This is a genomic window from Methylobacterium sp. E-025, assembly GCF_022829705.1.
Classification (GTDB): Bacteria; Pseudomonadota; Alphaproteobacteria; order Rhizobiales; family Beijerinckiaceae; genus Methylobacterium.
Window position 1 is genome coordinate 1 of sequence record NZ_JAKSYR010000139.1, and the last position, 43,511, is coordinate 43,511.

General features: G+C 69.2%; 36 protein-coding genes and 1 pseudogene. 22 read left to right on the forward strand and 15 right to left on the reverse strand.

Annotated features, from left to right (window positions below):
- The 3 genes from MKK64_RS20170 to MKK64_RS20180 all read right to left on the reverse strand — a co-directional run.
- Positions 1 to 1,251, reverse strand: a 1,251-nt coding sequence (locus MKK64_RS20170) for a M20/M25/M40 family metallo-hydrolase (RefSeq protein WP_243936712.1), incomplete at its 3' end; no start/stop codon positions are given.
- 132 nt (positions 1,252 to 1,383) lie between these two features.
- On the reverse strand, positions 1,384 to 1,686 hold the full coding sequence (locus tag MKK64_RS20175) for a class II aldolase/adducin family protein (protein WP_279593284.1): 303 nt from the start codon (positions 1,684 to 1,686) through the stop codon (positions 1,384 to 1,386).
- A 105-nt stretch (positions 1,687 to 1,791) separates the two neighbouring features.
- Positions 1,792 to 2,772: a LysR family transcriptional regulator gene (locus tag MKK64_RS20180; RefSeq protein WP_243936753.1), complete on the reverse strand. Its 981-nt coding sequence runs from the start codon at positions 2,770 to 2,772 to the stop codon at positions 1,792 to 1,794.
- A 100-nt stretch (positions 2,773 to 2,872) separates the two neighbouring features.
- Here MKK64_RS20180 and MKK64_RS20185 point away from each other — a divergent pair, with 100 nt between their 5' ends.
- Positions 2,873 to 3,061: an SDR family NAD(P)-dependent oxidoreductase gene (locus MKK64_RS20185; RefSeq protein ID WP_243936713.1), complete on the forward strand. Its 189-nt coding sequence runs from the start codon at positions 2,873 to 2,875 to the stop codon at positions 3,059 to 3,061.
- 12 nt (positions 3,062 to 3,073) lie between these two features.
- A complete protein-coding gene (locus MKK64_RS20190; RefSeq protein WP_243936714.1) occupies positions 3,074 to 3,616 on the forward strand; it encodes an SDR family oxidoreductase in 543 nt (180 codons plus the stop codon).
- A gap of 453 nt (positions 3,617 to 4,069) precedes the next feature.
- Here MKK64_RS20190 and MKK64_RS20195 read toward each other — a convergent pair whose 3' ends face one another.
- The gene (locus MKK64_RS20195) at positions 4,070 to 5,623 is read right to left on the reverse strand and encodes an FAD-dependent oxidoreductase (protein ID WP_279593285.1); all 1,554 of its coding nucleotides are present in this window, start codon (positions 5,621 to 5,623) and stop codon (positions 4,070 to 4,072) included.
- A 733-nt stretch (positions 5,624 to 6,356) separates the two neighbouring features.
- Here MKK64_RS20195 and MKK64_RS20200 point away from each other — a divergent pair.
- Genes MKK64_RS20200 through MKK64_RS20210 form a run of 3 tightly spaced genes read left to right on the forward strand, consistent with a single transcriptional unit; the run spans position 6,357 to position 9,442 of the window.
- Positions 6,357 to 7,481 carry an alkene reductase gene (locus tag MKK64_RS20200; protein WP_313898925.1) on the forward strand — a complete coding sequence of 375 codons (1,125 nt, stop codon included), beginning with the start codon at positions 6,357 to 6,359 and terminating at the stop codon, positions 7,479 to 7,481.
- 45 nt (positions 7,482 to 7,526) lie between these two features.
- Positions 7,527 to 8,450: a hypothetical protein gene (locus MKK64_RS20205; RefSeq protein ID WP_243936717.1), complete on the forward strand. Its 924-nt coding sequence runs from the start codon at positions 7,527 to 7,529 to the stop codon at positions 8,448 to 8,450.
- Entirely contained in the window at positions 8,450 to 9,442 is a 993-nt protein-coding gene (locus MKK64_RS20210; RefSeq protein WP_243936718.1) for a LysR family transcriptional regulator, read from the forward strand. The genes MKK64_RS20205 and MKK64_RS20210 overlap by 1 nt, the downstream gene beginning before the upstream one ends.
- A 331-nt stretch (positions 9,443 to 9,773) precedes the next feature.
- On the opposite strand, the gene MKK64_RS20215 is transcribed toward MKK64_RS20210, so the two are convergent.
- The 5 genes and pseudogenes from MKK64_RS20215 to MKK64_RS20235 form a co-directional block, all read right to left on the reverse strand.
- On the reverse strand, positions 9,774 to 10,541 hold the full coding sequence (locus tag MKK64_RS20215) for an amino acid ABC transporter ATP-binding protein (RefSeq protein WP_279593282.1): 768 nt from the start codon (positions 10,539 to 10,541) through the stop codon (positions 9,774 to 9,776).
- A gap of 131 nt (positions 10,542 to 10,672) precedes the next feature.
- Positions 10,673 to 11,188: pseudogene (locus tag MKK64_RS20220) on the reverse strand (amino acid ABC transporter permease); the annotation flags it as partial.
- Positions 11,188 to 11,838 (reverse strand): amino acid ABC transporter permease, encoded by a 651-nt coding sequence (locus MKK64_RS20225; RefSeq protein ID WP_243936719.1) that lies wholly within the window; start codon positions 11,836 to 11,838, stop codon positions 11,188 to 11,190. The pseudogene MKK64_RS20220 and the gene MKK64_RS20225, both read right to left, overlap by 1 nt.
- A gap of 45 nt (positions 11,839 to 11,883) precedes the next feature.
- Complete coding sequence (locus MKK64_RS20230) at positions 11,884 to 12,750, reverse strand: transporter substrate-binding domain-containing protein (RefSeq protein WP_243936720.1); 867 nt, start codon at positions 12,748 to 12,750, stop codon at positions 11,884 to 11,886.
- 38 nt (positions 12,751 to 12,788) lie between these two features.
- Positions 12,789 to 13,181 (reverse strand): RidA family protein, encoded by a 393-nt coding sequence (locus MKK64_RS20235; protein WP_243932971.1) that lies wholly within the window; start codon positions 13,179 to 13,181, stop codon positions 12,789 to 12,791.
- Between the two features lie 224 nt (positions 13,182 to 13,405).
- On the opposite strand from MKK64_RS20235, the gene MKK64_RS20240 reads away from it, so the two are divergent.
- The 4 genes from MKK64_RS20240 to MKK64_RS20255 all read left to right on the forward strand — a co-directional run bounded on the left by MKK64_RS20240 (position 13,406) and on the right by MKK64_RS20255 (position 21,473).
- A complete protein-coding gene (locus tag MKK64_RS20240; RefSeq protein ID WP_243936722.1) occupies positions 13,406 to 14,812 on the forward strand; it encodes a PLP-dependent aminotransferase family protein in 1,407 nt (468 codons plus the stop codon).
- Positions 14,813 to 15,367: 555 nt separating this feature from the next.
- The gene (locus MKK64_RS28460; protein WP_409567986.1) at positions 15,368 to 15,724 is read left to right on the forward strand and encodes a DUF6538 domain-containing protein; all 357 of its coding nucleotides are present in this window, start codon (positions 15,368 to 15,370) and stop codon (positions 15,722 to 15,724) included.
- A gap of 1,266 nt (positions 15,725 to 16,990) precedes the next feature.
- Positions 16,991 to 20,188, forward strand: a complete 3,198-nt coding sequence (locus tag MKK64_RS20250) for an efflux RND transporter permease subunit (RefSeq protein WP_243936724.1) — start codon at positions 16,991 to 16,993, stop codon at positions 20,186 to 20,188.
- A gap of 13 nt (positions 20,189 to 20,201) precedes the next feature.
- Positions 20,202 to 21,473, forward strand: a complete 1,272-nt coding sequence (locus MKK64_RS20255) for an efflux RND transporter periplasmic adaptor subunit (protein WP_243936725.1) — start codon at positions 20,202 to 20,204, stop codon at positions 21,471 to 21,473.
- Positions 21,474 to 21,667: 194 nt separating this feature from the next.
- On the opposite strand, the gene MKK64_RS20260 is transcribed toward MKK64_RS20255, so the two are convergent.
- Positions 21,668 to 22,237: a thermonuclease family protein gene (locus tag MKK64_RS20260; RefSeq protein WP_243936727.1), complete on the reverse strand. Its 570-nt coding sequence runs from the start codon at positions 22,235 to 22,237 to the stop codon at positions 21,668 to 21,670.
- 118 nt (positions 22,238 to 22,355) lie between these two features.
- Here MKK64_RS20260 and MKK64_RS20265 point away from each other — a divergent pair, with 118 nt between their 5' ends.
- From MKK64_RS20265 to MKK64_RS20285, 5 genes are all read left to right on the forward strand, one after another.
- The gene (locus MKK64_RS20265; RefSeq protein ID WP_243936729.1) at positions 22,356 to 22,664 is read left to right on the forward strand and encodes a PepSY domain-containing protein; all 309 of its coding nucleotides are present in this window, start codon (positions 22,356 to 22,358) and stop codon (positions 22,662 to 22,664) included.
- A 21-nt stretch (positions 22,665 to 22,685) separates the two neighbouring features.
- Entirely contained in the window at positions 22,686 to 23,366 is a 681-nt protein-coding gene (locus MKK64_RS20270; RefSeq protein WP_147843851.1) for a response regulator transcription factor, read from the forward strand.
- On the forward strand, positions 23,363 to 24,712 hold the full coding sequence (locus MKK64_RS20275) for a sensor histidine kinase (RefSeq protein WP_243936731.1): 1,350 nt from the start codon (positions 23,363 to 23,365) through the stop codon (positions 24,710 to 24,712). The genes MKK64_RS20270 and MKK64_RS20275 overlap by 4 nt, the downstream gene beginning before the upstream one ends.
- A 655-nt stretch (positions 24,713 to 25,367) precedes the next feature.
- On the forward strand, positions 25,368 to 27,092 hold the full coding sequence (locus MKK64_RS20280; RefSeq protein WP_243936732.1) for a putative bifunctional diguanylate cyclase/phosphodiesterase: 1,725 nt from the start codon (positions 25,368 to 25,370) through the stop codon (positions 27,090 to 27,092).
- A 26-nt stretch (positions 27,093 to 27,118) separates the two neighbouring features.
- Complete coding sequence (locus tag MKK64_RS20285) at positions 27,119 to 28,054, forward strand: BLUF domain-containing protein (RefSeq protein ID WP_243936734.1); 936 nt, start codon at positions 27,119 to 27,121, stop codon at positions 28,052 to 28,054.
- Positions 28,055 to 28,143: 89 nt separating this feature from the next.
- Here the strand turns inward: MKK64_RS20285 and MKK64_RS20290 are convergent, their stop codons facing one another.
- Entirely contained in the window at positions 28,144 to 29,370 is a 1,227-nt protein-coding gene (locus MKK64_RS20290; RefSeq protein ID WP_243936736.1) for a lytic murein transglycosylase, read from the reverse strand.
- Between the two features lie 152 nt (positions 29,371 to 29,522).
- Between MKK64_RS20290 and MKK64_RS20295 the strand changes: the two genes are divergently transcribed.
- From MKK64_RS20295 to MKK64_RS20325, 7 genes are all read left to right on the forward strand, one after another.
- On the forward strand, positions 29,523 to 30,959 hold the full coding sequence (locus MKK64_RS20295; RefSeq protein WP_243936738.1) for a carotenoid oxygenase family protein: 1,437 nt from the start codon (positions 29,523 to 29,525) through the stop codon (positions 30,957 to 30,959).
- Positions 30,960 to 31,323: 364 nt separating this feature from the next.
- Entirely contained in the window at positions 31,324 to 32,667 is a 1,344-nt protein-coding gene (gene ugpB, locus MKK64_RS20300; protein ID WP_243936739.1) for a sn-glycerol-3-phosphate ABC transporter substrate-binding protein UgpB, read from the forward strand.
- A gap of 30 nt (positions 32,668 to 32,697) precedes the next feature.
- Positions 32,698 to 33,579 carry an ABC transporter permease subunit gene (locus MKK64_RS20305; RefSeq protein WP_243936740.1) on the forward strand — a complete coding sequence of 294 codons (882 nt, stop codon included), beginning with the start codon at positions 32,698 to 32,700 and terminating at the stop codon, positions 33,577 to 33,579.
- Positions 33,580 to 33,590: 11 nt separating this feature from the next.
- Positions 33,591 to 34,412, forward strand: a complete 822-nt coding sequence (gene ugpE, locus MKK64_RS20310; RefSeq protein ID WP_243932763.1) for a sn-glycerol-3-phosphate ABC transporter permease UgpE — start codon at positions 33,591 to 33,593, stop codon at positions 34,410 to 34,412.
- A complete protein-coding gene (locus tag MKK64_RS20315; RefSeq protein ID WP_243936741.1) occupies positions 34,412 to 35,527 on the forward strand; it encodes an ABC transporter ATP-binding protein in 1,116 nt (371 codons plus the stop codon). The genes ugpE and MKK64_RS20315 overlap by 1 nt, the downstream gene beginning before the upstream one ends.
- Before the next feature lie 26 nt (positions 35,528 to 35,553).
- Entirely contained in the window at positions 35,554 to 36,600 is a 1,047-nt protein-coding gene (locus MKK64_RS20320; RefSeq protein WP_243936742.1) for an alpha/beta hydrolase, read from the forward strand.
- A 198-nt stretch (positions 36,601 to 36,798) separates the two neighbouring features.
- On the forward strand, positions 36,799 to 38,301 hold the full coding sequence (locus MKK64_RS20325; protein WP_243936744.1) for a short-chain fatty acid transporter: 1,503 nt from the start codon (positions 36,799 to 36,801) through the stop codon (positions 38,299 to 38,301).
- A 19-nt stretch (positions 38,302 to 38,320) separates the two neighbouring features.
- Here the strand turns inward: MKK64_RS20325 and MKK64_RS20330 are convergent, their stop codons facing one another.
- The 4 genes from MKK64_RS20330 to MKK64_RS20345 all read right to left on the reverse strand — a co-directional run bounded on the left by MKK64_RS20330 (position 38,321) and on the right by MKK64_RS20345 (position 42,588).
- Entirely contained in the window at positions 38,321 to 39,100 is a 780-nt protein-coding gene (locus MKK64_RS20330) for a DeoR/GlpR family DNA-binding transcription regulator (protein WP_243936746.1), read from the reverse strand.
- A 155-nt stretch (positions 39,101 to 39,255) separates the two neighbouring features.
- On the reverse strand, positions 39,256 to 40,263 hold the full coding sequence (gene pdxA / locus MKK64_RS20335) for a 4-hydroxythreonine-4-phosphate dehydrogenase PdxA (protein WP_147726469.1): 1,008 nt from the start codon (positions 40,261 to 40,263) through the stop codon (positions 39,256 to 39,258).
- Complete coding sequence (locus tag MKK64_RS20340; RefSeq protein ID WP_243936748.1) at positions 40,260 to 41,546, reverse strand: four-carbon acid sugar kinase family protein; 1,287 nt, start codon at positions 41,544 to 41,546, stop codon at positions 40,260 to 40,262. Before MKK64_RS20340 ends, pdxA begins: the two co-directional genes overlap by 4 nt.
- Before the next feature lies 1 nt (position 41,547).
- Entirely contained in the window at positions 41,548 to 42,588 is a 1,041-nt protein-coding gene (locus tag MKK64_RS20345) for a 2-keto-3-deoxygluconate permease (protein WP_279593283.1), read from the reverse strand.
- A 406-nt stretch (positions 42,589 to 42,994) separates the two neighbouring features.
- On the opposite strand from MKK64_RS20345, the gene MKK64_RS20350 reads away from it, so the two are divergent.
- The gene (locus tag MKK64_RS20350) at positions 42,995 to 43,375 is read left to right on the forward strand and encodes a ComEA family DNA-binding protein (RefSeq protein ID WP_243936751.1); all 381 of its coding nucleotides are present in this window, start codon (positions 42,995 to 42,997) and stop codon (positions 43,373 to 43,375) included.
- Positions 43,376 to 43,511: the final 136 nt, after the last annotated feature.

Genomic DNA, 43,511 nt, shown 5'->3' on the forward strand with positions numbered 1-43,511 from the left:
CCCGGCATTGCAGATCGCGCGGATCACCGAGAACATCCGCTCGACGATGTTGGGGGCAAGCCCAAGGGACGGCTCGTCGAACAGGACGAGCTTGGGCCGCGCCATCAGCGCCCGGCCGATCGCCAGCATCTGCTGCTCGCCCCCCGAAAGGGTTCCGGCCGCCTGCGCCCGGCGCGCGGCGAGACGCGGGAACTCGCCGTAGATCCGGGCGAGGTCGGCCTTAGCGCGCCGGAGAATGGGCCCGGCCGCCGACGGGGCCGACCGCACAGAGAGTCGGGCAGCCGACGCTGGCGGTGAATCCGGAATCGGCGCAGCCGCCCGTGAACGCGCCCGAGACCGTCGCACCGTAGCGCGCTCGCTCCGGCATAAGCCTCGAACAGGGCGCGCGAGGCCGCATCCTGCAGGAGCGGCAGGCCCCCCCCGGATCGTCAAAGCGGCCGAAATGCCGGGAAGCGTGGCCTCGGTTACGATCGCCGCGATGCGTGCCATGGCTGCTTCGCGATCCTCCGGGCGGACGTAGCGCAGGTCGATCTCGCAGGTGGCGAGCGGCGCGACCGTGTTGACCGACTGGCCGCCCGAGACGAGTCCGACGTTCACGGTGGTGCCGCGTTCGAGGTCGGTGATCGCATGCAGCGCGATCGTCTTGTGGGCGAGTTCGCCGATGGCGCTGGTCCCGTCCGCGGGGTTGGCGCCGGAATGGGCAGCCTTGCCATGCACCGTCGACGCCATGAACACGCCGCCCTTGCGGCCCGTCACCACATCGCCCGACGGGCGCCCCGGCTCCGAATTCAGCACGGCGCGCGCGCCGCGCGTCGTCTCCTCGATGATCGGGCGGCAGGCCGGCGACGCGGTCTCCTCGTCGCTGGTGAACAGGCCGACGAGCGGGGACGGTGCCCCGCCCACCCGTTGGAAGGCGGCGAGGCGGAAGGCGTTCATCGCGAGGCCGGCCTTCATGTCGGCGACGCCCGGGCCGTAGGCGCGACCATCCGAGACCCGGAACGGCCGCCGCGCGGCCTCGCCGGTCGGGAACACCGTGTCGCGGTGCCCCATCAGCACCGCCGGCCGATTGGCGCCGCCGCTCCCGGTCACGTGGGCCTTCAGCGCATCGCCGTATCCTGCGATCGGGATCGTGGCGACGGACACACCATGCTCGGCGAGAAACCCACCGATCCGGGCACCGACGTCATCGACGCCGGCCTTCTCGTGGGAATTGGGATCGATGTTCACGAGAACCGCGAGCAGGGCCAGCATCGCGGCCTCCCGTGCTTCGAGCCAGCGGACCGCGTCGGCGCCTCTGTCGGACATCGCAACTCCCATCGGGCTGCCCCGGCGCTTGGGACGGATGGATCCGCCGCCGGCCGTGCCTTCGTTCCTTCCGCCGCGTCAGTCCCGGTACGCCGGCTCCTCGCGATCCAGGATTCTCCGGATCGCGGACAGGGGCAGGCGGGCGGATTCGGGATCGCCGGCGCGCATCTGGCGGGCCGTGGCTTCGGCGATCGCGGGATCCACGGGGATGACCTGGCGCCCGGTCGAGAGCGCCAGGGTCTGCACCTCGGCAGCCCGCTCGAGATCGTAGAGGTCGTCCCAGGCTTCCGCGATGATCGGTCCCAGGACCATCACCCCGTGATGCTTCATGAAGAGGCAACCGAACCTTGATCTTGCTTCCGGAAGAAGACGTTCCGTCAGCGACTCGAGCCGGTCGCTTCGTGTCCGGCGAAGGCTCCCCGCAAGTGGATCACTATCGAGCGCGATGGCCTTGCCGTCAGCCTTCGAGCTCGGTCGCCATCGAGCTTAGACGGGCTTACCAACACGATCCTGGGACATGCGGCCCACATGAGCCGCCACTGTCACGTCCCAGGGCGCCGGGGTTCGAAAGATTTCGCCGAGGAAGGTCAGGAACGCCTTCACGTTTGGATTGCCCCGGCGGCTCTCCGGCCACAGGGCGATCATTGCGTGGCGGTCCACGGAATACTCATGCAGGATCGGGATGAGTTCGCCGCGTTCGACGAAGGGAGCCGCCAGATAGGTCGGCGAGATGCCGATGCCGCCACCCGCGACGAGAGCGGATGCAACGGCGTCGCTGTTGTCGGTGACGATGCCGGCGTTGGGTACGATCTCCAGGATGCGATCCCCGGCTCGAAAAGGCCAGCGTAGCGCTTGGCCAGTGCTCTGGAAGCGAAAGTTCACGCAGTCGTGGTTTACGAGTTCGTCCGGATGCCGTGGGGTTCCGCGCCGGACCAGATAGGCCGGGGATGCGAATGCGCAGACACGGTGTGGCGCCAGCGTTCGAGCGATCAGTCGGCTGTCTCCGAGATCCCCGACGCGGATGGCGACGTCGATGCCGTCCGCGATCAGGTCGGCAAAGCCATCGCCGAGGCGCAGGTCCACCATCAGCTTCGGGTAGCGCTCACGGAAACGGGGTAGTGCCGGAGCAATCAGGTGCAGGCCTACCGGCAAAGGCGCCGTGACTTTCAGGGTCCCGGCTGGTTCCGAGCGGGCCGCCACCGCCATCTGCTCGATCTCCGCGGCATCGCGTAGCAGGCGAAGCGCTCGCTCGTGCAGGTCGCGTCCTTCCGAAGTGAGCGTGAGCGACCGGGTGGTTCGGTGGAAGAGGCGCAGACCAAGATGCTGCTCTAGGCGCTGGACGCTTTTGCTCACCGCGGAGGGCGAGATCGAGAGCGCGCGCGCTGCCGCGGTATAGCTCCCCAGCGAGCCGGCACGAGCGAATGCGATGAGGCCGGTGAGCCGGTCGAGCCCAATTTGTGCCGTCATGGCGTAACTGAACCGCCATGCGGCAGAATTATCAAGCCCAAAGCGAAGATCTAGGTTTTGGTCCCCGGCGACCGACGCCCCGAGCACGAGGATCAGGACCATGAACGACATCAGCTCGCTTGCGGCTTCCACCCTTCAAGATCGCACTGTCGTCATCTTCGGTGGCACCTCCGGCATCGGTTTGGCCTCCGCGATCCAGGCCAAGGCCGCGGGCGCCAAGGTCATCGTCGTCGGGTTCAACCCTGAGGGCGCGGAGCGGGTCGCGACGGAGAACGGCTTCAATGGCTAGCGTGCGGCCGACGTGACCAAGCCCGAGACCATCGCACAGGCCCTCGCGGACATCCCGCACGTGGACCACCTCGTCCTCCTCGCCGGCACCTTCGTCGCCGGCAAGGTCCTGGATGCCGAGGTCGAGTACCTGAAGCGCGCCTTCGACGAGCGGATCTGGGCGGCCGTCCATACCCTACGGACGCTCGGTGAACGCCTCGCTTCCGATGGCTCGGTGACCTTCATCTCGGGAGCGCTGGCGGATCGCCCGAGCGCCCAGGGAACGGCAGTGCTCGCCGCCGCCTCGGCCGCGATGGAGGCTTTTGCCCGGGGTCTGGCGCTGGAACTCGCGCCGATACGCGTGAATACGCTCTCACCCGGCACCACGGACACGCCGCTTCTCTCCCGTACGCTGGGCACGCATCGCGACGCCTACGTCGCCGCCCTCACCGAGAAGCTCCCCCAGCGTCGTCTCGGCACGGCGGAGGAGGCTGGTGCAGCGGTCGTCTTCCTCATGAGCAACGGCTTCATGAACGGCGAGACCCTCCACATCGACGGCGGCGCACGGCTGGTCTGACCGCCCGGCCAAACCTCGCCGAAGTCTACCTGCCGAAAGTCGTTGCCCGAACGAAGGTCCGCTTCATGGCTTGGGTTCCCCGAAGCGGATCAACCCCCAATCCTTTCGACCTGGACGTAGGTCATCCTCCACCAAGCTACCGAGAAGCGGACCTCCCCAGGGTCCGGAAGGGTCGAGAGCGGAACGTCCGAGGCGGCTAGGTTTCCGCAAGTCCACTCCTGGAACGCAGACCCGAGAAACCGGACGTGAGCGCGGAATGCGACGCATGTCGGCTATTCGCCCATTCCGATCGGTCGTGAACGCCGGAGGGCATCCGACCGCCGATGCCCTGGGGGCGCGGCGGTCCGCGCGGCACGAAAGAACGGAGGGCCGGCGCCACGCCGACCCGGCGGCTTGATCCCTGAACCTAGCGCCTGACCTTGCCGCGGTTCTCGATCGGTTGCCGGACAGCCGCTAGGCAGCCTCGCGCGCAAGGGTGGGCAGGTCCGCCCCGGCCTCGATCTCGGCCGCCGAGGGAAGACTTCCGAGGCCGAGCAAGTGCAGGAAGGCGGTGAAGGCACTGTTGCGGCCGATGCTGCAGGCGGCGGTCACTCTGTCGCCGGTGACGTAATAGGCGATGATGTCGAGGGCGGAGGGGTCGCCCTGAACGATGATCCGGTCGAAACCTTTGGCGTATCCACCGTAATCGAGCCGCTTGTCGCCCTGGTTGCTCCAGAAGAATGGAGCACCTGCGAACACGCCGCTTCGGCCGAGGATGGCATGGGCCACATGGGTGCCGTGCTGCTGCGCGAGACGCCAATGCTCGATCCGTGCGGTCTCGCTGCTCGCCCTCTCAGGGAAAGCGGCGATATCGCCTGCGATCCAGACGCCGTCCGCGAGCTTGAGGTCCCCGCCGACCTCGAGACCGCCGCCTTCGCCGGGCTCGACGCCCGCGATCAGGCTGCTTTCCGGATCTGCACCTGCGCCGACGAGAACGATGTCGGCCGGGAGGCGCCGTCCGTCCTTCGTCTCGACAGCTTCGACACGACTGATGCCAGTGATCCTGACGACGGAGCCGGTCTCGAACGTGACGCCGTTGTCGGCATGGTGCTGCTTCAGCGCTGCGCCCACCGCCTCGCCGAAGCGCTTGGCGAAGGGCACCTCCTCGCGCGCCAGCACCGTTACGGACAGCCCGCGCTTGTTAAGGAACGCAGCGGCCTCCATGCCGATGAAGCCGGCGCCCACCACGACGACCGACCCACCCGCGCGCGCCGCCTCGCTGATGCGGATCGCGTCGTCGAGACTGCGCAAAATGAAGACCCCGCCGAGGTCCTTGCCGGGGAAGTCGGGCAGCACCGCCCGACTTCCGGTGGCAACGAGGATCGCGTCGGCCTCGAAGGTCCGGCCGTCTCCCAAGGTGATGTCGCGTCGGGAGGGATCGACCTTGACGACCTCCCCGGTGATACGCTCGACCTTGTTGATCTGGTCGAAATCGGGCTCGATCAGCACCTTTTCCGGCGGGGTCGGCTTGGCGAGGAACTGCTTGGAGAGCTTCGTCCGGTCGTAGGGCGGGTGCGCCTCGCGGCCGACCATGGTGATCGGCCCGTCATAGCCTTCGCGGCGCAGGGTCTTCACGCACGCGACGGCCGCCGCGCCCGAGCCGACGATGAGCACGCTCTCCACGGCCGCGCTCGCCGTCTTTGCCGGCGCCGGCGCCGGCGTGAGGGTCGCGACGACTTCTGACCCCTCGATGCGGACAAGGTAGCGCGTCAGGGAATCGAGGGCCGGCGGCTCCTCGAGGCTTCCGTCGGCCAGCGCGAAAGCGGCCTTGTGCCAGGGGCAGTAGAGGCGTCCGCCGCAGATCTCGCCCTTGGCGAGCGGCGCCCCGAGATGCGGGCACTTGGCCTGAAACGCCCGCACACCGGAGGCGTCGCGCACGAACAGCACCTTCTCATCCCCGGCCGATCCCTCCTTCATGCCCCCCATCGGGATCGCTCCGAGGGCAAGGCGGATTTCGGTTCCGGGCATGGCTGGCGTCGCTCCTAGTGAGCGCCATCGCGCCCGGCCTATCAAGTCGCCTAACCTGCTCCAGTTGCCTCTTGCCCGGCCGGGAACGCGGTGGAACGCGGACCCGTGAGATCGCTTCAAGCATCCGTCGTCGTCCGGTTGCACCGCAACCTCACCGGCGTCGGGGCGCCTCTTAGGAGCACACAGATACTGCGCCATTCCTCACAGGATGATGCTCGAACCGCTGGATCGAACACATGAACCGATCGGACGTCCGCCTGTGGGTCTTATGGACCCCCCCTGCGACGGCGCAATCGGGTCGAGACCTGTCCGTCCGCTCTAGGGTTGGGGTCTGGCAAAGGATGCCGCCGTCGAGCTCGCCGTCCAGGTGGTGTCGTCGGCCGCGCGCCATTCCCGAATGGCTGGCGCAGTCTCCCGAGCCGGTAGCTAGGGACCGTATGCCTTCCGCCTGGATGCCCTTCGAGGGGGGCGCGCTCGATTCGGTTGAGGATGAGATCACGACCCGTCCTGCGACCACCGGGATGCATGGCGGAGGTAGGGGGCGGCATCACAAGACCTTGCTGGGCCTGTACGGCCTACCGACCCCTCTCCCCCGCGGACGCAGCGATTGGGGACGTGGTGTCCCCTTAGATCCGATCCGATCCGGCTTCCTCGGACGCCGGCTGCCCTTATCCTTCAGAAGTAACGTGCCGCCGGAAGGCAGGAACCGGCAGCCCAGTCCGAAAGGAACCTCGTGTCCCCATTGTTCACTTCGTTTTCCCTAGCAGGGCTCGAGCTGGCGAATCGGATCGTGATGGCGCCGCTGACCCGGTCCAGGGCAGCGAACGACGCCGCCGACACGATGACCGCGCTCTACTACACGCAGCGGGCGACCGCAGGGCTGATCGTGTCCGAGGGCACGACCATCAGCGAGGAGGGACGGGGCTACCTGTTTAACCCCGGCATCTTCTCAGCCCCGCAGGTCGCCGGGTGGAAGACTGTTACCGACTCGGTCCGCGGCGCCGGCGGCCACATGTTCGCTCAGCTCTGGCACGTGGGACGCGTATCGCACACGTCACTTCAGAAGGACCAGGGTCTGCCGGTCAGCGCCTCGGCCAGGACGGCGGCGGGCGCCAAGGCCTACGCCTACGACGATGCCGGCAAGCCGGCCTTCGTAAAGACGTCCACGCCGCGCGCCCTGTCGACGGACGAGGTCCGCCGGGTGGTAGAAAACTTCGCGACGGCCGCCTCGAACGCCGTCGCGGCCGGGTTCGACGGCGTCGAGATCCACGGCGCCAACGGCTACCTGCACGAGCAATTTCTCAACCCGTACGTGAACGACCGCACCGACCGCTACACTGGGGCAACGGTCGCGGGCCGCATCGCCTTCACGCTCGACGTGGTCGACGCCATTGCCGCACGCATCGGAGCCTCCAAGGTCGGCATCCGGATCTCGCCCTATGGCCGGCTGTTCGACATGCCCGCCTACGACGGGACCGAGGTGACCTACCTCACGCTGGCGGCGGAGCTCGACCGGCGCGGCATCGCCTACATCCACGTCATGGACCAATCGGGCTTCGACACCGGCGAGATGACGGTGGATGCGATCCCGGCTCAGCCCCCCTTCTGGGACAAGCTCCGCAAGGCCTTCCCGACCGGCGCGATCATCCTCGCCGGGGGCATGACCCTCGACCGGGCGAACGCGCTCATCAGCGAGGGGACCATCGACCTCGCCGCCTTTGGGCAGGCGTTCATCGCCAATCCGGACCTGGTCGCACGTCTGCGGGAAGGCTTCCCGCTCGCGGTCCCGGACAAGGCGACATTCTACGGCGGGGGGGCTGCTGGGTACGTCGACTACCCGTCCTACCAAGCCGCTTGAGCCGCTCCCGCGATCCCGCGCTCCGCCTCATCCAAGGATACGATCTTGCCCAAACTCACGACGACCGTCGATTACGCCCACCGCGATAAGCCTATCGCAATCAACTCCTACACCACGGTGCTCCGCCATCCGAAGGTGCCGCACGAGCTGTTCGCCACCTACTGGCGGGACGTGCACGGTCCGCTGTGCTCGCGCATCCCCGGGCTCGGCTGGTACGTACAGAACCACCTCTCCCGCGAGCAGGACGCACGCCTCTGGCCGCAGATGGAGAGCATCGAGCCGTTCCCGGCTTACGAGTTGGATGGCGGCGTCGAGATCGGCTTCCACTCCGCGGAGGACCAGGCGGCATTCAACGAGGCTTGCCCGATCCTGTTTGCGGACGAGCAGAACATGTTCGCGGCGACGGTCGCCTACGCGCTGCCGAAGGGGTCAACGACGCTGGTCGACCGGGTCGCGGAACCCTCCCCGAACGCTGACGATGGTCTCGACCGCATTCACCTGCATCTCGGTGCCGCCCATGACGATGCGGCAGTGTTCGGCGACCGCATCGGTCGTCTCGCCCGCGCGCTCGCCGCCGAGGAGGCGGTGCTGCGGGTTCGCCTCCATCTGCCGGAGCCTTACGACAACGCCCACCCGGCTCCCCCGGCGCCCAATGTCGGGCACGAGGTCCCGGCCGAACGTCGCCTGATCGCGATCCTCGACCTCGCCTTCGCCTCACCCCTGGACCGGAGTCTGTTCTACGCGTCCGACGCCTTCCTGCAAGCCAGCGAGGGCCTGGCGGCCGCTGTCGCGTATGCGTCTCCGTTTGCGGTGAGCGGCGTCTACACGTATGTCCGCGACAAGGAACTGACGTTCGCCGGCCTGCGGGGCAGCCGTCCGGCGCAGCTCATCGAGAGGCTCGGCGCCCGCAACCAGGTCGCCGCCAATGTCCGCCACCTGCTGCACACCGGTACGCTTCTCGACCGCTGATGACCGAAACCGGGGCACCGGTGCGGTATCGTACCGGCGAGCCCCACGCCGAAACCGGGACCGCGTCGCACGGCAGTCCCGCCATGTCGCCTGAGCGCATCGAGGACATCGTCGCATTCGTGCACGCGGCGGACGCGCGGAGCTTCACGGTGGCGGCCGAGCGGCTCGGCCTTTCGCGGTCCACGGTTGGCAAGCGGATCACGCGCCTGGAGGCACGCCTCGGCGCTCGCCTGCTGCACCGCACGACCCGCAGCGTGACGCTCACCGACGAGGGCGCAAACTTCCACGGGCAATGCGCGGAGATCCTGGAAGCGTTGGAAGCCGCCGAGGCGGAGGTGACGGCACGGGGCGTCGCGCCGAGTGGACGCCTGAGGATCGACCTGCCGGTCTCGCTTGGGCGCCTGCAGGTGCTGCCCGTCCTCCAGCGGTACATGCGCCTTTGGCCGGCGGTGAGCGTGAACATCAGCTTCAGCGACCGTTACGTCGACCTCGTCGATGAGGGCATCGACGTCGCGGTCCGCGTCGGCGGCATGGTCGACAGCAACCTCGTGAGCAGGAAGGTGGCGGCCCACACGCTCGTGACCTGTGCCGCGCCGGACTACCTCGCTCGCCGGGGCACGCCGGTGACCATCGAGGACCTGCCGGATCACGATTGCCTGACGTTCTCTCATGGCGGGCGCCCGGTCGAATGGCGGTTCCGCGACCACGGCGCCCGGCGGACGGTCGCGGTTGGGGGCCCGCTGACTTCCAACAACGCGGAGGGGCTGCGCGACCTGGTCGTCGCCGGCCTCGGGATCGGGCAGTTGGCCACGTTCCTCATCTCCGACGAACTGAGGGATGGCAGGCTCGTCCCGATCCTCGCGGGCCACGCGTCTGAAGGCGAGCCGCTGTCGGTTGTGTACCCGGTCCGTCGGCTCCTGCCGCCCAAGGTCACGGCGTTCGTGGACCTGCTTGTCGCGACATGGCAGCCGCGGCCGCCCTGGGACCTCTGATCGGGTCTGACGCAGCAGGCTGACGGCTGCGGGAGAAAGGGCGGGGATAGTCATGGGATGGCTCCACTCGCTGGAGGGGAGCCAGGATGGTCCATCCCAGTCGGGCGGTCCTCAATCAGCAGCTGAGGCAGGCATCAATTCGCACCGGAGAGGCGCATGGACCGTTGCAGCCACGGTTCTGTTTGGAGCACGCTACGGAACCAAGGCGCACCGTGATGATCTGCGACCACCTGCGACCCCAGAGGGTCGTCCCGCCTGTTCCGTCGAGTATTCGAAAGCGGACGTCAGCCTCAATTTGCGGGAACGGCAGGACGAGTTGCAGGATCGCCGGTTAGGGTCGGGTCAGGAAGCGTTTTGCACGATCCGTCCGAGGTTCGGTGAAGAATATGCTCGGTGGCGCGATTTCCCGGATGCAGCCGCTTTCCATGAAGACGATCGTGTCCGCCACATCGCGCGCGAAGCGCATCTCGTGGGTCACGATCACCATGGTCAGCCCCTCCTTCGCGAGTTCGTGGATGACGCTGAGCACCTCCCCGACCATCTCGGGATCGAGGGCACTGGTCGGCTCGTCGAACAGGATGACCTTCGGCCTCATGGCAAGGGCTCGGCTGATCGCGACGCGCTGCTTCTGACCGCCGGACAGCGTATGCGGGTAAGCGTCGGCCTTCTCCGCAAGGCCGACGCGCGCCAAGATCGCGCGGCCCTCCGCCTCGGCCTCCCGCCTCGGGCGGCGCAGAACATGGACCGGGGCCTCGACGACGTTGCCCAGCACCGTCAGATGGGGCCAGAGCGCGAAGTGCTGGAAGACCATGGCGATGCTGGTTCGCGCGGTAGCGAGTTCGCGCCGGGCCATGGGGCGCGCGGTAGCCGCCGTTCCGGTCCGGCCGATCGGCTTGCCGTGGATGAGCACCGAGCCTTTGCTCGGCTCCTCCAGCCAGTTGAGGCAGCGCAGGAGGGTCGATTTGCCCGAGCCGCTCGGCCCGAGGATGCAGGTCGTCGTGCCGGGAGCGATCTTGAGGTCGATATCGCGAAGAACCTCGAACCCGTCGAAATCCTTGCACACGCCCTGCACGGAAATGGCAGCGTCGATCTCAGCCAAAGCGCACCTTCCTCACTCTTTCCATCCGTCGTACGCCGTCCTCGACCACGAAGGACATAAGGGTAGAGGCCGACCGCCGCGGCGAACGGCGCAAACGGGGTGAAGGTGTTCGCGCTGACGAAATTCGCTGCGAAGGTCAGTTCCTGCACCGTGATGATCATGAGAAGGGCGCTGTCCCGGATGGTCGTGATGACCTGGTTTCCGATCAACGGTGCGGCTGTGATGGCGACCTGGGGCAGGATGATGCGCCGGTAGAGCAGGCTGCGGGACAGACCGAAAGCGTGGGCGGCCTCGATGGAATCCCTGGCGACGGCGAGGAACGCGGCCCGGAAGATCTCGGCGAGATAGGCCGTGGTGTAGAGCGTCAGCGAGGCCAGTCCTGCCCACCACGGATCGAGCCTGAGGCCGAGCTCGGGCAGGCCGTAATAGACCAGATAGGCCAGCAGCAGGAACGGCACGCAGCGCAGGAGATCGACGAGTTCCGCGAGCGACCGGCGCAGCGGTCCGGGGGCCTCGGTGAGGAAGATGGCGACGAGGATGCCGAGGGGGATGCTGAGCAACAGGCACCCCAGCACCAGCGACAGGGTGTTGGCGGCCCCCCACAGGAAGACGTCCCGGCTCTGCCAGACGGCCAGCAGCCCGCTCATCAGCGCGCGCCCCCGTAACGCCGGGCGATCCTGCGCTCCACGACGCGCTGGCCCCGTACGAGCGTCGCGATCAGCGCCGTGTAGATCAGGGTCGCCACCAGGAACGGCGGCAGCGGTTCGTAGGTCTCGGCACCGACCCGGCCGGCGGCGCGGGTGATCTCCACGACGCCGATGACCGCCACCGCCGGGGTGCACTTGAGCAGGATGGTGACCTCGCTGACGAGAGGCCCGAGATTGGTCCGCCAGATCTGCGGGAAGATGATTCGCGTGAAGATCTGCCGTTCCGACAGTCCGAACACTGTGGCGGCCTCGCGCTGGTCACGCGGAAAGGTCTGGAGGGCGGCGCGCCAGATCTCGCTACTGAAGGCGGCCGTGTTCATCGTCAGGGCCAGGATGGCGGCCGGCACCGGGCCCAACTGGATGCCGGCCGACGGCAGGATGAAGAAGACGAAAAGGACGAGCGTTACGAAGGGCGTCGCCCGGACGAGGCTGACGAAGGCCGCGAGCGCTCTTGCGAGCACCGGCACTCGGCGCCAGCGCAGGAGAGCGAGGAGCAGGCCCAGGGGCAGGCTGAGCAGGATGCTGACGGCCGCCAGCGCGGCGGTGACCACCGCGCCGTCGAGGATCGTCCGGATCGCTGGCCATGTCATGGCCGCCCCTCCCCGCGCTTGAGGTGTTCGCCGCCCGGGAGCCCGCTACTTGGTCGCCGTCGCCGGCATGTCCTTGAAGGCGCGGCCCAGCCACTTCTCTTGAAGGGCGTAGAGTTCGCCGCTCGCCCGCACTTTCGCCATGAACGTATCGAGATAGGCGAGAAGGCCGTCGTTGCCCTTGGCCACGGCCCAGGCCGCATAGGTCGGCGCACCGACCGCCTCGCCCATCCTGAAGCGCTTGGGCTGATCCTTCGTCAGGCTGACGAGGTTCACGACGCCGTTGATCACGTAGTCGAGCCGGCCGTTGGCGAGATCTTGGTAGGCTTCCGGCAGGGAGGTGTACTGCACCACCTTGCCGAGCTTGCCCCCGGTCTTGGCGAGGGTGGGTTCGAGATCGGCCAGGGCGGCATAAGAGGCGCCGCCGGATTGAACGCCCACCGACTTGCCGGCCAGATCAGCGACGCCCTTGATCCGGGACTCGTCAGCACGGACGACGTAGTACTGCGTGGCGTCCGCGATCGGCATGGTGAAGGCGAGGCTTTGCACGCGCTCGGGCGTGATCACGGCGGCGGTCAGGGCCACGTCGTACTTGCCCGTGGCGACGCCGGCCAGCAGCCCCGTCCAGGGGATGATCTGTTGGTCGATCTTGAACGGCGCTTCCTTGCGTAGCAGCGCCAGGAGTTCGTGGTCGAGGCCCATCGGCTTGCCGTTCTCGACGTATTCGAACGGCTTGTAGCTGTCCTCGGTCGCGACGGTCATCGTCCCCCTGGCCTTGATCTCTTCGAGGCTGGCCGCGAAGGCCTGCGAAGCGCCGACGGTCAGCATCACGGCGGCGATGATGCCAAAGGTCTTGGTCCGGACGAACAGCATGACTCGATCCTTCTGCTCTCGATGATGATCGTGCCGCCGCATCCTGCGCCGGGCCGGTTCCTCGTCTCGGCGGGGACGGTTCAGGCCATCCGGGATGGTGCCGCTCCGCGATGGGCCACCAGGTCGATCTCGACCAGCGCGTCGTAGGCGAGGCCCGTCGTGCCGATGCAGGTGCGTGCCGGCAGCCGATCCTGCGGGAAGAACGACTTGTAGGTCGTGTTGAAGGTCGCGTAGTCGCGCTGGAACTCCGTGAGGAAGGCGCGGGCGACGACGACGTGCTCGAAGCCCAGCCCGATCCCGGCCAGCACGGCTTCGAGATTGGCCATCACGTTGCGGGTCTGCGCCTCGATGCCCTCCGGCAGGAGGCCGGGAGCCTGCGGGGTATCGGGCATCTGCCCCGTCACGAACACCATGCCGTCGATCTCGACCGCATGGCTGAAGGGCGCCACCGGCTTCGGCCCCCCGGCGATCATGTGAAAGAGCGCGGCTGACGTGGTCTCGGAATTCGGCACCGTGGACTCCTCGTAGCAGGCCATGCCCGCAAGGCCCTACCGCGGTCACCACCGTGAACCGCATTGTCACGATCAGATTAGGTCGGATTGTCTGGTTCTGCGCGGGGAGACTTGCGGCAAGCTGCTTGAATTTCCGCCGGCACTCGGATGAAACTAGGACAATCACTCGGACAATCGGAACAGGCATGACGCGACCGGGATGGACGGAGGCGGTCGAGCGAACTGCGGGTCCGCGCTTTCGCGCCATCGTGGGGGCGGTGGAGATCGCCCTGCGAGCCGGCATCCTGCGCCCTGGCGACCGGTTGCCGCCGCAGCGGGACCTCGCCGACTGGCTGTCGCTCAACATCGGCACGATCAGCCGAGCCTATGCCGAGATGCAACGCACGGGCCTGGCGCGGGGCGAGGTCGGACGAGGCACGTTCCTCAACCCTGTGCAGGCAACCGACGGTCCGTCGTCCCTGCGGACCCCCGCCCCGCGTCCGGCCTTCCTCGACCTGTCTCACAACTTTCCGGCGCATGCGATGCATCATCCCGCGCTGGCTGCGATCCGGCCGTGCTTCGAGGGCGGGGTCGATGTCGACGCCATGCTCTCCGCCCAAGTCGATATCGGCCTCGGCCGGCATCGGGACATCGCCGCGCACTGGCTCGGCCGGTTCGGGATCGAGGCGCAGGCCGACGACGTGCTGATCACATGCGGCGGCCAGCACGGCCTGCTGCTGGCGCTCATGGCGCTGACCCGCCCCGGCGAGGCCGTCCTGACGGAGGAGGTCACCTTCTACGGCCTGAAATCCGCAGCCGGCATGCTGGGACGTTCGCTGGTCGGCGTGCGTATGGACCGCGAGGGCCTCGTGCCCGACCATCTCGACGTGGTCTGCCGGCGGACGAACGCGAAGGTCCTCTTCTGCACGCCGACGCTGCACAACCCGACCACGGCGACGATGTCGGCGGAGCGGCGTCGGGAGGTGGCCGAGGTCTGTGAACGCCACGACGTCATGATCGTCGAGGACGACGTCTACGGCTTTTTGCCCGATCCGCTGTTGCGGCCGCTGGCCGCTTCTGCCCCGGACCGGGTGGTGCACATCTCCAGCGTGTCGAAACTCATCGGCCCGGGGCTGCGCGTCGGGTTCATGAAAGTGCCGCGGCATCTGGTCTACGCGTTCGGCATCGCCCTTCGAGCCAGCACCCTGATGGCCTCCCCCTTCACCGCCGAATGGGCGACGCGCCTGCTGGCCTCGCAGCAGATCGATCGGGTCGTGGCCGACTTGCGGACGGAAACCGAAGCCCGGCAGGCCCTCGTAGCCTCCCTCATGCCGGAGCGCGCCATCATGAGCCACCGAAACGCGTTCTACTTCTGCCTCAACCTGCGGAACGGCTGGTCTGCCGAGGCTTACAGGCAAGCCGCCGAAGACATCGGGGTGGGGGTCACGCCACTCGGCCTATTCGAGGTGTCCTCCTTGCACCAGAATGACAGTGTGCGTGTCTGCGTCAACGCGGCGCCGGACCAAGCCTCGCTTCGCGAAGGGTTGGAGAAGCTCGCAGGGCTGCTCGTATCAGGCGCACCGCCGACCGTTCGGTTCAGAGCGGCTATCTGAATCGGACGGTCGGCATTCGGGCAAAAGTCCGATGTCGTCATCCCATGCCATAAGCGGACCGGCTGGAAACCACGCGACCCAGACGCAGGTCATCCTCCGCCAACCTGCAGCGAAGCGGACCCTCCGACGGTCCGAGAAGGGTCGACACCGGAACATCGTCTACCGGCAAGTGAATGTCCGCCTCCGGGCGGTGGGGTGATGTCCGCTCATGGCGCAACCAGGACTCAACAAATTGGGTGCGGGAGCGTCCGTTTTGCACGTTCCGACGGAGGGCGCCGAATGACCGGGATGAGCGCAAAGTGGAATGACCGTTTGAGTGCGGGGCCGAGGTGCTGTCGCGATTGGTTTCGTGTTTGACGGTTGCCCCAAAAAGTTGCTACGAACTTCGGTATCGGCGGGTTAATAGAACCTTTGTTGTCAGGGGTTTAGGCTTGTTGGCGGCGAATCCCCTCTCCGCCAAATCGTCCTTGCGCCAATGCGATGACGGTATCTTCCTGATGCCGTGGGCTTTCAGCGCGCTCCTGCTACGAGGGCGTGCGACGAAGCCAGAGGCAGATGGTGGGTCTCGTCCAGCGTCGGGGCATCTTCTATGTCCGTCGCACCATCCCGGATGCGCTGCGCGCCGACATGCCGGCCGTGCTCGGAACGGCGGGGCCTGGCATCTTCGACGAAAGCGCGCCCGTCTCGCTGAAGGGAAGGCGGGCCGGCCGGGAGTTCTGGGTCAGCCTCGGCACCCGCGACGAGGACGTGGCACGCGATCGGGCCCGCCGGCTGGATGGCGAGGCGGACGCGCTCGTCCGCTTGGCGAAGCGCCGTCTGCCTCAGCGCTCAGCCGAAACTCTCGGACCTCGACGACACGGTTCTTCAGGGTCTGGTCGCGACGTTCCGCCATCGCAAGCTCGCCGCGGATGAAGCGCGGCGGCGCGGCGCCGACCCCCTCAGTCGCGAAGGGTTCGACGCACTCGGACGGGAGATCGCGTCGCGGGAGGCCGAATTGCGCGATGCCAACGCGCGCGGCGACTCCACCGTCCCGCACTTCGACCACGACGCCATGATGACCGTGCTCGATGCCGGACTGAACATCGCGTTCGGATCGCCAGCGGATCATCGGCTCCATCTGGCGTTCGTCGAAGCCGAACTCGAGGTGATCAGCGTCATCGGCGACCGGCATCGTGGGACTACGACGCCGACCCCTGAGCGACCGACAAGCGACGCCCCCGAACCGAGGGCGCGCCTCCGTCGAAACCGGGGAACGTCGAAGCGTCGACCCCGGAGAAGATCCTGGAGGGTTGGAATCTCGATCAGACACCGACCGAGAAGACGTTCGACACCTTTTCGAGCATGGTCCGTCGGGCTGGAGATGGTGGCGTGGCGGCTACCTGAGGCTGGACGATGTGCGTGCGGCGCTCGTGATCCATGACGAGGTTCAGGAAGGCGTTTTCGCAGAAGTCTTCGCCGATGGCCGCTGTTCGGCGCGTACCGTTGCCGTGCCCCAGGCCGGGGGAGACCGATGGCGGAACGTCAGCCCGGGCCAAGCCCCCGTTGACGCGAGAGCTGCCGGGTTGGAAGCGATCGGCTGCCGGACCATCCGGGTCCGGCAGCCGGGACGGGGGGCAACGCCAGGAGGATGGCCTGGTTTTGGACATCACAGGGTGGGATGTCGGGCGACAATCCGGGCCGGCTGCCGGTTGGGCAGCAACTCCGATGGCGGAAATGGCGTTCACCGTCCGAAAACCGTGGTGCGGTCTCATCGACCAATAAACGTCCGCCCGGTCTCGCTCCAGACCGCGGCGTCTACCGCATCGAACGATGAGCCGCCGGTCCGGCACCCGTGTCGTCCGAGATCCGCTGTGAATTCAAAGCGGGTGTGGGTCAGTCCCACCGCGCCCTCATCCAAGAGAAAGCTCAGGTTGCCGCAGCGGCAGCTTAAATCGTCAGGTCGCAGTCATCGCTCGGCGTGCCATAAAAGTACGCTACGAATCGTATTCAGTGCCGTCAACGACAGCAGAAATGACTGCACTGACCATCGATAGAGGATTGTATCTCCTTGTTTCTGGTCGCCTCGCGCGTGTGACGTCATCAAATTGCCGCACTGGCCCGATGAATGCATGATACGATATGCTTCTGTACGCGGCCGTCGAGCCCCGCCCAACAGATTGATCGAGGCGAATTCAAGGTATGGCGGCGATCGTCCGACTGGCCCTGCTGCGGCCCTACACCTTCGTCGTGATGTCGATCCTGATCCTGATCTTCGGGGTCATGGCGATCGTGCGCACCCCGACCGACATCTTCCCCCGGATCGGCATCCCGGTGATCAGCGTCGTCTGGCAGTACACCGGGTTGCAGCCCGACGACATGGCGGGACGCATCGTATCGGTGTTCGAGCGCTCGCTGACCACCACGGTCAACGACATCGAGCACATCGAATCGCAATCGGTCCCGGGCTACGGGATCGTGAAGATCTACTTCCAGCCCGGCGTCGACATCACCGCGGCTCAGGCGCAGGTCACCTCCATCTCGCAGACGCAGCTCAAGCAGCTGCCGCCGGGCGTCACGCCGCCCCTGATGCTCGCCTACAACGCGTCGAGCGTGCCGATCATCCAGCTCGCCCTGTCCAGCGACAGCCTCTCGCAGACGGCGCTCAACGACCTCGCGCAGAACTTCATCCGGCCTCAGCTCACCACGATCCCCGGGGCGCAGCTGCCCTACGCCTACGGCGGCGCCGCGCGCCAGGTACAGATCGATCTCGACCAGTCGGCGCTTCACGCCCACGGCCTGTCGGCGGCCGACGTCGGCGCGGCCTTGGCCCGGCAGAACCTGATCAATCCGGTGGGCACCCAGAAGATCGGGAGCTTCGAGTGGATCGTCGACCTCAACGACTCACCCAAGAGCATCGAGGCGTTCAACGACCTGCCGGTCAAGGTCGTGGACGGCGCCGTGGTTTTCATGCGCGACGTCGCCCACGTGCGCAACGGCTCGCCGCCCCAGACCAACGTCGTCCAGCTCGACGGCAAGAAGGGCGTGCTGATGTCGATCCTCAAGATCGGCAACGCCTCGACCTTGGACATCATCGCCGACGTCAAGGCGCGCCTGCCCGCCATCCAGGCGGGCCTGCCGACGGGCGTCGACCTCAAGTACGTGGCCGACCAGTCGGGCTTCGTGCGCGAGTCCGTGGTGGCGGTGGTGCGCGAGGGGGTCATCGCCGCCGCGCTGACCGGCCTGATGATCCTGGTCTTCCTAGGCAGCTGGCGCTCGACGCTGATCATCACCGTGTCGATCCCGCTCGCCGTGCTGTGCTCGCTGATCGCGCTCTCGGCGCTCGGGCAGACCATCAACGTGATGACGCTCGGCGGGCTCGCGCTGGCCGTCGGCATCCTCGTCGACGATGCGACCGTGACCATCGAGAACATCAACCGGCACATGGAAGAGTTCGGCGAGGACATCGTCACCGCGATCACCCGCGGGGCGCAGGAGATCATGCCGCCGGCCACCGTCGCCCTGTTCTGCATCTGCATCGCCTTCGTGCCGCTCCTGGCGTTGGGCGGCGTGGCGGGCTTCCTGTTCCGGCCGCTGGCGATGGCGGTGGTGTTTGCGATGATCGCGTCCTACGCGCTCACCTATACCCTGGTGCCGACGCTGGCGCGCTACCTGCTGACCGAGCACGCCCACGGGCAGGATCCGGCGAACAAGCCCGGCCCCTTCGCCCGGTTTCAGCGAGGCTTCGAGCGCCGCTTCGAGGCCCTGCGGCAGGCCTATCTCGGGCTGCTCGGCTTGGCGCTGTCACACCGGAAGTCGTTCGCTGTCGGCTTCCTCGCGGTGGTCGGCCTGTCGTTCGGCCTCGTCCCCTATCTCGGGCGGGACTTCTTCCCGGACGTGGATGCAGGGGCGCTCCGCATCCACCTGCGGGCCCCGACGGGCACGCGCATCGAGGAGATGACGGCCCTGACCGGGCGGGTCGAGGGACGGCTGCGCGCGCTGATTCCGCCGGGACGGGTGGCCAGCGTCGTCAACAACATCGGCCTTCCGATCAGCGGCATCAACATTTCCTATGGCAACAGCGGCACCATCGGCACCTTCGACGCCGACATGCTGGTGACCCTCGACGAGACCAGTGGCGGCAGCGAGGGCGGCCCATCGACCGCGGCGCTGACCCAGCAGCTGCGTGAGCGCCTGCCGCAGGATTTTCCCGGCGTGACCTTCGCCTTCCTGCCCGCCGACATCGTCAGCCAGATCCTGAACTTCGGCTCCCCCGCCGCGCTGGATGTCCAGGTGGCCAGCCGCGACATCGCGGGGGGCCGCGCCTACGCCAACATGCTCCTGGCCCGGGTCCGCCGCGTAGCCGGGGTCGCGGACGCCCGCATCCAGGAGCAGGCGCGCAACCCGGCGCTGCGGGTCGATTTCGATCGCGCGCTCGCCGGGGTCGTCGGCCTGACCGAGGGCGACGCGGCCGCGAGCCTCCAGGCGACGCTGTCGGGCAGCACGCAGACCGCTCCGACCTACTGGCTCGACCCGCGCAACGGCGTGTCCTACCCGGTCTCCGTCCAGACGCCGCAGTATTCGATCGACACGCTGGGCGCGCTCAACAACCTGCCGATCACCGCCGCCCGCTCGGAGCAGCTCCTGGGGGGCTTGGCGACGATCCGCCCCGAGCCGCTCAGCGCGGTGGCGACCGACTACAACATCGCCCCCACCGTCAACATCCTGGGCACGACGCAGGACCGCGATCTCGGCGGCGTCACCGCGGACATCCAGGGGGCGATCGACGCGACGCGGGCCGACCTGCCGAAGGGGGCGACCGTCACGGTGCGCGGGCAGGCGGTGACCATGGCGCAGGCCTACCAGCAGCTGCTCGTGGGCCTCGCCTTCGCGATCGTGCTCATCTACCTGCTCATCGTCGTCAACTTCCAGTCCTGGGTCGACCCGTTCGTCATCGTGACGGCGCTGCCGGCGGCGCTCGCCGGCATCGTGTGGATGCTGTTCGCCACGCACACCCACGTTTCGGTGCCGGCGCTGACGGGGGCGATCATGTGCATGGGCGTGGCGACCGCCAACTCGATCCTGGTCATCAGCTTCGCCCGCGAGCAGCTCGACGCGGGACGCACGGCGATCGAGGCCGCGCTGGCGGCCGGGGCGACGCGGCTGCGGCCTGTGATGATGACCGCGCTGGCGATGATGATCGGCATGGCGCCGATGGCGATCGAGCCGGGCCAGAACGCCCCGCTCGGCCGCGCCGTGATCGGCGGATTGCTGTTCGCCACGCTCGCGACCCTGTTCTTCGTGCCGGTGGTCTTCGGCATCGTGCATGGGCGGCCGCGCCGCGCCGCGGCCCGGCGCGAAGACGCTTCCCCCCAGCCCCTCTCGTCCCCATCGGCCTGAGCGCAGATCCCGCATGCACCCGACCCAACACGCCAAATCCGACGACGCCGCGCACGCGAGCGCCGAGCCCGCAGTCGCGTCGCCCCGCACGCCGTCGGGGCGCCGGGTCGGCGCGCTGCTGGCGGGCGTGGCCATAGGCGCCGCGGCGCTGGCCTGGGTCGGCATCAACGACCGTGCGAAGGGGATGCAAGAGGTCGAGAGCTGGACCGAACGGCAGGCCGTGCCCACCGTTCGGGTGGTGCACGCCCGGCGCGGGCCCATGGACGAGGACCTCACCTTGCCCGGGTCGCTGAGCGCCTTCTACACCGGGACGCTGTATGCCCGCGCCAGCGGCTACGTCACGGCCTGGCATCGGGATATCGGCGCCCGCGTGCGCAAGGACGAGGTCCTGGCCGAGATCTCGGCGCCCGACCTCGACCAGCAACTCGCCGAGGCGCGCGCCACCCTTGTTCAGCTTCAGGCGGCGGTCGACCAGGCTCAGGCGAACGCCGATCTCAGCGCGGCCACCAACAAGCGCACCGCCCGCCTGGTCACGCAGGGCTGGTCGAGCGAGGAGCGCGGCGACACCGACCGCTTCACCGCGGCCTCGCGCACGGCGGCCCTGTCGGTGGCCAAGGCGAACATCGTCGCCCAGCAGGCCAATGTCGGGCGCCTGGAGGAACTGACGCGGTTCAAGGAGGTCCGAGCACCCTTCGACGGGGTCGTGACCGCGCGCAACGTCGACATCGGCGACCTGCTCACGGCGGGGGGAACCTCGGGTCGGCCGCTCTACCGGGTCTCGGATCTCCACCGGGTGCGCGCCTACGTGAACGTGCCGCAGGCCTTCCTCGCCGTGATGAAGCCGGGGTTGAAGGCCTCCCTGCGCGTGCCGGGGCAGGAGGCGGCGTTCGACGCGGAGGTGACCTCGACCGCGAACGCCATCGCGGAGGATTCCCGAAAGGGTCTCGTGGAGCTCCAGGCCGACAACCCGGAAGGCAAGCTCTGGCCGGGGGCGTTCGTGGAGGTGCGATTCCACGTGCCCTCGGACCCGGGGACGTTGCGCGTGCCCGCCACCGCGCTGGTGTTCGACCGCAACGGCACGCAAGTGGCGCAGGTGGGCGACGACCACCGGATCGCGCTGAAGCCCGTGACGCTCGGGCGGAACCTCGGCAACGAGGTCGAGGTGCGCGCGGGCGTGACCACCGCCGAACGGCTGATCGACAATCCTCAGGAGTTCCTGGCGAGCGGGGACGTCGTCCGCGTCGCCGGAGAGGAGGCCGCTCCGCGGACCGCCTCGGCGAACTGACGATCGCCCCCGCGGCGGACGTTTCCCGGCCCCCGCGTGGTGCACCGCGACCCGCCATCGCGAATGGGTCAGGCCGCCGTGCAGCCTGACCGCACGGCGATTTCGCCGGTCGCCGGCGGGCACGTCATGGCAACTGCACGCACCTAGAGCGGCGCCGTTCGTCTATCGGATACGCCCTATCGCCCGCCCTGCCGTCAGTCCGTCGGATCGTCGAACACTCCGGCCCACAAGCCGGCACGACGCCCCCAGGCCCGGTCGCTCGCCCGCCTGTAGGATGCCGGCGCGTCGCGGGCGGGCATCGCGTAACCGTTGGCGATCATCCAATCGCCGAGGTCCTCGTCACCGATTCGGCACGTCGCCTCGGCGGAACCGCTGTCTGGGCGATCGTGCCGCTCGCAAATCGGCTCCGCCGTCCCGATGCGTGCGATCATCTTCTCGCGGACTTGACGGCCGCACGCGTAGGGAACCTCGTGGGCGTCCCAACACGTCGCATCCGGTGCGGGCATCACGATGCCGAACAGCGTGACGGATCCGCCGTCGATCGTGAGGGTGGTCCCGTTGATCAGCGAGGCATGCCCCGTCGCCGGCTCCCCAGCCAACGCCGGTTTCCCCGCGATGGCGAGACAAGTGGCCAGGGCCAGCGTCAAGACGCGGTTGTCCGGGACCCGGGCCGGGGGTTGATGTCTTGTGGCCGGCGGCGGGCACAGGATCGTGCCGGCAATCGCCGCCACGACGGTCAGAAGGATGCCGATGATGATGGACATGGCCGTGCGGCTCCGCGAACGAGGGATCTGCGGAGCGTTCTGGCGGATCCTGAACCCACCGGCCTGACGGAGCCCGTCAGCCTCCCGTCAGGTTGACCCACCCATGGTGCCAGTGTCCATGCCGATCCTCCGCACCCTTCTCGTCGCCGCCCTTTGCTCAGGTCTCGTCCGGATGGTCCCTGCGCGCGCGGACGACGACGCCGACCGGGCCCGTCGCGCCCTCGAACGCGGCGAGATCCGTCCGCTCGACGAGGTCCTGCGCGCCGCCCGTGCTGCCGTGCCCGGCGACGTCGTGGCCCTCGACCTGAAGCACCACGACGGGCACTGGTTGTACAAGCTGCGTATCCTCGGCGCGGACAGCAAACGACGCGACGTGAAGGTCGATGCGCAGTCGCTGCAGATCATCGACAGGGACGACGATGACTGACCTGACATGGAAACGCGTCCGATGCGGGTGCTAGTCGTCGAGGACGAGCCCCGCATCGCCGCGGACGTGAGCGCTGGCCTGGAGCGCGCCGGCTACGTTGTGGACGTCGTCGCGGATGGCGAGGCCGCGTGGTTCCGCGCCGAGACCGAGACCTACGACGCGATGGTGCTGGACTTGGGCCTGCCGCGCCTCGATGGCCTCGGCGTGCTCCGCCGCCTGCGCGCGGCCGGCACGATGGTCCCCGTGCTGATCCTCACCGCGCGCGATGGCTGGCGGGAGCGCGTGGAGGGCATCGACGCAGGCGCCGACGACTACCTCGCCAAGCCATTTCGAATGGAAGAGCTCGCAGCGCGGCTGCGCGCAATCCTGCGGCGCACCGCCGGCCACGCCTCGCCGGTGCTGCGCGCCGGCGCCGTTGAGCTCGATACGCGCACCCGGGCCGTCAGCGTCGCCGGTCGCGAGATCGACCTGACCGCGTTGGAGTACCGCCTGCTCGCTTTCCTTATGCACCAGCAGGGACAGGTGGTTCCGGCCGGCGAACTTCTCGACCACCTCCACGGCGTCGGAAGCGACCGCGAGGCCAACGCACTCGAGGCGCTGTTGACGCGGTTGCGACGCAAGCTCGGGCCGGGAATGATCGAGACCCGGCGCGGCCAGGGGTACCTCGTCCCAGCCGACCAACCGAAGGCGCCTGGCCGTTGAGGGCGGACTCCCTGCGCCTGCGCCTCGGGATCACCGGCGCCGCCTTGATCAGCCTCGCTCTGCTGCTGGCCGGCTTCGGCTTGACGATCATCTTCGACCGCGTGCTGGACGCCCGCACGGCCGACGAACTCGACCGCTCGGCCAAGCTCATCGCCGGGCGCGTCGGACTGGCTTCGGACGGTGCCCCGACCCTGTCGCGCGAGCCGCCGGATCCACGGTTCGCCACACCCTATGGCGGCCTGTACTGGCAGGTCGAGACGCCGGACCGGCGGTCCCTGCGGTCGCGCTCGCTTTGGGACAAGAGGCTCGAATCGTCGGGCCTGGGCACGGGTGATGCGCCGATGGTCACCGATGCGACGGGACCGGATGGGGGGCGGCTCCTGTCCCTATCGCGACCGGTCGAGATCGATGGGGCCGGCGGAACGGCGACACGGTTGCGGGTCACCGTCGCCGAGGATCGGCGTGGACTGGCCGCGAGCCGGTCGACGTTCCTGCGCCTTCTTATGCCGTCGCTCGCCGCGCTGTTCGTTGTGCTGACCCTGGCGATGGCGGTCTTCGTCCATCGCGCGCTGACGCCATTTCGAACGTTGCGCGCGAGCCTTGCCGCGGTGCATGCCGGAACGCGCGAACGCCTCCCGGACGTCTTCCCGGACGAGGTTCGTCCGCTCGTGGCCGACCTCAATTCGTTGCTCGACGCACAGGAACGGGCGCTCAAGCGAGCGGAGGCCGGCGCGGCGGACATGGCACACGGACTGAAGACGCCGTTGGCCGTCATCGACGCCCTGATGCGCAGGCTCTCCACAACGGAACCGCTTGTGGCGCAGCAGATCGCGGAACAGACACAGGCGATGGGCGGTCAGGTCGATCGCACGCTGGCTCGAGCGCGCCTCGCGGGTGCTCGGGACCTGCGTCGCAGATCCTGTGGCGTGGCGGCGGTCGTGGACAGGCTCGTCGCCACGATGCGGCGGCTTCCCGAGGGCGACTCACTGGTCTGGGACGTATCTGTCCCTGCCGATCTGTCTTACCCGGGCGACGAGGGCGAGCTGATGGAGGTTCTGGGCAACCTGCTCGACAACGCGCGCAAGTGGGCACACCGGCGTGTGCGCGTCACCGGGACGCCGGACGGGGCGGGAGGCCGCTTGTCGGTCAGCGACGATGGGCCGGGGATGGACCCTCCGGCCCTGGCCGGGCTGGGCCGTGGGGTGCGCTGGGACGAAAGCCGACCGGGCACCGGTTTCGGGTTGGCGATCGCCCGCGACGTAGCCGAGGCAGCCGGTGCCCGGATGGCATTCGGCGAGGCCGCCGAGGGGGGGCTGATGGTCGAGATGGTTTGGTTCTCCGGCTGAGGTCTTCGGCAGTCTTCCGCCGGCAGGGGACAGTCGAGACCGCCAGGATGGATATCCAGGCGGTCCGCGAGCCACCTGGCCCGAGACGGCCCTTGCCGGCGCTGCCGGGACGCGGAGGCGGCCGTTGACGCTTCGAGCTCGAATCGAACGTCAGGTTCAAGGCCAAACGTCGGACGGGATCGACGCTTTACCCCGGAAGCGGACATCCGTTTTCTGCCGTTCCGGCAGCGGTCCGTTTCCCCCGTCACCGCGGTGGATCGCGCAGAATTTGCGAGTTTGGCAGCTACGGATGCCGGCGTGCGACCACCTTGCACGCCGCCGGGAACATCAAGTCCGTGCGTGTCGACCCCGGTATCCGGCGTCGCCTCAGGTGCCGGATGCCTGCGTTCGACAGTCGATCCAAGTTCGACCTACCGGCTCCCACTGAACCGCTGCCGGAGGGCGTCGGCATTACCGCCAGTCCGTTGCCGCCGATACCATGGCAGCCAAGGCCGTCGACCTGCGCGGTGGCGACAGATTCGAATGGCGGCTGATTGCAACTTGAGAGCGCGAATTCAACGCCCAGTGTAGCCTCTAATTAAGAATTCTACCTCTATCAATAAGTGCTTCCATTCGGCACGCTCGCTGGGCGGCCTGAGATCGGGTCCGATGTGCCATGAGCGCTGAACGGCACTACCTTGGCGCTGCCCAGCGCGAGACGCCGCGGAGCCTGCGGCCGAACGCGGGCACCCCCTCCCACGCCTGGGCGCGCTATCTCGACGTGATCCGGCACGGGCTGCTGATGATCGACGATGCGGGGCGCGTGATCGTCTCGAATGCGCCGGCCGAGCGCCTCCTGACCAACTTCCTGCCGCCTTCGCGCGAACCGGGTGCCAGGCCGTTGCTTCGCGCCCTGTGCGCCGGGACTGCGAAACCGCGGCGCGAGGTCTTCCGATCCTTGCGCCAGGGACGCGATCGTCGCACGGCCGTTTCGTTCGAGGTCAGGGATCAGGGGCTCACGCTGCAGGTCGAGCTAAATCCTGCAGAGGAACAGGGTTGGATCGCGACGATCGAGGACGTCAGCGCGCGCAAAGCCAGCGAGGCGCGCGCCGACGAGGCGGCACGCCAGGATCCGCTCACCGGCTTGCCGAACCGGCTGCTCCTGCAGGAACGACTCTCCGAGGCCCTCGTGCGCCTCCATCGCAACGGCGAGAAGTGCGCGCTTCTCCTCGTCGACCTCGATCGCTTCAAGCCCGTCAACGACACGCTCGGCCACCCGATCGGCGACGCGCTCCTGAAGAAGGTCGCCGATCGACTGCGCTCGGCCGTGCGGCCCACCGACACCGTCGCCCGGATCGGCGGCGACGAGTTCATCATCGTGCAGGCCGGCATCCGCGAGGCCAGCGACACGCAGGCCCTGGCTCGGCGCCTCGTCGACCTGATCGGCCGAACCTACATGATCGACGGGCACCTCCTGACGATCGGGGCCAGCGTCGGCGTCGCGTTGGCGCCCAACGACGGGGACGCCTCCGAGACGCTCCTGAAGAACGCCGACCTGGCCCTCTACCGGGCCAAGGTCGACGGACGCGGCACGTACCGCTTCTTCGAGCCCGAGATGGACGCGCGCATGCAGGCGCGCCGCCGGCTGGAGCTCGACATGCGTCAGGCGCTCGCCCGCCGCGAGTTCCAGCTGCACTACCAGCCGCAGATGCAGCTCGACGGCGATCGGCTGATCGGCTGCGAGGCCCTGATCCGCTGGAAGCATCCCGAGCGCGGGGCGGTCTCACCACTGGACTTCATCCCGCTGGCCGAGGAGATTGGCCTGATCGTGCCGATCGGCGACTGGGTCATCCGGCAGGCCTGCCGCGACGCGATGCACTGGCCGGCGCACATGGCGGTGGCCGTGAACGTGTCCCCGGCCCAGTTCAAGAGCGACCGCCTAGTCGAGACGATCATGTCGGCGCTTGCCGGCTCGGGCTTGCCCGCCCGGCGCCTGGAGGTCGAGATCACCGAGGGCGTGCTGCTTCAGGAGAACGAGAAGACGCTGCGGACGCTGCATCGGCTGCGCGAGCTCGGCGTCCGCGTGTCGATGGACGATTTCGGCACGGGCTACTCCTCCTTGAGCTACCTGCGCTCGTTCCCCTTCGACAAGATCAAGATCGACCGCTCCTTCGTGAAGGACCTGTCGAGCAAGCCGGACGGCGACGCGATCATCAGGGCCATCGCGGGCCTCGGCAAGAGCCTGGGCATGACGACGGTCGCCGAAGGCGTCGAGACCCCGGAGCAGATGCAGCGCATCCGCGAAGAGGGCTGCACCGACGTGCAGGGCTATCTCATCAGCAGGCCGATACCGGCCGACGACCTCATGACCTTCCTCGCGAGCTACCCGCCGCACGCGTGATCCACCCCAGTCCCGGATAGTCTCTGATGAGCGAACTCTATCGCCTGGTCTACGCGAGCAAGAACCTGCTGAAGGGATCGGAGGCCGAGATGACGGCATCGATCACGCAGATCCTCGCGGCATCGCAACGGAACAACGCCGAATCGGACGTGACCGGCGCGCTGATGTTCAATGCGGGGGCGTTCGCCCAGGTTCTGGAGGGACCGCGCCGCGAGGTCGAGGAGACGTTCGAGCGGATCCAGTGCGACGATCGGCACGGCGACGTGACGGTCCTTCAATGCGGGCCGACCGAGAAGCGCGGCTTCGCGAACTGGTCGATGGCCTTCGTCGGCCAGTCCGCCGGGGGACAGGCGCAATTCAGCCAGCTGGCGGCCGAGAGCGGCTTCGACCTCTCGCGCCTGGACGGCGACGCCGTGTTCGCGATGCTGCACGGGCTCGTGCTGGAAGAGGAGCGGGTGCCGGCCCCCGCGCCGATCGCTTCGCCGTCCGAGGATCTCCCCGCAACGGGCCTCGATGTCGAGCAGCTGCGAACGGAGATCGCGCAGCTTCGGCGAGAGGATGCGGCCCCCCGGATCCCGCCGGCGCCCGACGCGGTTTTGGCCGGCCCGATCGCGGTCGTCGGCCCGCGCGCCCGCCCGGGAGGCGACGCGACGGGCTCGGCGGGCGGCGCGGCGGACGCTGCCTTGTCCGTGCTCAAGACCGCCCTGGCGCGCGAGCGGCAACGGACGAGCGAGCTTCGGACGGAGATCGACGCGCTTGAGGTCGCGCTGGCCTTGCACCAGGACCAGATGGAGGCCCTGCGGGCGGACCGGGACCGCTGGGCCGAGCGCGCACGCCTTCTTGCCGCGGCGATGGTCCAGGAGGCGGGCGACGTCCGGACGTCGCCCGATCATGCGAGCGCCGGGTCCAGGGAGTCGACATCCGCCGCGGCGCCGGGCGCGGCCCGTCGCCTGCGCGCCTAGAGCCTGCTCCAGCGAGGGGGATGCCCCGGTGATCCGATCGCGGGCCGGCGCGAATACGGACCGTCGTCCACGCCCGCCGACGCCGGACGTCAGGGCGACGTCCGCAGCCGCTCCAGCAGGGCGACGTCGGCATAGCCGTCCGGACGGAGGCCGGTCGAGGCCTGGTAGGCGCGGATCGCGGCCCGGGTCTTCGGACCGATCCGGCCGTCCACGGCGCCGGCCGTGTGGCCGTGCGCGTCCAGGCGGGTCTGAAGATCGCGGCGCTCGGCTTCGGTCAGGGCGCGGTCGCCACGGGGCCAGTCGCGGGCGAAAGCGGCCTGCCCGCGAAGGCGGTCCGACAGGTGCGCGACGGTGAGCGCGTAGGACAGCGACGTGTTATAGCGCAGGATCACCGAGAAGTTCGGCCGCAGCAGGAAGGCTGGGCCGCCCGCGCCCGCGGGGACGACGAGGGTGGCCTGCGCGACGCCGTCCGCTTTGCGATCGGGGACGGGCGTCGCGCCGAGCGCGCGCCAAGCGTCGAGGCTGCGCGGGGTGGTCTCGTCCGCCAGCGCGTAGTCGAAGCTTTCTCCCAGCACGGCTTCGCCGCCCCAGGGCTCGTTGCCGCGCCAGCCCATGGCGACGAGGTAGTTCGCCGTCGAAGCGAGGGCATCGGGCACCGACCAGAGGTCGCGCCGGCCGTCGCCGTCGAAATCCACGGCGTGGGCGCGGTAGACGCTCGGCATGAACTGGGTATGCCCCATGGCGCCGGCCCAGGAGCCGGTCAGGCGCGCGGGCGGCACATCCCCTTGCGCGAGGATCCGAAGCGCCTCGACGAGCTCGTCGCGCCAGTAGCCCGGTCGGCCTGGATCGCCGCAGGCCAGCGTCGCGAGCGATTGCACCACCGGACGGACGATCGCGGCGTCGTCGAGGACTTTGCCGTAGCCCGACTCGACGCCCCAGAAGGCCACGAGGGTGAAGCGGTCGACGCCGGTGCGCCGCTCGATCGCCTCGAGGACCGCGGCCCATTCCTCGAGCTTGCGCTGCCCTTCGGCGATGGTCGCCTCGGTGATCGTGGCGTCGAGGTAGGCCCAGATCGGCTTGACGAACTCGGCTTGGCCGCGGGTCGCCGCCAGCACGTCCGGGTTGGGCGTCAAGCCGACGAGCTGCCCGTCCGCCCAGGCCGGCGGCACCCCGCGGGCCTGGGCGTCGGCGGCGATCCTGCCCAGGCAGTCGGCCCAGGGCGATGTCTCCGACGCGGTTCCAGAGGATGCCGGGCCGGCCGTCGCCAGGGCCATCGGGAGGGCTGCGGCGCGGAGCAGGCGGGCGAGGCGCATCATCGGTTCTCCGCGTCGGGGCGGCGATCGCATTGCCGGAGGAAGCCTCTCGGCCCTATGTCGGTTCTCGATCCCGCTCAAGGCGCGCGTGCGGTCGCGATCCGGCGCGTCCGTCACGGCTCTCGTCCCCGCACCGCCCTTGGACCCCTCGACCGATGCCGAACCGTCTCACGTCGACCGTCCGCGCCGCCGCCGAGGGTCTCGTCGCGCTGGTGGCGGCCGGCAACCGGCTGCGCCTGCCGGGGACGGCGCACCCCTTCGTGGTCGGCGTCCACGCGCCGATGCGCGCGGAGCTGACGCTGCGGGACCTGCCCGTGACCGGGACGATCCCATCGGGGCTCGACGGGCGCTACCTCAAGATGGGCGCCAACCCGGCCCGCCCGACGACGCGCGGCCACGATTGGTTCCTGGGCGACGGCATGGTGCACGGCCTCCGCGTCGCGGGCGGCAAGGCCCTGTGGTACCGCAACCGCTGGATCGGCTCGCGGGCGGCCTCGGCGGCGCTCGGCCGGCCCGCCGCCCCCGGACCGCGCCGGGGCGACGACACCGTCAACACCAACGTCGTCGAGATCGGCGGCCGCGCCTTCGCCCTGGTCGAGGCCGGCAGCTATCCGGTCGCGCTGTCCGAGGATCTGGAGACGCAGCTTTACGATCCGTTCGAGGGGACGCTCGGCGGCTCCTTCACCGGGCATCCGCACCGCGACCCCGAGACCGGCGAGACGCATGCCATCGCCTACGACGGACGGATCTGGGACAGCGTGCGCCACGTCGTCGTCTCGCCCGCCGGCCGCGTCGTGCGCGACGTCTCGATCCCGGTCGAGCACGGCCCCTGCATCCACGATTGCGCGATCACGGCGCGCTTCGCGGTGGTGCTGGACCTGCCCCTTACCTTCTCGATGCGGGCGGTGCTGGCCGGCCACCGCTTCCCGTTCCGCTGGAACCCTGCCCACCGCGCGCGCCTCGGCCTGCTCCCCCGGCACGGGACGGCCGCCGACATCACATGGTGCGCCCTCGATCCATGCTTCGTGTTCCACGTCGCCAACGCCTACGACGACGCGGACGGGCGGGTGGTCCTCGACGTCGTCGCCTACGAGAGCGTGTTCGCCTCGGCAGGCGGCGGCCTCGACAGGCCGGGCCGGCTGGAGCGCTGGACCGTCGACCCCGCGACGGGGCGGGTCGACCGGCGGGTGGTTGATCCGGCGGCGCAGGAGTTTCCGCGGATCGACGAGCGCCGCTTCGGGCGACCCCACCGCTACGTCTACGCGGTCTCGGTCCCCGCCGACGGCAACACGCAGCTCGAAGGCGCGACGCAGATCTACAAGCACGATCTGGCGCGCGGGGCGCGGCGCGTGCACGAATTCGGTACCGGCCGCGTCCCGGGGGAGTTCGTCTTCGTGCCGGCGCGGCCGGAGGCCGGCGAGGACGAGGGATGGCTGATCGGGCTCGTCGTCGACACGGCGCGCGACACGACCGACTTCGTCGTCCTCGATGCGCGCGCGTTCAAGGCGCCGCCCGTCGCCACGATCCACCTCGGGCACCGGATCCCGCCGGGCTTCCACGGCAACTGGTTTCCCGCGCGCGATCCGGCGTGAACGGTCGCTGAGGTTGACCCCGATCACCGCGTCGATGCCCGAGGGCGTGATCGCGCTCCAGCCGCATACAGCGGCGAAAGCCATCGAACGCCGTAAGCGAGTGCTGCGATGCAAGGCGAGCCGACGGCGCCTCCGGCGGGGCGGCGAAGCCGGCAAAACGACCACGAGGCGCGCGAAGCGGGGATGGCTCCTCCGACGCCTGAAGCCAAATCGCGGGACCGCACGGCGTGGCGCTTTATTCCGCTGGTTGGTCCGTGCATGATGAAGGCATGAGCGTCGCGCCGTCCGGTGCGGGTGCCGCGGGATCGCATCTCAAGCCCGAGGACAACGGGCAGGGCGGTTCCGCCGACGGGGAGGGTTTCGGATGGATCGTCGCGTCCTGTTGGCCGGCGTCGGCGGTCTTGCCGCGTGGGCTGCGCTTCGCCCGTCGGCCTCCGTCTCCGCCGGCGACAGGACGCGCATCGTGCTCTGGCATGCGATGTCGGGCGCGAACGGCGAGGAGGTCGAGCGGCTGACGCGCGACTTCAACGCGAGCCAGTCCGATGTCACCCTCGAGGCGGTGTTCAAGGGCACCTATCCCGAGACGCTGACGGCGGCGATCGCGGCCTACCGCGCCGGCAGGGCGCCGCACGTCGTCCAGATCTTCGAGGTCGGCACGGGCACGATGCTGCAGGCTGGCGCCGCCATCAAGCCGGCCTGGAAGCTGGCGGAGGAGACCGGGCTCGCACTCGATCCCAAGGCCTACATCCCCGGCGTGCGGGGATACTACAGCCTGGCCGACGGCAAGCTCGCCTCGATGCCCTTCAACTCCTCGACGGCGGTCATGTGGTACAACCGCGACGCCTTCGAGAAGGCGGGGCTCGACCCGGACGCGCCGCCGGCCACCTACGAAGACTTCGCCAAGGCGGCCCGCACCCTCGCCTCCAAGGCGGCCACGCCCATCGCCAGCACCTCCGCCTGGATGACCTGGATCCAGTTCGAGGAATACGCCGCGATCCAGAACCTCGCCTACGCCACCGAGAACGACGGCTACGACGGCCTCGGCGCGGAACTGCTCATCAACACCAAGCCGTTCGTCGACCAGCTCCAGCGCTTCCTGGACCTGTCGAAGGACGGCGCCTTCAAGTACGCCGGCCGCGACGGCGCGCCCGATGCGGTCTTCTATTCCGGGCAGGCCGCGATCGGCTTCGGCTCGTCCTCGGGCCGTGCCGACATCGTCAAGAACGCCAAGTTCCGTTACGCCGAGGCCTTCCTGCCGACCGAGCCGGCGCTGAATCCGCGCCCGAACAACTCCATCATCGGCGGCGCCAGCCTGTGGGCGATGACGGCGCCGAAGCGCAGCGAGGCCGAATACAAGGGCGTCGCGGCCTTCTACGCTTTCATCGCGAAGCCCGAGCAGGTTGCCCTCTACGCCCAGAACACCGGCTACGTTCCGGTGACGCTCGCGGGCTACGCGGCCACGAAGCAGGCGGGCTACTTCGACAAAAATCCCGGCACCGACGTGCCGGCGCGGCAGCTCTCCCGCGGGGAGCTGACCCCGAACTCGCGCGGCCTGCGCCTCGGCCGCCTGCCGGAGATCCGCGCGATCCTCTACGAGGAGATCGAGAAGGCGCTCCAGGGCCAGCAGACGGCGCAATCGGCGATGGACGCCGCCGCCGCGCGCGGGAACCGCGTCCTGCGCGACTTCCAGAAATCCGCGCGCGGCTGACGCGGCGGACCGGCGGAAGGCACGCGTGGGATGGAACGACGGACGCTGTTCCCGGGCCGGGTGCTCCCGGCGCTGCTGATCCTGCCGCAACTGGTGCTGACCGGCGTCTTCTTCCTGTGGCCGGCCATCCAGGCGATCAAATCGAGCCTGGAGCGCGAGGACGCCTTCGGCACCAGCACGGAATTTGTCGGTCTCGATAACTTCGCCGACCTGTTCGGCGATCCGCTCTACCTCGCCGCGATCGGGCGGACGCTGGTGTTCTGCGCCTGCGTGACCGGGATCGCGATGGGCGTGGCGCTCGGGCTCGCGGTCCTGGCCGATACCGAGATCCGGGGGCGCGCCTTCTACCGCACGATGCTGATCTGGCCCTACGCGGTGGCGCCGGCCATGGCGGCCGTGCTGTGGGTGCTGATGTTCCACCCGCAGATCGGTCTCGTCGGGGCGTGGCTGAACCGGATCGGGATCGCCTGGGACTACAAGCTCGACGGCACGCAGGCCATGGGGCTCGTAATCCTGGCCGCCGCGTGGAAGCAGGTCAGCTACAACTTCATCTTCTTCCTGGCGGGCCTCCAGGCCATCCCGAAGACGATCATCGAGGCGGCCCGCATCGACGGCGCCCGCAGCATCCGCCGGTTCCGCACCATCGTCCTGCCGCTGCTGATGCCGACCGTCTACTTCCTGCTCGTGGTCGACCTCGTCTACGCGGCCTTCGACACCTTCGCGACCGTCTACGCGGTGAACGGCGGAGGGCCGGGCCAGTCGACCCAGACGCTCGTCCTCAAGGTGTACCTCGACGGCGTCGTCAACGCGAACGTCGGCTCGTCCTCCGCGCAATCCGTGGTGCTGATGGCCGGCGTCATCGTCCTCTGCGCCCTGCAGTTCCGGTTCCTCGGGCGAAAGGCCGCCGCCTGATGCGCCGGAGGATGCCCCCTCTGATCCCGCATGCCGTGCTGATCCTGGCGATCCTGCTCTTCGCCCTGCCGATCTGGATCGCCGTCGCGGGCTCGACCCAGGATTCGGCCGCGATCGCCCGTGGCGAGGTCTCGCTCGTCCCGCGCCTCTCCGGCCTCGGCGTCTACCGCGACGTGCTGGTGAACGGCTCGGCGGGGGCCGGGCCGGTCTGGCGCTCGCTGCTTGTCTCGGCCGCGATGGCGCTGGCGATCGCGTTCGGAAAGATCGCCCTGTCGCTGCCCTCGGCCTATGCGGTCACCTTCTTCCGCTTTCCCTTCCGCATGACCGCCTTCTGGCTGATCTTCCTGACGCTGATGCTGCCGGTCGAGGTGCGGCTGATCCCGACCTTCCAGGTCATGGCCTCCCTCGACCTCATCAACAGCTTCACGGGGCTGACGATCCCCCTCGTCGCCTCCGCCACGGCGACGCTGCTGTTCCGGCAGACGTTCCTCGCGGTTCCGGACGAGCTCGTGGAGGCGGCGCGCATGGACGGGGCCGGGCCCCTGCGCTTCCTGCGGGACATCCTGATCCCGGTCTCGGGCGCCAACATCGCGGCCTTGTTCGTCATCCTGTTCGTCTACGGGTGGAACCAGTACCTGTGGCCGCTCCTGGTCGCGACCGATCCGAAGCTCGACACGGTGGTCATCAGCATCGTCAAGATGGTCGGCGTCGACACCGCCACCGAATGGAACAAGGTCATGGCGACGGCGGTGCTGGCGCTGGTCCCGCCGGTCGCGGTGGTGCTCCTCATGCAGCGCTGGTTCGTGAAGGGCCTGACGGAGGGCGACAAGTGATGGCGGGCCTGAAACTCGACGGCCTGCGCAAGCGCTTCGGCAACAACGAGATCCTGAAGGGCGTCGACCTCGCCCTGGCGGACGGCGAGATGCTGGTCATCGTCGGCGCGTCGGGCTGCGGGAAATCCACCCTCCTGCGCATCGTGGCGGGGCTCGAGACGCCGACCGCCGGGCGCGTCCTGATCGACGGGCGCGACGTCACCGACCTCGACCCGTCGGCGCGCGACATCGCCATGGTGTTCCAGAACTACGCCCTGTATCCGCACATGAGCGTGTTCGAGAACATGGCCTACGCGCTGAAGATCCGCGGCCTTCCCCGCTCCGAGATCCGGGCTAAGGTCGATGCCGCCTCGGCCCTCCTGGGCCTGGAGGCGCTGCTCGAGCGCAAGCCGCGCCAGCTGTCCGGCGGCCAGCGCCAGCGGGTCGCCATGGGGCGCGCCATCGTCCGCGACCCGAAGCTGTTCCTGTTCGACGAGCCGCTGTCGAACCTCGACGCGAAGCTCAGGGTGCAGATGCGCGGCGAGATCCGCCGCCTCCAGCGCCGGCTGAAGGTGACGAGCCTCTACGTCACGCACGATCAGGTCGAGGCGATGACGCTCGGCGACCGGCTGCTCGTGATGCACCAGGGCGTGCCGGTGCAGCTGGCGACGCCGACGGAGGTGTTCGAGCGCCCGGCCGACACCTACGTCGCGGGCTTCATCGGCTCGCCGGCGATGAACCTGCTTCCCGGCACCCTCGGTCGCAACGGGACGTCGGTGCGGGTGGCGGACGCGGACGTCGCGCTCGGGGCCTGGCGGTTCGACCGGCCCGACGGCCACCGGGTGGTCCTGGGCATCCGGCCGGAGCATGTCGTGCTCGACGCATCGGGCATGACCTGGCCGGTCGAGATCGTGGAACTGCTCGGGTCCGAGATGCTGGTGCATGCCGGACGCCCGGGCGGGGCGTCGCTCACGCTCAAGATCGCCAACGGCGCGCCCGTGGGCGACGCCATCCGGGTGTCGTTTCCCGCAGCCCATATCCACGTCTTCGACGAGGCGACCGGCTTGCGGATCGAGCCGGCCCTCGCATCCTCGCGCGCGATGGAAGCCGGCTCGCGTGCGGATGCGAGAGCCTGACCCTGTTCCATCGGAGGACGCACCGCATGCGCATCGTGACCGCCATCCTCCTCGCCTGCCTCGCGGGCCCGTCCGCGGTGTGGGCGCAGGCGGCGCCGCCCTCGCCCCGCGAGGTGCCGGCCAAGACGATTCCTGTACCGGACACCGTGAGCCCGGCCCTGCAGGCGATCATCGCCCAGCCGCTGCGGACGAACTGGGACAAGCCGCCGACGACCCCGGACGGCTGGAAGCAGCTCTCGGACGGCTTCGCGACGCTTGCCGCCCCGCAGATCGGGCCGATGTCCGAGCGTCTGCGGGTGACCGTGGCGCCGACGACGATCGACGGCGTGCGGGCGTACACGATCACCCCGACCGACATCCCCGCCGCGAACCGGGAGCGGATCGCGATCCACGTCCACGGCGGCTGCTACGTCCTAAACCCCCGCGAGGCCGCCCTGCCGGAGGCCATGCTGCTGGCCGGCTTCGGCCGGATGAAAGTGATCGCGGTCGACTACCGGATGCCGCCGGAGGCGTTCTTTCCGGCGGCGCTCGACGACGGCATGACGGTCTACAAGGCCGTGCTTCGGACCACCGCCCCCGGCCGGATCGCGGTCTTCGGAAGCTCGGCCGGCGGCGCGTTGACCCTCGCGATGATGCTGCGGGCGAAGGCGGAAGGCCTGCCGCTGCCCGGGGCCATCGCACCCGGCACGCCGATGTCGGACGCGACGCAACGCGGCGACTCGTTCCAGACGAACGCGAGGGTGGACAACGTGCTGGTCTCGCCGGCCGGATTCTGCGACGCGGCCACGAAATTCTACGCCGCGGGGCACGATCTCACCGACCCCCTGCTTTCGCCGATCAACGGAGACGTGCGCGGATTCCCGCCGACGATCCTGACGACGGGCACGCGCGACCTCCTCCTCTCGAACACCGTCCGGATGCACCGCAAGCTTCGGCAGGCCGGGGTCGAGGCCGCGCTTCAGGTCTTCGAGGGGCAGTCGCACGCGCAGTTCTACCGGGACGATCGCGTGCCGGAGGTGAAGGAGGCGTTCGAAGAGATCGCGTCCTTCCTCGACCGGCATCTCGCGCGCTGAACCCGGGGCCGCCACGTCGCCCGCGACAGGCCTCGGGCGACGTCGCCTGCGGGGATGCGGCGGGCCGCAAACGAACCGGCCGCCTCCACGATCGCGGCCGCCTGTCACGATCTTGATCGGGGCACGCCTTCGAGGTCGAGCGAGGGCGTGTCATCCATGCGGCTCCTGCCGCGAAGAGCCAAAGCCCAGAGGACATCCATGGCGATCGCGCCCGTTGATCCGGCCCCGTCCGAGCCCCGGCCCTCCCAGGCCGTGCCGTCCAAGCCCGCGCCGGCAACGGATCCCGGAACCGTGCCGGCGGCCGGGACGCTCGAGCGCCTCGGCATCCGCTTCACCGCCTGGGCGGAGCGCTGGTTTCCGGACGCCTTCATCTTCGTCGCCATCGCGGTCGTGATCGTCGCCCTCGGCGTCCTGGCCAACGGCGCGCCGGCGGCGTCCATCGCCAAGAGCTTCGGGGACGGGTTCTGGAGCCTGATCCCCTTCACCATGCAGATGGCCTTCGTCACCATCGGCGGCTACGTCGTGGCGGTCTCGCCGCCGGTGCGGGCGCTGATCGAGCGCATGGCGCAGGTGCCCCGGACCGGGCGCGGAGCGGTCGGCTTCGTGGCGGGCGCGACGATGCTCTCGTCGTTCCTCAGCTGGGGCCTCAGCCTGATCTTCGGCGGGCTGCTGGTCCGGGCGCTCGCCCGGCGGACGGACCTCCGGATGGATTACCGGGCCGCGGGCGCGGCGGCCTATCTCGGGCTCGGCGCGACCTGGGCGCTCGGTCTCAGCTCCTCGGCGGCACAGCTCCAGGCCAACCCTGCGAGCCTGACCAAGAGCCTGCTCGCGATCTCCGGCGTGATCCCGTTCAGCGAGACCATCTTCCTGTGGCAGTCGATGCTGATCGCGGCGATCCTGTTCGTCGTCTCGGTGGCGATCGCCTACGCCTCGGCCCCGCGCGGGGCGACGGCCGTCACCGCTGAGACCCTGGGCGTCGACGTGAGCCGCGAATCGACCGACATCCCGCCGCCGCGCCAGCCCGGCGAGTGGCTGGAGCATTCGCCGCTCCTGACGATCCTCCTCGTGGTGATCGCCGGCGGCTGGATCGTGCAGGAATTCGCCCGTCAGTCGTGGATCGTCGCGATCTCGAACCTCAACACCTACAACCTGCTGTTCCTCACCCTGGGCCTGCTGCTGCACTGGCGGCCGAAGCGCTTCCTCGTGGCCGTCTCGAAGTCGGTGCCGGCGATCGCGGGCATCCTGATCCAGTATCCGCTCTACGCGGCGATCAGCGGGATGCTGACCGTGCCGAAGAACGCGGCCGGCGCCTCGGCGTCCGATGCGATCACCCATGCCTTCGTCAACCTCAACACCGCCGGCACCTTCCCGCTGACGATGGGCGTCTACTCGGCGATCCTCGGCTTCTTCGTGCCCTCGGGCGGCGGCAAGTGGCTGCTCGAGGCGCCCTACGTGCTCCAGGCGGCCAACGAGCTGAAGGTCCACCTCGGCTGGGCGGTGATGATCTACAACGCCGCCGAGGCGCTGCCGAACCTGATCAACCCGTTCTGGATGCTGCCGCTGGTCGGCATCATCGGCCTGAAGGCCCGGGACATCGTCGGCTTCAGCTTCCTCCAGCTCATCGTGCACCTGCCGCTGGTGCTGTTCCTGCTCTGGGCCCTGGCCTTCACGTTGACCTACCATCCGCCCGTCATGCCGTGAGGGCGAGGCGGCGGGAGGGTCAGATCTTGCGCGATGCGCTTTGGCCGACGAGAACGGCGGCGCCGTCATCCGCGAGACGCTGCATCTGATCCTTCGGCGCGTCCGAATTCGTGACCAGCGTCCAGCGTTGCGGGAGAGCCGCCCAAGCGTTCTGCTCGGCCCAGCCGAGCTTGCTCGCGTCGGCGAGCACGATCACCCCGTTCGCCTGGCGCATCATCAGGGATTTGAGCGCCACCTGATCGAGGCTCGCCTCGCAGAGGCCGCGCCCCGCCACCACCCCGTCGGCGCTGAGGACGACGTGATCCGCGGTCATGAGGCGAAGCGCCTCGACGGCGAGGGGGCCGACCGTGCTCATGCTGGTGGCCCGCAAGGCGCCTCCCAGGACCACGAGCTCGATCCCCGGCGCCTCGGCGAGGGCGGGGAGCAGGGCGAGGTTGTTGGTGACGATGCGCAGGCGGCGCTTGGCGAGGAGCTGCCCGAATGCGGCGACCGTGGAGCCGGCATCGAGGATCAGCGTGTCGCCGTCCTCGACCAGCGTGATCGCCTTGCGGGCGATGGCGAGCTTCTCGGGCCCGTTCACGGCCATCCGCTCGGCCAAGGTCGTCTCGACCGGGTGGCCGGCGAGGATCGCGCCGCCGTAGGTCCGGCGGACGGCCCGGGTGGCGGAGAGGACCTGGAGGTCGCGCCGGACCGTGGAGGCGGAGACGTCCAGGCGGGCGGCGACGTCGTCGACGTCGATCTCGCCGAGCTTCAGCGCCTCCAGCAGCAGCGCCTGACGCGCCTTGCTCCGCATCGACATGAGGACGACGACCCTACCGAGATGATCCGGTGCGCCCGATCCGACCCGGACGATCCCTTCGGGACGGCGGATCCGGGCGCGGCACGGGCTCGCCCGATCCGCCCTCCGCTCCGATCGAGGGGAGGGCGCATCATGCCGGAGGTCGGGCCGGCTGGCTATGCGGAAGCCGGTGCCGCTTTCGGCGCGAGGTCGACCGCCTGTCGCAGGGCCTCCATCAGGCTGCGCTCGTCGGCGACGCCTTTGCCGGCGATGTCGAAGGCGGTCCCGTGGTCGACCGAGGTGCGGATCACGGGAAGGCCCACGGTGATGTTCACGCCGGCCTCGAGACCGAGCACCTTGATCGGGCCGTGACCCTGATCGTGGTACATCGCGACGACCATGTCGTAGTCGCCGCGTCCGGCGAGGAAGAACAGCGTGTCGGCCGGCAGCGGGCCGCGCACGTCCCACCCCCGGGCCCGACAGGCCTCGACCGCCGGCGTGATCTTCTCCGCCTCCTCGCCGTGGCCGAACAGGCCGTTCTCGCCCGCGTGCGGGTTGATCGCGCAGACGCCGATCTTCGGGTTCGCGATGCCGGCCTTCACCAGCACCGCGTGCCCCCGCGCGATCACGCGCTCGACCAAGCCGGGCTCGATCTTCGCGATCGCGTCGACGAGGCCGATATGGGTCGTGACGTGGATCACCCGGAGTTTGGGCGAGACCAGCATCATCGAGACCTCCGGCGTGCCGGTCAGGTGGGCCAGCATCTCGGTATGACCGGGGAACTTGTGGCCGGCGGCATGAAGCGCCTCCTTGGACAGGGGCGCGGTGCAGATCCCGCCGGCCTCGCCCGCCTGCACCAGCTCGACGGCCTTGGCGATGAAGCGGTAGGCCGCCTCGCCGCCGACCGGCGACACCTGCCCGAACGGCAGGTCGGCGGGGACGACCTTGAGATCGATGCATTGCACCGCCCCCGTGTCGAAGTCGGCCTCGCCGACATCGGCCAGGGCATCGACCGGTACCCGCGATCCGACGATCTCGCCCGCCTGCCGCAGGCGCCCGGCATCGCCGACGACCAGCGGACGGCACAGGGCCTGAACCTCGGCATGGGCAAGCGCCTTCATGATGATCTCGGGGCCGATGCCGGCCGGGTCACCCATGGTGATGGCGATGGTCGGACGTGTCATGAGAAGCTTCCTTCGATGCGGACCGCACGCAAGCGCTCGCGGATGCGGATGAGGCTGTCGGCGTCGCCGAAGGCGCCCGCCTTCGTCGCGACGGGGATGGCGAGGCGGCCGAGCGTGAGGCCGAGGGACACGCCGGGCTCGATCTCGTCGACGAGGCGGATCCCGTCGACGCCGAAGCGCGAGAGGAGGGCGGAGGCGGTCTCGCCCCCGGTGGCCGCGAACGCGCCGATCGCGGCGCCCAACGGCGCGAGCGCGTCGGCGAGTGCATGCACGAGGCGGGGGCCGAGGGCCATGTCGGGAACGCCCGCCATCGCGATCTCGACCAGGACGTCGTGCCCGGCGGCGATCGCGATCGCGACGCGTGCGACCGCAGCGGCCAACTCGCCCGGATCGCCGAGAAGGGTCTCGGACGAGACGGGCAGGTGGACGACGCCGTCGAGCGCCGCGAGCTTGCGGGTGGCCGCCCGGGAGGTCGTCGCAAGCGATCCCACCACGATCAAGCTGCCGCCCCGGCGCGACGCGATCCGCAAGGGCGCGAGCGCCGGCCTCGCCTCGACCGCTGCGAGGGCGTGGGCGAGGCCGGCGCTGCCGACGAAGAACGGCGCCAGCCCGCCCGACGGGCCCGCGGCGGCGATGCGCAGGCCCTCGGCGGCGATGCGATCGAGATCCGCCTGGGTCTCGGCATCGCAGACGGCGACGACGTCGCCCGTGGCGGCGACCTGCCCGAGCGCCGACGCGAAGCCCGGGCCGCGCACCGTGACCAGCGGCACGGCCGTCGTCCGGATCCCGCCCGTGCCCAGCACGAAAGCTAGGTCGGCGTTGGCGTAGCTGTGGTCCCGTGCCCAGACCTCGGCCTCCTCGAGGGGGCGCCCGTCGACCTGGACGCGCCCGCCGACGGTCGTCCGCCCGGTGGCCGGAAAGGCCGGGGCGCAGATCCCGAACACGGTTCCGGCGAAGCCGGCCTCGGCGCGGCCCTTCAGGTGACGGAGCGCGGCGGCGGTCTCTGCGGCGGGCTGGCCGCGCAGGGTCGAGTCGATCTTCTTGAAGAGGATCCGGTCCGGATCGTGGAGGCGCCTCAGGCATTGGGCGTGCCGCTGCGCGGCAGCCGCGGCGGAGAGGCCCCGGCTGTCGGCATCGTAGGACAGCACCGGGAGATCCGCCGACCCGCATCCCGTCGCGGTTCCCCACGTCACCGCCGCCGCTCGGCCGCGACGACCGAAGGCGATGGCGCAATCGGCGGCGCCGGTCAGGTCGTCGGCGAGGATGAGCCAGCGCTCGGCCATGTCAGCGCCCGGCGACGACGCGGTCCGGCTCGGCCGTGCGGCCGGCAGGCGCGCTCCCCGTGACCTCCGCGATTTCGCCGTCGGCCCCCACGGGATCGCCGAACCGCCGCGCGGCCCAGGCGGTCGCCACGGGGACGAGGATGGCCGTGACGACGACGCAGGCGGCCACCAGGATCGTCGCCGGACCTGCGGCGTCGGCATAGGCCGGGTTGGCCGAGGCCACGATCGCGGGCACCGCCGCGGCGTTGCCGGCCGTCGAGGCGGCGGCGATCCCCGCGACCCCGGTCCCGCCGGTGAGCCGGTCCGCGAAGAAGAGCGGGATGCCCGTCACGACCACCACGGCGACGCCCATGGCGAGGCCGAGGAGGCCCGCCTGCCAGACCTTGGTGAGGTCGAGCCCCGCACCGAGCGCGAAGGCGAAGAACGGGATCATCACCGGGATGGCGCGGCCGAGGAAGGCACGCATCTCGCGGTCGAGGTTGCCGATGATCATGCCGACGAGGAGCGGCAGGATGGCGCCGACCAGCGTCTGCCAGGGAAAGGCCGAGAGTCCCGCGACCCCGAGCGTGACCATGGTGAGGAACGGCCCGCTCTCCAGCGACATGACCGTGTAGGCGCCCACGTCGCGCGGGCGGCCGTACTGGCCCATCAGCGCCATGTAGAGGCCGCCGTTCGTGTCGTTCATCGCGGCGACCACGGCCAGGGTGGACAGGCCCGCGAACATGCCGGCGGCGACCGGCGCCTCGCCCAGGACGCGTCCGAAGACCAGGCCCAGAAGCACGGCGATGCCGACCTTCACGAGCAGCAGGGTGCCGCCCTTCCTGGCGATGTACGGCGTCGCGCGGAAATCGATGCTCGCCCCCATGCACACGTAGAAGACGGCCAGGATCGTCAGCGCCCCGGAGAACAGGGCGCCCGTGAACGAGCCGAAAAGCTTCGGCGTGCCGGGGAAGAAGGTGGCGATGAGCGCCCCGGCGAGCAACGGAACCACCATCATGCCGCCGGGCACGGCTTCGATCGCCCGCTTGATCGGGATCTGCATCTCGGGCTCCTCCCTGCGCATTTTGCGCAGATTTTTTCATTTTTGCGCCGATCAAACCCACCACGAGGTCATGCGGCGCATTCATTCTGCACTGTTTGCGCAGTTTGTCTACAAAGTCGTTCAAACCGCGCGATCCCAAACGTTCGACCAGCACGACAGATGCCGCATGGGGCGCCGTGTCGATCCGAGACAGGTGACGCGCACGCGGCGCGAAGACGTTGCGTGGGGCGAGGCGGTTGTGACTGGTCCAAGGGCCACGCGCGATGCGGTGCTCGGCCGAGGGCGGCCTCTCCGACCCGTCGCTCGGACAAGCCTTTCAAGGCCGTCGGTCAGGTCCCCGCCTGCTGGCGCCGGTATCCGCCCGGCGTCGTGCCGACCCGGCGGACGAACGCACGCCGATGTGGCCATGGACATCTCCCGTCCCGGCGCGCGCAGCCAGCTCGCGGAGCATTGGGACGTGATGCAGATCCTGTCGGTGGTTTCGGCCGATTTGAACGGCCTCTCTCGATTCCTCGGGATCGGGACCGGTGCGTCACCCGAGCCTGAAACCCATGGCTCCCCTTCCGGCTTTCCCCATTCCACAGAAAGGCGTGAGATGATCGACCTGAACACCGCGACCGCCGAGGAACTCGACACCGTAGCGGCGTTGAGGGGCCACGGCTTCGAGATCGTGCGGTACCGCGAGGAGCGTGGCCGTTTCACCAGTCTGCGGCAGCTCGACGAGGTGCCAGGTCTCAGTGGCAAGACGGGCGGCGTCGAGCGCGACGTCGATGTCGGCAAGACCTAGCAGGCTGCTGCAGAAGTCTGGCGTGCCGTTCGGTTTGGAGGATTGTCGCTGTTTTGTCGGAGATCGCATCGTCCGAAGCGGGTCGATCCGGCGGCTTTGGCGGTGTCGCGGTGGGCAGGACGCGCCTCGGCCCGGC

Coding starts and splice junctions, on each gene's coding strand:
- MKK64_RS20295 (WP_243936738.1), top strand. CDS start 29,523: ATGCCGAACCGTCTCACGTCGACCGTCCGCGCCGCCGCCGAGGGTCTC.
- pdxA (WP_147726469.1), bottom strand. CDS start 40,263: ATGACACGTCCGACCATCGCCATCACCATGGGTGACCCGGCCGGCATC.
- MKK64_RS20340 (WP_243936748.1), bottom strand. CDS start 41,546: ATGGCCGAGCGCTGGCTCATCCTCGCCGACGACCTGACCGGCGCCGCC.
- MKK64_RS20305 (WP_243936740.1), top strand. CDS start 32,698: ATGGAACGACGGACGCTGTTCCCGGGCCGGGTGCTCCCGGCGCTGCTG.
- MKK64_RS20195 (WP_279593285.1), bottom strand. CDS start 5,623: ATGCCCGGAACCGAAATCCGCCTTGCCCTCGGAGCGATCCCGATGGGG.
- MKK64_RS20235 (WP_243932971.1), bottom strand. CDS start 13,181: ATGATCGCCGGGGGGCCGAAGCCGGTGGCGCCCTTCAGCCATGCGGTC.
- MKK64_RS20210 (WP_243936718.1), top strand. CDS start 8,450: ATGACCGAAACCGGGGCACCGGTGCGGTATCGTACCGGCGAGCCCCAC.
- MKK64_RS20270 (WP_147843851.1), top strand. CDS start 22,686: ATGCGGGTGCTAGTCGTCGAGGACGAGCCCCGCATCGCCGCGGACGTG.
- ugpE (WP_243932763.1), top strand. CDS start 33,591: ATGCCCCCTCTGATCCCGCATGCCGTGCTGATCCTGGCGATCCTGCTC.
- MKK64_RS20350 (WP_243936751.1), top strand. CDS start 42,995: ATGGACATCTCCCGTCCCGGCGCGCGCAGCCAGCTCGCGGAGCATTGG.
- MKK64_RS20320 (WP_243936742.1), top strand. CDS start 35,554: ATGCGCATCGTGACCGCCATCCTCCTCGCCTGCCTCGCGGGCCCGTCC.
- MKK64_RS20345 (WP_279593283.1), bottom strand. CDS start 42,588: ATGCAGATCCCGATCAAGCGGGCGATCGAAGCCGTGCCCGGCGGCATG.
- MKK64_RS20315 (WP_243936741.1), top strand. CDS start 34,412: ATGGCGGGCCTGAAACTCGACGGCCTGCGCAAGCGCTTCGGCAACAAC.
- MKK64_RS20325 (WP_243936744.1), top strand. CDS start 36,799: ATGGCGATCGCGCCCGTTGATCCGGCCCCGTCCGAGCCCCGGCCCTCC.
- MKK64_RS20290 (WP_243936736.1), bottom strand. CDS start 29,370: ATGATGCGCCTCGCCCGCCTGCTCCGCGCCGCAGCCCTCCCGATGGCC.
- MKK64_RS20225 (WP_243936719.1), bottom strand. CDS start 11,838: ATGACATGGCCAGCGATCCGGACGATCCTCGACGGCGCGGTGGTCACC.
- MKK64_RS28460 (WP_409567986.1), top strand. CDS start 15,368: ATGGTGGGTCTCGTCCAGCGTCGGGGCATCTTCTATGTCCGTCGCACC.
- MKK64_RS20230 (WP_243936720.1), bottom strand. CDS start 12,750: ATGCGGCGGCACGATCATCATCGAGAGCAGAAGGATCGAGTCATGCTG.
- MKK64_RS20185 (WP_243936713.1), top strand. CDS start 2,873: ATGAACGACATCAGCTCGCTTGCGGCTTCCACCCTTCAAGATCGCACT.
- MKK64_RS20255 (WP_243936725.1), top strand. CDS start 20,202: ATGCACCCGACCCAACACGCCAAATCCGACGACGCCGCGCACGCGAGC.
- MKK64_RS20250 (WP_243936724.1), top strand. CDS start 16,991: ATGGCGGCGATCGTCCGACTGGCCCTGCTGCGGCCCTACACCTTCGTC.
- MKK64_RS20240 (WP_243936722.1), top strand. CDS start 13,406: ATGACGCGACCGGGATGGACGGAGGCGGTCGAGCGAACTGCGGGTCCG.
- ugpB (WP_243936739.1), top strand. CDS start 31,324: ATGGATCGTCGCGTCCTGTTGGCCGGCGTCGGCGGTCTTGCCGCGTGG.
- MKK64_RS20330 (WP_243936746.1), bottom strand. CDS start 39,100: ATGTCGATGCGGAGCAAGGCGCGTCAGGCGCTGCTGCTGGAGGCGCTG.
- MKK64_RS20265 (WP_243936729.1), top strand. CDS start 22,356: ATGCCGATCCTCCGCACCCTTCTCGTCGCCGCCCTTTGCTCAGGTCTC.
- MKK64_RS20180 (WP_243936753.1), bottom strand. CDS start 2,772: ATGACGGCACAAATTGGGCTCGACCGGCTCACCGGCCTCATCGCATTC.
- MKK64_RS20260 (WP_243936727.1), bottom strand. CDS start 22,237: ATGTCCATCATCATCGGCATCCTTCTGACCGTCGTGGCGGCGATTGCC.
- MKK64_RS20280 (WP_243936732.1), top strand. CDS start 25,368: ATGAGCGCTGAACGGCACTACCTTGGCGCTGCCCAGCGCGAGACGCCG.
- MKK64_RS20285 (WP_243936734.1), top strand. CDS start 27,119: ATGAGCGAACTCTATCGCCTGGTCTACGCGAGCAAGAACCTGCTGAAG.